The 57,671-nt window shown below is 70.7% G+C and carries 45 protein-coding genes (1 of these 45 running past the window's edge); 19 read left to right on the plus strand and 26 right to left on the minus strand.

From position 1 onward, the window contains the following. Window positions 1–238 precede the first annotated feature (238 nt). Complete coding sequence (locus NB3_RS12845; protein ID WP_084486188.1) at window positions 239–1,108, plus strand: YdcF family protein; 870 nt, start codon at window positions 239–241, stop codon at window positions 1,106–1,108. A gap of 96 nt (window positions 1,109–1,204) precedes the next feature. After that, entirely contained in the window at window positions 1,205–2,008 is an 804-nt protein-coding gene (locus NB3_RS12850; protein WP_084486189.1) for a putative protein N(5)-glutamine methyltransferase, read from the plus strand. A 186-nt stretch (window positions 2,009–2,194) separates the two neighbouring features. Here NB3_RS12850 and NB3_RS12855 read toward each other — a convergent pair whose 3' ends face one another. Both NB3_RS12855 and NB3_RS12860 read right to left on the minus strand, forming a co-directional pair. Then, complete coding sequence (locus tag NB3_RS12855) at window positions 2,195–3,025, minus strand: SDR family NAD(P)-dependent oxidoreductase (RefSeq protein ID WP_067801560.1); 831 nt, start codon at window positions 3,023–3,025, stop codon at window positions 2,195–2,197. Window positions 3,026–3,058: 33 nt separating this feature from the next. Further along, window positions 3,059–4,630: a succinic semialdehyde dehydrogenase gene (locus NB3_RS12860; RefSeq protein ID WP_067801563.1), complete on the minus strand. Its 1,572-nt coding sequence runs from the start codon at window positions 4,628–4,630 to the stop codon at window positions 3,059–3,061. Window positions 4,631–4,779: 149 nt separating this feature from the next. On the opposite strand from NB3_RS12860, the gene NB3_RS12865 reads away from it, so the two are divergent. After that, on the plus strand, window positions 4,780–5,463 hold the full coding sequence (locus tag NB3_RS12865) for a TetR/AcrR family transcriptional regulator (RefSeq protein WP_067801566.1): 684 nt from the start codon (window positions 4,780–4,782) through the stop codon (window positions 5,461–5,463). Between the two features lie 13 nt (window positions 5,464–5,476). Here the strand turns inward: NB3_RS12865 and NB3_RS12870 are convergent, their stop codons facing one another. The 4 genes from NB3_RS12870 to NB3_RS12885 are packed head-to-tail and all read right to left on the minus strand — an operon-like array spanning window position 5,477 to window position 9,843. Then, on the minus strand, window positions 5,477–6,388 hold the full coding sequence (locus NB3_RS12870; RefSeq protein WP_244891885.1) for a short-chain dehydrogenase/reductase: 912 nt from the start codon (window positions 6,386–6,388) through the stop codon (window positions 5,477–5,479). Between the two features lie 5 nt (window positions 6,389–6,393). Next, window positions 6,394–7,866: a flavin-containing monooxygenase gene (locus tag NB3_RS12875; protein WP_067801569.1), complete on the minus strand. Its 1,473-nt coding sequence runs from the start codon at window positions 7,864–7,866 to the stop codon at window positions 6,394–6,396. A gap of 37 nt (window positions 7,867–7,903) precedes the next feature. Further along, on the minus strand, window positions 7,904–8,971 hold the full coding sequence (locus NB3_RS12880) for a PDR/VanB family oxidoreductase (RefSeq protein WP_067801572.1): 1,068 nt from the start codon (window positions 8,969–8,971) through the stop codon (window positions 7,904–7,906). Beyond that, window positions 8,968–9,843: a metal-dependent hydrolase gene (locus NB3_RS12885; protein WP_067801575.1), complete on the minus strand. Its 876-nt coding sequence runs from the start codon at window positions 9,841–9,843 to the stop codon at window positions 8,968–8,970. The genes NB3_RS12880 and NB3_RS12885 overlap by 4 nt, the downstream gene beginning before the upstream one ends. Window positions 9,844–9,947: 104 nt before the next feature. Between NB3_RS12885 and NB3_RS12890 the strand changes: the two genes are divergently transcribed. Beyond that, window positions 9,948–10,610: a TetR/AcrR family transcriptional regulator gene (locus tag NB3_RS12890; protein ID WP_067801733.1), complete on the plus strand. Its 663-nt coding sequence runs from the start codon at window positions 9,948–9,950 to the stop codon at window positions 10,608–10,610. Window positions 10,611–10,664: 54 nt separating this feature from the next. Here NB3_RS12890 and NB3_RS12895 read toward each other — a convergent pair whose 3' ends face one another. Next, entirely contained in the window at window positions 10,665–11,366 is a 702-nt protein-coding gene (locus NB3_RS12895; RefSeq protein ID WP_084486197.1) for a helix-turn-helix transcriptional regulator, read from the minus strand. 106 nt (window positions 11,367–11,472) lie between these two features. Between NB3_RS12895 and folE the strand changes: the two genes are divergently transcribed. From folE to NB3_RS12935, 8 genes are all read left to right on the plus strand, one after another. Further along, a complete protein-coding gene (gene folE / locus NB3_RS12900; protein WP_435794775.1) occupies window positions 11,473–12,123 on the plus strand; it encodes a GTP cyclohydrolase I FolE in 651 nt (216 codons plus the stop codon). Window positions 12,124–12,655: 532 nt separating this feature from the next. After that, window positions 12,656–13,708: a 3-oxoacyl-ACP synthase III family protein gene (locus NB3_RS12905; RefSeq protein WP_084486198.1), complete on the plus strand. Its 1,053-nt coding sequence runs from the start codon at window positions 12,656–12,658 to the stop codon at window positions 13,706–13,708. Between the two features lie 9 nt (window positions 13,709–13,717). Beyond that, complete coding sequence (locus NB3_RS12910; protein WP_067801585.1) at window positions 13,718–14,632, plus strand: beta-ketoacyl-[acyl-carrier-protein] synthase family protein; 915 nt, start codon at window positions 13,718–13,720, stop codon at window positions 14,630–14,632. Beyond that, complete coding sequence (locus NB3_RS12915) at window positions 14,629–16,302, plus strand: fatty acid CoA ligase family protein (protein ID WP_067801588.1); 1,674 nt, start codon at window positions 14,629–14,631, stop codon at window positions 16,300–16,302. The genes NB3_RS12910 and NB3_RS12915 overlap by 4 nt, the downstream gene beginning before the upstream one ends. Before the next feature lie 2 nt (window positions 16,303–16,304). Further along, a complete protein-coding gene (locus NB3_RS12920) occupies window positions 16,305–16,586 on the plus strand; it encodes a hypothetical protein (protein ID WP_067801590.1) in 282 nt (93 codons plus the stop codon). Then, entirely contained in the window at window positions 16,583–17,629 is a 1,047-nt protein-coding gene (locus NB3_RS12925) for an NAD-dependent epimerase/dehydratase family protein (RefSeq protein ID WP_067801593.1), read from the plus strand. Before NB3_RS12920 ends, NB3_RS12925 begins: the two co-directional genes overlap by 4 nt. A gap of 26 nt (window positions 17,630–17,655) precedes the next feature. Continuing rightward, the gene (locus NB3_RS12930) at window positions 17,656–18,855 is read left to right on the plus strand and encodes a peptide synthetase (protein ID WP_067801596.1); all 1,200 of its coding nucleotides are present in this window, start codon (window positions 17,656–17,658) and stop codon (window positions 18,853–18,855) included. Further along, complete coding sequence (locus tag NB3_RS12935) at window positions 18,852–20,966, plus strand: MMPL family transporter (RefSeq protein ID WP_067801599.1); 2,115 nt, start codon at window positions 18,852–18,854, stop codon at window positions 20,964–20,966. Before NB3_RS12930 ends, NB3_RS12935 begins: the two co-directional genes overlap by 4 nt. A 289-nt stretch (window positions 20,967–21,255) precedes the next feature. Here the strand turns inward: NB3_RS12935 and NB3_RS12940 are convergent, their stop codons facing one another. The 5 genes from NB3_RS12940 to NB3_RS12960 form a co-directional block, all read right to left on the minus strand. Continuing rightward, complete coding sequence (locus NB3_RS12940; protein WP_067801602.1) at window positions 21,256–22,197, minus strand: sigma-70 family RNA polymerase sigma factor; 942 nt, start codon at window positions 22,195–22,197, stop codon at window positions 21,256–21,258. Window positions 22,198–22,207: 10 nt separating this feature from the next. Continuing rightward, a complete protein-coding gene (locus tag NB3_RS12945) occupies window positions 22,208–23,398 on the minus strand; it encodes an NAD(P)/FAD-dependent oxidoreductase (RefSeq protein ID WP_067801605.1) in 1,191 nt (396 codons plus the stop codon). 333 nt (window positions 23,399–23,731) lie between these two features. Next, window positions 23,732–24,415 carry a hypothetical protein gene (locus NB3_RS12950; RefSeq protein WP_067801608.1) on the minus strand — a complete coding sequence of 228 codons (684 nt, stop codon included), beginning with the start codon at window positions 24,413–24,415 and terminating at the stop codon, window positions 23,732–23,734. A 9-nt stretch (window positions 24,416–24,424) separates the two neighbouring features. Beyond that, entirely contained in the window at window positions 24,425–25,822 is a 1,398-nt protein-coding gene (locus tag NB3_RS12955) for a condensation domain-containing protein (RefSeq protein WP_067801612.1), read from the minus strand. Window positions 25,823–25,853: 31 nt separating this feature from the next. Then, window positions 25,854–32,252, minus strand: coding sequence for a type I polyketide synthase (locus tag NB3_RS12960; protein ID WP_067801743.1), 6,399 nt, complete (start codon window positions 32,250–32,252; stop codon window positions 25,854–25,856). Between the two features lie 265 nt (window positions 32,253–32,517). On the opposite strand from NB3_RS12960, the gene NB3_RS12965 reads away from it, so the two are divergent. Further along, the gene (locus NB3_RS12965) at window positions 32,518–34,725 is read left to right on the plus strand and encodes an MMPL family transporter (RefSeq protein ID WP_157111778.1); all 2,208 of its coding nucleotides are present in this window, start codon (window positions 32,518–32,520) and stop codon (window positions 34,723–34,725) included. Between the two features lie 30 nt (window positions 34,726–34,755). Further along, the gene (locus tag NB3_RS35015) at window positions 34,756–35,040 is read left to right on the plus strand and encodes a hypothetical protein (RefSeq protein ID WP_157111779.1); all 285 of its coding nucleotides are present in this window, start codon (window positions 34,756–34,758) and stop codon (window positions 35,038–35,040) included. Window positions 35,041–35,161: 121 nt separating this feature from the next. Here NB3_RS35015 and NB3_RS12970 read toward each other — a convergent pair whose 3' ends face one another. Continuing rightward, entirely contained in the window at window positions 35,162–36,580 is a 1,419-nt protein-coding gene (locus tag NB3_RS12970; RefSeq protein WP_084486191.1) for an MFS transporter, read from the minus strand. After that, window positions 36,577–37,587 (minus strand): alpha/beta hydrolase, encoded by a 1,011-nt coding sequence (locus NB3_RS12975; RefSeq protein ID WP_067801614.1) that lies wholly within the window; start codon window positions 37,585–37,587, stop codon window positions 36,577–36,579. Before NB3_RS12975 ends, NB3_RS12970 begins: the two co-directional genes overlap by 4 nt. Before the next feature lie 185 nt (window positions 37,588–37,772). Between NB3_RS12975 and NB3_RS12980 the strand changes: the two genes are divergently transcribed. Then, window positions 37,773–38,768, plus strand: a complete 996-nt coding sequence (locus NB3_RS12980) for an alpha/beta hydrolase (protein ID WP_067801617.1) — start codon at window positions 37,773–37,775, stop codon at window positions 38,766–38,768. Here NB3_RS12980 and NB3_RS34080 read toward each other — a convergent pair. The 7 genes from NB3_RS34080 to recC all read right to left on the minus strand — a co-directional run bounded on the left by NB3_RS34080 (window position 38,765) and on the right by recC (window position 49,757). Then, a complete protein-coding gene (locus NB3_RS34080; RefSeq protein ID WP_084486192.1) occupies window positions 38,765–39,031 on the minus strand; it encodes an Ada metal-binding domain-containing protein in 267 nt (88 codons plus the stop codon). The genes NB3_RS12980 and NB3_RS34080 overlap by 4 nt on opposite strands. A 5-nt stretch (window positions 39,032–39,036) precedes the next feature. Then, window positions 39,037–39,795, minus strand: coding sequence for a 2OG-Fe(II) oxygenase (locus NB3_RS12985; protein WP_067801619.1), 759 nt, complete (start codon window positions 39,793–39,795; stop codon window positions 39,037–39,039). After that, window positions 39,792–40,403, minus strand: a complete 612-nt coding sequence (locus tag NB3_RS12990; RefSeq protein WP_067801621.1) for a methylated-DNA--[protein]-cysteine S-methyltransferase — start codon at window positions 40,401–40,403, stop codon at window positions 39,792–39,794. Before NB3_RS12990 ends, NB3_RS12985 begins: the two co-directional genes overlap by 4 nt. Further along, window positions 40,403–40,876: an RNA polymerase sigma factor gene (locus tag NB3_RS12995; RefSeq protein ID WP_067801749.1), complete on the minus strand. Its 474-nt coding sequence runs from the start codon at window positions 40,874–40,876 to the stop codon at window positions 40,403–40,405. The genes NB3_RS12990 and NB3_RS12995 overlap by 1 nt, the downstream gene beginning before the upstream one ends. Before the next feature lie 46 nt (window positions 40,877–40,922). Further along, window positions 40,923–42,812, minus strand: coding sequence for an exodeoxyribonuclease V subunit alpha (gene recD, locus NB3_RS13000; protein WP_067801624.1), 1,890 nt, complete (start codon window positions 42,810–42,812; stop codon window positions 40,923–40,925). Beyond that, window positions 42,809–46,192: a UvrD-helicase domain-containing protein gene (locus NB3_RS13005; protein WP_067801628.1), complete on the minus strand. Its 3,384-nt coding sequence runs from the start codon at window positions 46,190–46,192 to the stop codon at window positions 42,809–42,811. Before NB3_RS13005 ends, recD begins: the two co-directional genes overlap by 4 nt. A 211-nt stretch (window positions 46,193–46,403) precedes the next feature. Then, on the minus strand, window positions 46,404–49,757 hold the full coding sequence (gene recC / locus NB3_RS13010; RefSeq protein ID WP_067801630.1) for an exodeoxyribonuclease V subunit gamma: 3,354 nt from the start codon (window positions 49,755–49,757) through the stop codon (window positions 46,404–46,406). A gap of 257 nt (window positions 49,758–50,014) precedes the next feature. Between recC and NB3_RS13015 the strand changes: the two genes are divergently transcribed. After that, window positions 50,015–50,212 carry a hypothetical protein gene (locus NB3_RS13015; protein ID WP_228827007.1) on the plus strand — a complete coding sequence of 66 codons (198 nt, stop codon included), beginning with the start codon at window positions 50,015–50,017 and terminating at the stop codon, window positions 50,210–50,212. 124 nt (window positions 50,213–50,336) lie between these two features. Further along, window positions 50,337–51,221, plus strand: a complete 885-nt coding sequence (locus NB3_RS13020) for a serine hydrolase (protein ID WP_067801635.1) — start codon at window positions 50,337–50,339, stop codon at window positions 51,219–51,221. 12 nt (window positions 51,222–51,233) lie between these two features. Here the strand turns inward: NB3_RS13020 and NB3_RS13025 are convergent, their stop codons facing one another. Then, window positions 51,234–52,730 (minus strand): cytochrome P450, encoded by a 1,497-nt coding sequence (locus NB3_RS13025; protein WP_067801638.1) that lies wholly within the window; start codon window positions 52,728–52,730, stop codon window positions 51,234–51,236. Window positions 52,731–52,960: 230 nt separating this feature from the next. Here NB3_RS13025 and NB3_RS13030 point away from each other — a divergent pair, with 230 nt between their 5' ends. Next, window positions 52,961–54,394: an NAD(P)/FAD-dependent oxidoreductase gene (locus NB3_RS13030; RefSeq protein ID WP_067801640.1), complete on the plus strand. Its 1,434-nt coding sequence runs from the start codon at window positions 52,961–52,963 to the stop codon at window positions 54,392–54,394. Window positions 54,395–54,484: 90 nt separating this feature from the next. Next, entirely contained in the window at window positions 54,485–55,321 is an 837-nt protein-coding gene (locus NB3_RS13035) for a hypothetical protein (protein ID WP_067801642.1), read from the plus strand. Window positions 55,322–55,510: 189 nt separating this feature from the next. Here the strand turns inward: NB3_RS13035 and NB3_RS13040 are convergent, their stop codons facing one another. From NB3_RS13040 to NB3_RS13055, 4 genes are all read right to left on the minus strand, one after another. Then, window positions 55,511–56,191, minus strand: coding sequence for an urease accessory protein UreD (locus NB3_RS13040; protein ID WP_067801645.1), 681 nt, complete (start codon window positions 56,189–56,191; stop codon window positions 55,511–55,513). A 9-nt stretch (window positions 56,192–56,200) separates the two neighbouring features. Further along, window positions 56,201–56,920, minus strand: a complete 720-nt coding sequence (gene ureG / locus NB3_RS13045; protein ID WP_067801648.1) for an urease accessory protein UreG — start codon at window positions 56,918–56,920, stop codon at window positions 56,201–56,203. Between the two features lie 25 nt (window positions 56,921–56,945). Then, on the minus strand, window positions 56,946–57,605 hold the full coding sequence (locus NB3_RS13050; protein WP_067801651.1) for an urease accessory protein UreF: 660 nt from the start codon (window positions 57,603–57,605) through the stop codon (window positions 56,946–56,948). Window positions 57,606–57,666: 61 nt separating this feature from the next. Continuing rightward, window positions 57,667–57,671: the 3' portion of an SDR family NAD(P)-dependent oxidoreductase gene (locus NB3_RS13055; RefSeq protein WP_371855902.1), read on the minus strand. It continues 865 nt past the right edge of the window; the window shows 5 of its 870 coding nt (coding positions 866–870); its start codon lies off the right edge, out of view — the gene reads right to left on this strand; the stop codon is at window positions 57,667–57,669.

The raw sequence follows: 57,671 nt of genomic DNA on the forward strand, positions 1-57,671 counted from the left end.
AGTTCTCCGCGGTACCGAAGAAAAGTGAGTCGGCGACCGGCACCGCTCCGGCAACCACCGACGGCGATTGCACGACCCGCGATTGCGCCGAGCGCGCGTCGCCGTGACGGCATCGCAGGACCCGTTCGCAATGTGCGGCATGGTCGGGAGGTTCGGCCGTATGGTAATCCGTGCTTGCCCCAGCTAACTGCTAGCACGTGCCATCCCGTTACAGAGCGGAAAGGTGACGACTGTAGTGATGATCTCGAGGCATTGGAAACTTCTCGTCGCGGCGTCGTTCGCCGCGTTCTCGCTCACCGGGCTCGCCGGGGTTCCCGCGCACGCCGCGCCGGAAACGGACGCGCTGTACAACTCCGCCCAGCGCCACTTCGCCAACGGCGACGACGCCGCGGGCCGCGCCGACCTGCGCAACCTGATCGGCGCCGACCCGGCCGACGCCGAAGCGCTCGCCCTGCAGGCGATTTGGTCGGACTACGCCGGTGACCTGCCCGCGCTGGTGGACGCCATGGCCCGGCTGCACGCGGTCGACCCCGGCTTGGCGCAGGGCACCGACAACGTGCTCGGCGCCATCCGCGCCGCGGTGGGCACCCTGCCGAACCCGCTGCCCGCGCTGGCGGGACCGCAGACCGGCATCGTCGTGCTCGGCTACGGCCTGCTCCCGGACGGGGCGCTGCGTCCGGAACTGGTGAACCGGCTCACCGCGGCCTGGTTGCAGTCGATCGCGGCGCCGCTGTCGCCGATCGTCGTCACCGGCGGTAATCCGCAGAACGGCGTCACCGAGGCCGAGGCCATGCGCGACTGGCTGGTCGGCCACGGCGTGCCGCCCACCCGAATCCACGTGGAGAGCCGCGCGGGCTCGACCGTGCAGAACGCCCTGTTCAGCACGAGGCTGCTGCGTGAGGTAGGTGCGACGAGCGCGATCGTGGTCACCTCGCCCAACCACATCCGCCGCGCCGTGGCCGATTTCATCGTCGCTGGCACCAGGGTCGTCGGGGCGACGACCTCGCTGGAACAGCTGGTCTCGCAGCTGCCGCCGCCGGGCCGAGCGGGCCAGCGCGGCATCTACCTCGACGCCACCCGAACCTTCCAACTCGATACGGCACGCTGACGCCGGGCCGATAGCGACCCGCGGCCGCGGCGCCGGTCCCCACCACCGGGGGAAATCCGTTGGCGCCATCGCCTGTGCGCGCGGCACGATGGCCCGGTGACGTCTGCGGGAAGTGTCGATGTGGTGGCCCGGCTCCGGGCGGCGGGCTGCGTGTTCGCCGAGGACGAGGCGCGGCTGCTCACCGCCGCCGCCGCGGAGACCGGTGCGGACCTCGAAGTGCTCGTCACCCAGCGCGTCACCGGCAGCCCGCTCGAGCATGTGCTCGGCTGGGCCGAATTCCACGGGCTGCGGGTCATGGTCTCGCCCGGCGTCTTCGTGCCGCGGCAGCGCACCGCGTTCCTGGTGGACCGAGCGGTCGAGTCGCTCCGCGACCGCAGCGGTCATCCGGTGGTGGTCGATCTGTGCTGCGGTTCCGGCGCGCTCGGCCTCGCGGTGGCGCGGACCGCCGCCGACGAGGGCCGTCCGGTCACCCTGGCGGCCGCCGACATCGATCCGGTCGCGGTCGAGTGCGCCCGCCGCAACCTCACCCCGCTTGGCGCGCCGGTCTACGAAGGGGACCTCTTCGAACCCTTGCCCGAAGAGTTGCGCGGCTGCATCGACATCCTGCTCTGCAACACCCCCTACGTCCCCTCGGCGATGATCGCGCGGATGCCACCGGAGGCCCGAGAGCACGAGCCGCGCACCGCTCTCGACGGCGGTCCGGACGGCTTGGACGTCTTCCGCCGGGTCGCGGCCGAGGCCGCCGAGTGGCTGTCGCCGGGCGGACAGCTGTTCGTGGAATCCAGCGAGCAGCAGGCGCCGCCGGCCCTGTCCATCCTGGCTCGATACGGCCTCGCGGGGCAGGTCTCCGAATCAGAGGAGAATTACGCGACGGTGGTCATCGGCACCCGTCCCCGCTGACGAGGGCGTCGGGTAGTCGCGATCACGGCTCGGGCAGGCCGTCCGTCCAGCGCGCGGCGCGTTCGGCGCCTGCACCTGCGGACAGCGCTGCGGTGCGCCGAGGTTCTGGCTCCGGCGAGGCGGCACACCTGAAGACGGCCACCGGAGCGGCTGTCGTGCCTGCGCACCGGCGAGTCGTGCCGCGCGCTACTTCGCGCGACCGGTGAACTCGTCCATCGAGTGGTAGACCCCGACCGTGTTCAGGAACAGGTCGCGCAGTCTGATCGGCAGCAGACCGGACAGCGCCTTGTTCAGGCGAGAAGTCCACGGCAGCACGACCAGCGGGGTGCCGTTCTTCATCTCGCGCCATGAGGTGTCGACCACCTTGTCCTGTTCCAGGATCGGCGTGAACAGGAATCCTTTGGCGCCTTCGAACATTCCGGTGTTGATGTAGGTCGGGCAGACCGTGGTGACCTTCACGTGGTCGTGGCCCGCCTGTTCCAACTCGATGCGCACCGAGTCCGACCAGCCGAGGGCGGCCCACTTGGACGCGGCGTAGACGCTCATGCGGGGGTTGGACACCAGGCCCGCGGAGGAGGCGATGGTCAGCACCCGCGCTTCGGTGGACCCGGCGACCATGGCGGGCAGGAATTCGAGCGTGACATACATCGGGCCGAGCGAGTTGATCGCCATCGTCTTGTCGATGTCGGCGCGGTTCTCGGTTTCCCAGAAATAGCGGTTGCCGCGCACGATGCCCGCGTTGTTGACCAGGATGTCGATGCCGCCGACCTGCTCGCGCACGCTCGCCGCCGCCTCGGTGATCGACTCGGCCGAGGCCACGTCGACCACGTGGTGGTGCACGGCGCTGCCGCGGCCGGTCAGTTCGGCGGCGGTGTCCTTCAGCGCGGCCTCGTTGATATCCCACAGCACGATCGCCGCGGCGCCCTCGCGCACCGCGCGCTCGGCGAACAGCTTGCCGAGGCCCATCGCGGCCCCCGTGACCAGGACCCTCTTGCCCGCCACCGTGTCCAGTTTCATCCGTACTGCTTCCTGATTCGTGAGTCGTGCGCGTTATTTCTGCCGGAGCGCCTTCATGACGCCGAAGTACAGCGTCATGGTCTTGGCCCAGAGCGCTTCGGACATGCCGGGCAGCGGCGCGATCGGCAGCACCCGCTGCACCGCGATGGTCTGGGTGTCGATGTACTTGAGCAGGCCTTCCGGACCGTGCCTGCGCCCGGTGCCGGAGATGCCGAGCCCGCCGGACGGGGCGTCGGCGCTGCCCCACGCGGCGATGAAGCCTTCGTTGACGTTCACCGAGCCCGCCTCGATCCGTGCCGCCACGGCGCGGCCGCGGGCGGTGTCCTTGGTCCAGACGCTGGCGTTGAGGCCGTAGGCGGTGTCGTTGGCCTGCGCCACGGCTTCGTCGTCGCTGCTCACCCGGTAGATCGAGACCACGGGGCCGAAGGTCTCCTCGCGGTGCACCGTCATGCCGGGCCGCACTCCCGCCAGGACGGTGGGCTCGTAGAAGTACGGGCCCAGGTCCGGCCGCGCGCGACCGCCCGCCAGCACTGTGGCGCCCTTGGCCACCGCGTCGTTCACGTGGTCAACCACCGTGTCCAGCTGGCGCTGGAAGGTCAGCGACCCCATGTCGCTGTCGTAGTCCAGCCCGCCGCCCAGCCGGATCGCCTCGACGTGCGCGACGAATTCGGTGACGAAGCGGTCGTAGACGCTGTCGTGCACGTAGATCCGTTCCATCGACTCGCACAGCTGCCCGGCCGAGGCGAAGCAGGCGCGGATGGCGATCTTGGCGGCGCGCGATACGTCCGCGTCGGCGAGCACCAGCAGCGGGTTCTTGCCGCCGAGTTCCAGCGAGTAGCCGATCAGCCGCTCGCCCGCCTGCCGGGCGATGGTCCTTCCGGTCGCGCTGGAGCCGGTGTAGTCGACGTAGTCGGCGCGGGCGATCACCTCGCCGCCGATCACCGAACCCCGGCCGAGCACGGCCTGCCAGAGCCCGCGCGGCAGCCCGGCGCGCACGGCGGCGTCGATGGCCCACAGCGCGGTGAGCGCGGTCTGGTTGTCCGGGCGCGCCACCACCGCGTTGCCCGCGACGAGGGCGGGCAGCGCGTCCGAGACGGCCAAGGCCAGCGGGTAGTTCCACGGCGAGATCACCGCGACCACTCCCTTGGGCCGGTGCCGCACGTCCACCTGGGTGAGCACGGGAAGCACCCCGCGGGGTTTGCGGGTGGCCAGCAGCCGTCCGGCCACCGAGGCGTAGTACCTGGCGTTCACCGCCACGTCGCCGACCTCGTCGAAGGCGTGCGCGCGCGCCTTGCCCGTCTCGGTCTGCACGATGTCGAGGATGGTGTCCTGCTCGGCGAGCACGATGTCGTGGAACCGGCGCAGCACCGCGACGCGTTCGCGCACCGGACGCCGCGCCCACTGGCGCTGCGCTTCGCGGGCCGTGGCGAACGCGGTCTCGATGTCGGCGGTAGAGGACTGCGGCAGGTCGGCGATCTTCGCGCCGGTGGCGGGCGCGAACACTTCGACCGCGGGCGCGCCGCCGGCGACGGCGTGCGCGAGCAACGGCCGCACCAGCGCGGAGGGCAGCGCGTCGGCGGTGGCCGGGTGGGAGGCGGTGGTCATGATCGGCCCTCTCGCGAGCGGTGGGCGGCGCCGCATGCGCGCCCTATTTAATGAACAGTGGTGTTAGATTAATGTCTATGTCACTGGTCGTGTCAAGCTGTTCGTCGTGGCGCACAGGTATCGAGGGGGCCGCGTTGTGAGGTGGCACCATGCCGGCTGAGTCGACGGCGGCCCGCCGCGGCCGGCCGCCGCAGACCCCGGAACAGGCCGAGGAGGTGCGCGCGCGGATCGTGCTGGCGACGGCGGAAGTGTTCACCCGCACCGGTTCCCGCGGGCTGAGCGTCGCGCAGATCATCGAGCAGGCCGGACTGGCGCGGCCGACCTTCTACCGCTACTTCGCCAACGCGAACGAGCCGCTGCTCGCGGTGCTCGACAGTTCCAACGACGGGTTGGTCGGCGGCATCCGCGCGGCGCTGACCGGCACCGACGAGCCGGTCGAGCTGGGCATCCGGCTGATCGACGCCTACCTGGACTGGGCGCGCGGGCACGGCCCCATGCTGCGGCCGCTGTTCGCCGAGCTGCACGACCCGGGCTCGCCGGTGTCGGCCTACCGGGAGCGCGCGCTCGACGACATCCGCGAGTTGGTGCGCGAGACGTTCGCCGGACTCGGCCGTCCGGTGCCGAGCCCGCTGGACCTGGACGCCGCGCTGCACCTGTGCGAGTACGTGGTCTACCGGATCTCCGCAGGCACCGCGCCGGGAGCCGAACCGGACGCCGACACCGTGGCGGCGGCACGGCTGACGATGATCCGTGTGCTGCTCACGACGCTCGGCACGCGGGCCGATCTGGAGTACGCGCTGACGCTGCCGACGATCTTCCCCGCCGAGCCGTAGCCCGGCCCGCGGGTCAGCGCGGAACCGGGGTGACGGGGCGGCTGTCGAGGACGCGCTGTTCGACCCGGTGGATCAGGTCGTGCACGCGCGGGTCCCGGGTCAGCCTGCTGTCCAGCACGACGTTGATCGCGCCGCGGAACAACGCGTAGGGCTCCCACTGCGGCGGTGTGATGGTGCGCGCCGCGCGGCGTGCGATGCCGTCGGCGATGGACTCCGCCGCGTCGCGCACGGTGATGCGCAGGTTGAGCGGCCACGGCAGCAACGCGCCCAGATCGGCGCCGAGTTCGTCCTCGTCGAGGGTGCCGTGGGTCATGGCGGTGTCGACGATGCCGAAGTACGCCACGCCCGCGGTCGCCCCGACCGCGGCCAGTTCCACCCGCAGCGCCCGCCCGAACTGCTCGACGGCGGCCTTGCTCACCATGTAGGGCGAACCGGCCATGCCCGGCGCGAACGCCGCGGCGGAGGAGACCACCACCACGTGTCCTTTCGCGGCCACGATGTCCTCCAGCGCCGGATGCACGGTGTTGAACACCCCGGTCACGTTGATGCCGATGACCCGATCGAAGTCGCCGGGGTTCATCGTCCTGATGGTCGCCGGCTCCGGCGCCACTCCGGCGTTCGCCACCACGACATCGATCCGGCCGAACCGCTCGCGCACCTGAGAGATGGCCTCGCGCATGCCGATTCGATCGGAGACGTCCGCGCGCACGACCAGCGCCCGCTCCCCCATAGAGCGGCCGACGGCCGCCGCCGCGGCCTGGTCGATATCGATCAGCGCCACCGAAGCGCCCGAGGCGTAGAGCTTCTCGGCCAGCGCACGGCCGATGCCGGTGCCTGCCCCGGTGATCACCACCACCCGGTCGCGGACGTCAAGGCGGTGCGCGGCGGGCGGCGACACCAGCCGACGCAGCAAGTCGACGATCACGGCGCTCACCCGGCCCGCAGCCGGTAGGACTCCGGATCGAATCGGCTTGTCCGCCTGCGATATTCGAAACTCCAGTTCGGGTAAAGGCCCGCGTTGCCGCCGTCGGCGGTCTGGTAGTAGCTGCGGCAACCGCCGGTCAGCCAGGCGGTGTCGCGGCTGCGCTCGTTCACCTCGTCGAGGAAGGCTCGCTGCACTTCCTCGCGCACATCGATCCGCTGGATGTTCCGCGCACGCATGGTGGTCACGGCATCGACGATATAGCGCACCTGGGCCTCGATCATATAGATCGCGGACTGATTGCCCGCGGCTCCGAACGGACCCAGCGTGCAGAAGAAATTCGGGAAGCCCGCCATGGTCGTGCCCAGGTAGCTGCTCGGCCGCTCCCGGTATCGCGCGCCGATGGACCGGCCGTCGATGCCGTGCACCCGTTCGAAAACCGCAGGGGGAACACCGAACCCGGTGCCCCAGATGATCGTGTCCACGGGGCGCTCGGCGCCGTCGGCGGTGACGATCGAACCGGCGCGGATCTCCCGGATGCCCTCGGTGACCACCTCGACGTTCGGCTGGGTCAGCGCCGGGTAGTAGGCGTCGGAGAAGATCGCCCGCTTGCACCCGATCACGTAGTCGGGGGTGAGTTTGCGGCGCAGTTCGGGATCGCGCACCTGCCGCAGCAACTGGAGCCTGCCCAGCGCCTCGTACGGATGCCGGAATCGCTTGTCCACGAAGCCGACCAGGCCGAATCCTTCGATGCCCGTGTAGTACAGGCCGCGCAGCGCTCGGCCGAGCGCGGGCACCCGCCGCAGCAGCGCGCGTTCGGCGGGCAGCGTGCGGCGATCCAGCCGTGAGACGATCCACGGCGCCGAACGCTGGAATACCGTCAGCTCGCCCACCGCCGGCTGGATCTCCGGGATGAACTGCACGGCCGACGCGCCCGTGCCGATCACCGCGACGCGCTCGCCGGTGAGATCGTGCGCGTGATCCCAGTGCAGCGAATGGAATTGCGTCCCCGCGAAGGTTTCCGCGCCCGGCAGCCGTGGGATCCGCGCCTCGCTGAACGGGCCGACGGCGGAGACCAGCACGTTCGCGGTCAGGTCGCCGCGATCGGTGCGCAGCCGCCAGAGCGCGGCCGCTTCGTCCCAGCGCGCCTCGAGCAGTTCGACGCCGAACCGCATGTGACGCACCACATCGTGGCGCGTCGCGACCGAGCGCAGGTAGGCGAGGATCTCCGGCTGCGTGCCGTAGGTGCGCGACCAGTCGGGGTTGGGCGCGAAAGAGTACGAGTACAGCTGCGAGGGCACGTCACAGGCGCAGCCCGGGTAGGTGTTCGCCCGCCAGGTGCCACCGAGATCGTCGGCGCGCTCGAGCAACACGAAATCGTCGATGCCCGCCGCGCGCAGCGAGACGGCCAGACCGATCCCGGCTATCCCCGCTCCGATCACCACGAGCGGGACATGCTCCGGTCGCGCAGCCACTGCCATGTCCTCCTCCCACCGCGGGCGACGTCGCCCGCCGGGCTCACAGATCCAGTTCGAGTTCGCCGCCGCACGCGCGGGAGACGCAGGTCAGCATCGCGTCCGCGCGCTCGGAGTCGAGCAGCGTCCGGTCCCGGTGCTCCACCGTCCCCGCCAGCACCCGGGTCTTGCAGGTGCCGCAGAAACCCTGCTGGCAGGAGTAGGCCACACCGGGCAGCACGCGGCGGATCGCGGTGAGCGCCGACTCGTCGGCGGCGACCTCCACGTCGAACCCGCTGCGACGCAGGCTGATCCGGAACGGCTCGCCGTCGCACACCGGCAGCGGCGAGAACCGCTCGGTGTGCAGCGATGCCGACGGATCGTGCAGCGCCAGCACCCCGCGCGCGGCCTCGGCCAGCGGCGGCGGACCGCAGACGTACACCGCGGCGCCGGGCGGCGTCTGCTCGAAGATCATCCGCGCGTCGGGTACGCCGAACTCGTCGTCCGGCCGCACCACCACGTCACCGCCGGTGTAGCGGGCCAAGTCGTACAGGAACGGCATGCGCGTCCTGGACCGGCCCAGGTACATCAACCGCCACGGCACTCCCGCGCGCTCGGCCGCGGCGACCATGGGCAGGATCGGGGTGATCCCGATGCCGCCCGCGACGAACAGATAGCACGGGGCCGCGACGAAGGGGAACGCGTTGCGGGGGCCGCGCACACCCAGCCGATCGCCCACCCGCAGATCACGGTGGATCTCCGCCGAACCACCCTCGCCGTCGGCGATGAGGCGCACCGCGATGCGGTAGAACCCGCGGTCGGCGGGGTCGTTGGTGAGTGAGTACTGCCGCTGACGACCGGACGGCAGGAAGACGTCCAAGTGCGCGCCCGGCGTCCACGCGGGCAGCGGACCGCCGTCGGGATGGCGCAGCCACAGGCTCACCACCCCGTCGGCCTCGGCGCCGATCCGGTCGACGACCACCTCGAATTCGTAGCCGCTGCGGCGAACCGGATCTGGGCGCGATAGCAATCGCGCGGCGTCGCTTTCGACGAACAATCGCTTGTAGGCGTCGGCCGCCGAGCCGATCAGGCGCAGCGCCGGTCCGGGCTGGAACCGCTCGACGGCGGTCACGCGCGCGCCGCCCGTGCCGCGGGCGACTGCGCGAGGTAACGCAGCGCGTTGTCCATCGGGCCGAGCTGCGACGGGTGGAAGCCAGGCCGCAGGTAGCGCGGGATCTCGGTGAAGAACGTCGTGAAGCTCGGCACCACCCCGCGCACCGAGGCGCTGGCCAATTGCAGTGGCCAGAACCGGCCCTTGTGCCTCGACGGGTCCTTGTGGAAGAGGTAGCCGCCGGAGACGACGAACAAGACGAGCAAGCCCGCACTCGCCAGCAGCGCTTGGCGCGCCTTGCGCGCGTAGCCGCCGTCGACGTGCATATACGCGTCGTAGACCACGCTGCGGTGCTCGACCTCCTCGGCACCGTGCCAGCGGATCAGATCCAGCATCGCCGGGTGCATGCCCTTGGCCTCGAGCTTGTCGTTGGTCAGCAGCCATTCGCCGATGACCGCGGTGTAGTGCTCCATGCCCGCGAACAGCGCCAGCCGCTCGCACAGCCACTCCCGCTTGGCCCGGCCGGACAGTCCGTGGTCGCCCAGTATCCGGTCGATCAGCCAGGTGACCCGCTCGACCATCGGGCCGACCTCGAGACCCAGCCGCTCGAGCTGTTCGCGCGCCTTCTCGTGCGAACTGGCATGCATGGATTCCTGGCCGATGAAGCCGCGGACTTCCTCGCGCAGCCGCTCGTCGTCGATCAGGGGTAACGCCTCGGCCAGCGCTTGCGCCATCGCGCGCTCGCCTTCGGGGAGCACCAGGTGCATCACGTTGATGATGTGGGTGGCCATCGCCTCGCCGGGGATGTAATGCATCGGCACCGTGGCGAAGTCGAACTCCACGGCCCGCGCGTTGATGGCGTGCGCCTGGTCGGCATATCCGGCAGAACCCATCTCGCACCCCTCGTGATCGATCGGTTCTTCGCAATGTATTGGTGACATCACATGCTGTCAACATCACATGATGTCAATTCGGACGCTATGAGAAGATGGCGGCCATGGACGAAGCCGACGGGTCGATTCCAGGCATGCGCCGCTGGCGCGGGCAATCCCCCGCCGATCGCGTCGCCGCACGCCGGGAACAGCTGATCGAGGCGTGCACGGAGTTGATGGCCACGGTCGGCGCGGCCGAGACGTCCATGCGCGGGGTGTGCAGACAGGCCGGCCTCACCGAGCGCTATTTCTACGAGAGCTTCCCGAACCTGGACGCGCTGCTGACCACCGTGCTGGACACCGTGGTGCTCGGCGCGCGCGACCGGCTGCTGGACGAACTGCCCAACGCACCGGTCGAACGCGACGCCATGTTCCGCCACATGGTCGCCGTCTTCACCGATTACCTCCTGGAGGACCGCCGCCGCGGCCGGATCATGTTCGTCGAGTCGCAGGCGACGCCAGTGCTGCTGCCGCGCGCCTACGAGCTCATCGGCCTCTTCACCGCGCCGATCGCGCTGGTCATCAGCGCGGGCGATTACACAGCGCCGATGCCGGACGAGCACGATCACGAGCTCAACGCCAGCGCCATCTTCGGCGCGCTCGCCTACCTGTACCGCCCCTGGCTCGACGGCGAGATCCTGGTGTCCCGAGAGCGTTTCGACGCGCACGCGTCCGATGTGCTGGAACGGATCGCCACCGCGCGCTCCTCGCTGAGCACCGAGGCCTAGGTCCGGACGCCGCACGGCCGGGCCAGCGCATCGACGGCGCGGCTCCGCCCGCGCTCACTCGCGATCGGCGGTCGAACGGAGTTCGACGCAGCATTCCCCCGCCGCGGGCGCGAGAAGCGCCGTCACGCTGTCGGTTTCCAGGCCGTCCAGGAAGCCGCGCAGGTAGGCGTGGTTGATTCCGCACACCAGGCCCGGAGCCTTGGCCGCCAGCGGATGGAACGGGCAGTTACGCAGCCGCAGGCAGCCCGAGCCTTCCCGGCTGGGCTCGAATCCCTGATCGGTCAGCGTCGAGTGCAGCAGCGTCAACGCGCGTTCGGCGCCGAGACGCCCCGGCCGAAGTTCTCGCCGTAGCGCCTGTCCGTGTTCGGCGCCGCGATCGCGGGCTACCCGGATCGCCGCCTCCCGCGAAGTCTCGCCGGGCGACTCGGCGAGGACCGCGTCGGTGAGTATCTCCGCCAGCACTTGATGACGCCGTTCGGGGATGCTCACCTGAACGTCGGTGTCGGCGGGCTCGTAGACCTTCGGGGCGCGTCCCACCCGCCGGACCCCGCCCACCTGCTCGTAGCGGGCCCGCAGCAGTCCGGCGTCGACGAGCTTGTCCAGATGGAACGCGGCCAGCTTGCGGGATATCCCGACCTGCTCGGCGGCCTCGTCCCTGGTCACCGGACGACGGGCGCCACGGATGTACCGGTACATCCCGCGCCGCAGTTCGTCGTCGAGGGCGGCCACGGCACCGATCGCCGCATCGCTGGTCACACGCTTCACGATAACACTCACGGTGATGGTATCAATGCACGATCTTGACTGTTCGCGGTATTTTTACCAATAATATTTGTCGTAATCCGGGCTACAGGAGATCGTCGTGACCAGTGACATGCAGCAGGCCGAGCGCTTGGTGAGCGCACTACTCCCCGAGCCCACCGGGCGTCCGTTACGGGTCGTCCACGACTCCGGCGCCACCATCGACCTGGACGCCGCCGAGCGCGCGGCCGGCGAGTTCCTCTCCGCCCTCGGCGTCGGCCTCGCGGACGAGCACCTCAGAGCAACCCCGGGCCGGATGGCGCGCGCCTACGCCGAACTGTTCACTCCCCGCCCGTTCGACCTGACCACCTTCCCGAACGAGGAAGGCTACGACGAACTCGTGCTCGCCCGCCGCATTCCGTTGCGGTCGGTGTGCGAGCACCACCTGCTGCCATTCGTCGGGGTAGCGCACGTCGGCTATCTGCCCGGCGATCGCATCCTCGGACTGTCCAAGCTCGCCCGCATCGTCGAGCACTTCTCCTGCCGCCCCCAGGTGCAGGAACGGCTGACCAAACAGATAGCCGACTGGCTGGCGACGAATCTGAGCCCGAAAGGCGTCGGGGTCGTCATCGAAGCCGAGCACACCTGCATGACCCTGCGCGGCGTGCAGGCCTCCGGCACGAGCACGGTCACTTCCACCATGCTCGGCACGCTGCGTGAGGATGCCCGCTCCCGTCAGGAGTTCTTCTCCCTCACCGGGATCACGCCCTGACCACTTCGGCCGGTGCGCCGCGGCCCCGTTCCGTCGTGATCGTCCGCACGGCGGGGCGGCTCGGTCCGGGCGATTCCTCTTGCGCCACAGCGGTCTTCGCCATATACCGCGCATCCGCTCGCCCCGCCGTCCGGCCTCGCATCGGACGCACGATTCGCAGTGAGGTCACTCACATCCGGCGAGAGAGACCTCCCTCCCGGTACGCACCCGTTGCCACCATCCGGTAATAGCCGATCGGTTGCCATTCCTGAAGCGGCGCATTCGGCCGCACCACACGCCGCGTACGGCTTTCGGCGCGAAACACCGCGAAAAACCGAAACGGCACCTCACATCGCAATACTGCGAACGCCATAGCCAGCCGGTCACCGGTTGGTGATACCTCACGAAACACATACCATCCGTAGTGATTTCCGTCTCAGACGGAGCGCTCCACGGCGATATAGCCATTCGTTGTTACTGTCGGGTAGTGTTCAATGCACCGACGATCAGAGTCGATCCGGAACCGTATTTCCCCACGATTTCAGGAGCGCTCGTGTCTCCCCATTCTCGTTTCGAATCCATCGGCGCCTATCTGCCTTCCAGAGTGGTCACCACCGCGGAACTCCTCGCCGGGCTGAAAGAACCGCCTTCATTCGATCTGGAGAAAATCACCGGCGTCCGTGAACGCCGGGTCCGCGATACCAGGCCGGAAAGTCACGAAGACTCGTTCACGCTTGCCACCAAGGCTGTCGAAGACTGTCTGTCCAGGTCACAGTATGCGCCGGAAGAGATCGACGTGATCATCTCCGCCTCGATCACGCGCAGCAAGCACGCGACCAGGATGTACATGGAGCCGTCGTTCGCCGGTTCGATAAGCCGTCTTATCGGTGCCAAGAACGCGATCACATTCGATGTCGCGAACGCCTGCGCCGGAATGCTCACCGGGACGTACATCCTGGACCGGATGATCCGGTCCGGCGCCGTTCGCAACGGCCTCGTGGTCAGCGGTGAAGCCATTACTCCGATCGCCGAGACCGCAGTCGCCGAGATTTCCCAGAAATACGATCCGCAATTCGCCTCGCTGTCCGTCGGCGATTCCGGGTGCGCGATCGTCTTGGATCAAGCGGTCGACGAAAACGACATGATCCACTACATCGAGATGATGACGGCCGCGGAATACGCGCAGCTGTGCCTCGGCATGCCCAGCGGCAAGACACAAGGCATCGCGATGTACACCGACAACCGCAGGATGCACAACGAGGATCGCTTCCTGCTCGGCACCAACACGCAGCGGAAATTCCTCGAGGCGCAGGGCAAGACCTTCGCCGACGAGAAATTCGACTACGTCATCCACCATCAGTTCGGCGCCACCGCCATTCCGTGGATGAACGCGATCGCCGAACGCGAGTTCGGCAGCCCGATGCCGCCGGACCTGCGAGTCATCGAGAAGTACGGAAACACTTCCACCACTTCGCATTTCATCGTGCTGCACGATCAGCTCGGCGAGCAGAACATTCCCGCGGGTTCGAAGCTGCTGCTGGTGCCGGCGGCCTCCGGCATCGTCACCGGGTTCCTGTCCACCACCATCTCGTCGCTGAAGGTCTGAGGTCCGGTCATGAGCGTGCGTATCAAAGCCACCGCGATCAGCCGCGGCGGCGACACCAACAGCATCGTCGAGCACAACGGGCGCGCGGCCAAGCGGTGCCTCGAGCGTGCCGGTATCCGTCCCGACCAGGTCGGGCTGCTGATCAACGCGGGCATCTTCCGGGATTCGAACACCGTCGAGCCCGCGGTGTCGGCGCTGATCCAGAAAGCGGCCGGAATCGGCCTGGAATACGCCAAGGACGACCCGCGGACGTTCTCGTTCGACCTGATGAACGGCGCGGTCGGTGTGCTGAACGCGGTGCAGGTCGCCACGTCGGTCCTGGAGACCGGCAGCGCCGAGCACGTGCTCGTCGTCTCCGGCGACACCCATCCGTCCCTGTTGCGTTCCGTCGGTGACGACCGGTTCCCGTACGCCACCTGCGGCGCGGCCCTGCTGCTCGAGCACACCGACGAGCCGACCGGCTTCGGCCGGGTGCACACCGTCGCCGGCGAGGGCACGCCCGCGATCGAGGCCTACGTCGACGTCACGACCATGGGCAACACCGGCCGCGGCGCCATGACGGTGGACCGCGAGCCCGGCTTCGAGGAGCGTCTGCTGGAGGTGGCGATCGACGCCGCGCGCCGGGCGCTCGCCGAGTCCGACCACGTCTCGCTCGACGAGATCGCGCTGATCGCCTCGACGCCGAGCCCGGCGTTCCCGAAGCAGCTGGCCGCCGCCCTCGGCATCGACGAAAGTTCGGTTCGCACACCGGATCTGCGCGACGGCGATCCGCACACGGCGGCGCTGACCGCGGCCTACGACCAAGCGGTGGCGGACGACGCCCTGGCCCGGCACCGCCAGGTGCTGTTCGTCGCGGCGGGCGCGGGCCCGTCGGCAGCGGCGGCGCTCTACCGGCTGCCCGTCCTCGCCGGGGCGCCCGCGTGACAACGGGAACCTACTGGCAGGCCATCGATCGGTTTCGTGCGGTCGTCCGCACCGACCCCACCCGCGTGGCCGTGCGCTACGCGGACGGGGTCGGCCCCGATGGCCTGCCGGCCTACCGGCACCTGACCTATCGCGAGCTGGACGCGTGGTCGGACACGATCGCCCAGCGGCTCGCCGCCTCGGGAGTCGGTACCGGGACGCGCACCATCGTGCTGGTGCTGCCGAGCCCGGAGCTGTACGCGATCATGTTCGGGTTGCTGAAGATCGGCGCGGTGGCCGTGGTGATCGACCCGGGCATGGGCGTGCGGAAGATGTTGCGCTGTTTGCGCGCCGTGGACGCCGAGGCGTTCATCGGTATCCCACAGGCCCACGCGCTGCGCGTGTTGTTCCGGCGCGGCTTCCGCACCGTCCGCACGACGGTGACGGTCGGCCGACGCTGGTTCTGGCGCGGCGAGACGCTGCGCGACTGGGGCCGCACACCCACCGGCCCGGTGGCCACCGGCCGCCCGGCCACCGAGGACGACCCGCTGGTGATCGCGTTCACCACCGGCAGCACCGGTCCGGCCAAGGCCGTGCAGCTGACGCACGGCAACCTGGCCGCGATGGTGGAGCAGGTGCACGTAGCGCGCGGTGAGGTGGCGCCGGAAGCGTCCTTGATCACCCTTCCGCTGGTCGGCGTGCTGGATCTGCTGCTCGGCTCACGGTGTGTGCTGCCGCCGCTGATCCCGAGCAAGGTGGGCGCGACCGACCCGGCACACGTGGCCGACGCGATCGAGAAGTTCGGGGTGCGTACGATGTTCGCCTCCCCCGCCCTCCTGATTCCGCTGCTCGAGTACCTGCGCGCCCACCCGACCCCGCTCGAGTCGCTGGAGAGCGTCTACTCCGGTGGCGCGCCGGTGCCGGACTGGTGCATCGCCGGGCTGCGCGCGGTGCTCGGCGAGGACGCGAAGGTGGTCGCGGGATACGGGTCCACCGAGGCGCTGCCGATGTCGACCATCGAGTCGCGGGAACTGCTGGCCGGTCTGGTCGAACGGGCGCACCGCGGCGCGGGCACCTGTATCGGCAGGCCCTCCTACCAGGTGCAGGCGCGCGTCGTCGCCATCACCGACGAGCCCATACCGACGTGGGACCGGGCCGAAGAACTCGCGGAGGGTCTTGCGGACACCCGCGGCATCGGCGAATTGGTGGTGAGCGGGCCGAACGTCAGCACCAGGTACTACTGGCCGGAGCAGGCGAACGCGCTGGGCAAGATCGTCGACGGCGACCGGATCTGGCACCGCACCGGCGACCTCGCGTGGATCGACGAAGAGGGGCGGATCTGGTTCTGCGGCCGCAAGAGCCAGCGTGTGGTCACGGCACGTGGACCGATGTTCACCGTCCAGGTGGAGCAGATCTTCAACACCGTCGCGGGCGTGGCCCGCACGGCGCTGGTCGGGATCGGCCCGCGCGGCGCGCAGCGACCGGTGCTGTGCGTCGAACTGCGGCCGGGCGCGGACCCTGCCGTCGTCGAGCCCGCGCTGCGGGCCCACGGCGCGGGATTCGAGCTCACCAGGACGATCGCCGACTTCCTCGTCCACCCGTCGTTCCCGGTGGACATCCGGCACAACGCCAAGATCGGGCGCGAACAGCTCACCGTGTGGGCGGCCGAGCGCCTGGGAACGGACGCCTGATCATGAAAACGACCGCATTGCGGATGGTTCCCGTCCTGGGATGGCTGTATCTGGCGGGCGGCGCGCTCGCCGCCGCGACCGGCCGGGTCCCCGGCAGCCGGATTCTGCGCACCGTCTGGTGGGTCGACGCGTTCCTCAGCGTCGTCGTCCACGCGGCCCAGATCCCCGCGGCCTTGCGCGCCGCCGACGGCTCCGGCTCCGGCAGGCTCCGGACGGCGGTCCTGACGCAGATCTTCGGCCTGACCTGGTGGCGAACCCAGCCCGGCAAGGAGAAAAGACAATGAGCAAAGTTCTGGTGACCGGCGCGTCCGGTTTTCTGGGTGGCGCGCTGGTGCGCAGGCTGGTGCGCGACGGCGAGCACCATGTGTCGATCCTGGTGCGCCGCACCAGCGATCTGTCCGATCTGAGCGCCGACCTCGACAAGATCCAGCTGGTCTACGGCGACCTGACCGATCCGGCGTCGCTCGAGCGAGCGACCCGCGGCGTCGACATCGTGTTCCACAGCGCGGCCAGGGTGGACGAGCGCGGCACCAGGGAACAGTTCTGGAACGAGAACGTCCGGGCCACCCAGCGGCTGCTGGAGGCGGCCCGGCGTGGCGGGGCCGCACGATTCGTGTTCATCTCCAGCCCGAGCGCGCTGATGGACTACTACGGCGGCGACCAGCTCGACGTCGACGAGTCGGTGCCGTACCCGCGGCGCTACCTGAACCTGTACTCGGAGACCAAGGCCGCGGCAGAGCGGGCGGTCCTGGCCGCCGACACCGACGGGTTCCGCACCTGCGCGCTGCGCCCACGCGCGATCTGGGGTGCGGGCGACCGGTCGGGCCCCATCGTGCGGATGCTCGGCCGGGCCGGCGCGGGAACGTTGCCCGACCTGTCGTTCGGCCGCACCGTGTACGCCTCGCTGTGCCACGTCGACAACATCGTCGAAGCCTGTGTGCTGGCGGCCGCGTCGGACGAGGTGGGCGGCAAAGCGTATTTCATCGCCGACGCCGAGAAGACCGACGTCTGGGGCTTTCTCGGCCAAGTGGCCACCCAGCTCGGCTACCGGCCGCCGACCAGGAAACCCCACCCCAAGGTGATCGGCGCCGCGGTGCGCGTCATCGAGACGATCTGGCGCATTCCCGCCGTCGCTACCCGCTGGTCGCCGCCGCTGTCGCGCTACGCCGTCGCCTTGCTGACCCGCAGCGCCACCTACGACACCGCCGCCGCCGCACGCGATTTCGGCTACCGGCCGGTCGTCGACCGCGACAGCGGGCTGACCGCCTTCCTCGACTGGCTGGAAAGCCAGGGCGGCGCGGTCGAGCTCACCCGCGATCTGCGCTGAGCACTTCATCCGCACCGGAGACCAGCATGAGCAACGCCCCCGTCTTCCGCAGGAAGATCACCCCCACCGAACGCCTCTATTTCTGCACGCGACAGGTGACTCCGCCGTTCGTGATGCACATCGCCGTCCACGGCGACGGCAGCCTGGACCCGGCCGCCTTGCAGGCCGCCGTCGACGTCGCCTCGGCGGCCGCGCCCGGCGCCCGCTTGGTCCGCGACGGCCGCGACTGGGTGGACAGCGGTCTGGCCGCCACCGTGCGCGTGGTGCCGGGATGGTCGCTGAACTACGACGCACTGGAGCACGACGCGGTGCTGAACAGCCCGATCGGTCCCACGCCGGACCGCACCACCGAAGTGCTCCTGCTCACGGGCGCGCAGACCACCGTGCTGTTCCGCGCCTTCCACGGCGTGATGGACGGCATGGGCCTGCGCCTGTGGGTGGACGACGTGTTCCGCGCCTTGCGCGGACAGCGGCCCGTCGGCGCGCCCGACCCGGTCGCCGACGCCGAACTGGTCGCGCGGACCGGCGCCCCCGGCCGGCCGACCCTGGTGCTGCCCACGTTCGAGGCGCCGTCGGGGCGCGGCCGCCAGGATCCGGCGGCCCCGCGCTGGCTGCTGCGCCACCGCACGATCGAGGCGACCGGCAAGGGCATCGTCGCGCGGGTGGCGGCGATCCTGGCCGGGGAGTCGGATACGAAGTCGCGCTTCATGATCCCGGTCGATCTGCGCAGGCACGATCCCGCCCTGCGCTCCACCGCGAATCTGGCGCTGCCCCTGTTTCTCGACGTGGCGCCCGGCGAAGACTGGGAGACGGTCAGGGAGCGGATGCGCGGCGGACTGCGGGACAGACGCGAACTGAACGAATTGGACAACGGCAAGCTGTCGAAGTTCCCGGACGCCGTCCTTCGCACGGTGCTGCGCGGCAGCAACTGGCTGGGGACTCGGCTGAATCGGAACATGGTGTCGGCCACCGTCTCCCACCTGGGCACGGTCGATCTCGACGAGATGGCGGTGCCCGGCTGGACACCGACGGCCATGCGGCTGCTACCGCAGCACAGCGGCGCGATGCCGCTGCTGTTCGCCATGGTGGAATCGCGCGGGAAGCTGGAGCTGACCGTCTCCTGCCGCAACGGCGCGGGCGTCGAGCCCCGGCTGGAGGCGCTGCTGGACACGATCACCGCGCGGCTCGAGACCGAGCTCGCGCCGCATGATGCGGCCGTGGCATGACCGCCGTCGCCCGGGTGGTCCTCGCCCGGCCACGGATGGTGCTCGCCCTCGTCGCCGGGGTGATGCTGCTGTCCGGCCTGCTCGGCATCGGAGCGTCGGACAAGGTCACCGCCGCCGGGTTCATCGATCCGGGCAGCGAGTCCGCGCACGTGGATCGGCTCGTGAGCGAGCACTTCGGACCGCAGAACCCCGACGTGGTCGTGCGCTACACCGCTCCGGAGGGACAGACGCTCGACGACATCGGCCCCCGGGTGCTGGAGGCGCTCGCCCGGATCGATCCGGCGATGCTGCAACGGCCGATCGAAACCTATTGGAACGCCGGATTCGCGCGCAAGCAGTTCCTGCGCTCGGCGGACGACCGGCACGCGCTGGCCGTGGTCTATCTCGCCGGTGACGCCAACCAGCGCGTCGCCGCGTATCCGGACATCGAACCGCTGCTGCGGGTTCCGGGCGTCCCGGCCGATCTGTCCGGCTACAGCGCGGTCTCCACGGAGATCAACGCGCAGTCCCAGCACGATCTGGTCCGGGCCGAGGCGCTCTCGTTGCCGCTGACGCTGCTCATCCTGGTGCTGGTGTTCGGCGGTCTGATCGCCGCGTCGTTCCCGGTGGTGGTCGGCGGCCTGACCGTGCTCGGCGCGAGCGGCGCCATCCGCGTGCTCGCCGAGCTCACCGAGGTCAGCACGTTCGCGATGAACATCGCCTCCTTGCTCGGCCTCGGCATGGCCATCGACTACGGACTGTTCCTGGTCACCCGGTTCCGCGAGGAGGTCGCCGACGGGCACGACGTGCGCTCCGCGATCACCCGCACGTACGCGACCGCGGGCCGCACCATCGCGTTCTCGGCGCTGCTGCTGGTCTGCGCGTTCGCGGGGACGTTCGTCTTCCCGCAGGCGGTGCTGCGTTCGCTCGGCATCGGCGCGATCACGGCGGTGGCGCTGGCCGCGGGGCTTTCGCTCACCGTGCTGCCCGCCTTGCTCGCCTTGTTCGGCGCGCGCATCGGCACCGCGCGCGCGATCGATCGCACCGACCGGTTCTGGGGCGGCCTGGTCGATCGCGTGCTGCGGCGGCCCGGTCTGGTGACGGTGGTCGTCGGCGCCGTCCTGCTGGTCTTCGCGGCGCCGCTGGCCGGGCTGCGGCTGGGCGACATCGACCACCACGCGCTGCCGCCGGGCAACCCCATGCGCGTCACCATCGAGGAACTCACCACGCAGTTTCCCGCGGCGGGCAGCGGGGCCACCGTCGTGCTGCGCGGCACGGACGGGCCGCCGCAGTCCGCCGCGGTGGACGCGGTCGCGGCGGCGCTCGGCGAGGTCGACGGCGTGCGGCAGGTCGTCCAGGTGGGCCGCGCCGAGGATTTCGTCGTCTTCCACGCGTTCCTGCGCGACACCGATCGCACCGAGGCGGCGAGCGACTCGGTGCGCGGCATGCGCGCTCTGACGCCCCCGGACGGCACCGTTCTGTTGATCGGAGGCGACACCGCGGCGACTGTGGACAGCGTGCGATCCATCGTCGCCGCGATGCCGTGGATGATCCTGGTGATGGTCGGCGCGACGATGGTGCTGCTGTCCACCGCGTTCCGCTCGATCGTGTTGCCGCTCAAAGCGGTCGCCCTCGCCTTCCTCAGCCTCGCCGCGACCTTCGGCGTGCTCGCCTGGATCTTCTGCGGCGGGCATCTGGCCGGCGCGCTCGGGGTGAGCACCGGCCCGATCGCCGCGGGCATGCTGGTGCTGATCATCGCGGTGGTCTTCGGTCTCTCCACCGACTACGAGGTGTTCCTGCTGTCACGCATGGTCGAAGCGCACGACGCGGGCGCCGACACCGCGGCGGCGGTGCGCCTCGGCACGGTCAGGACCGCACGGGTGATCACCGCCGCGGCGACCCTGCTGGTGATCGTCACCGGGGCGTTCACCCTTTCGCCGCTCACGCCCATGCGGTTCCTCGGCCTGGGCATGATCATCGCCCTCGTCGTGGACGCCACCCTGGTCCGCATGCTCCTGGTGCCCGCGCTGGTCCAACTGATGGGCCCGGCCAACTGGTGGTCGCCACGCCGCCGCCGCGTCGTCCCTGCCACCGTCGGCCGCATCCGGGACCGCACGCCGACCACGCGCTGACGGCCATCCGCACGGGTACCACGTCTGCCATGCGCCGGTCGGCGGCACCAGCAGGCGTGCGTCCCGGCCCGCTGGTGCTACCGCGCCGCGTCGTCACGGTCGCATTCCCCGACTTCGCGCCGGGTGTCCTACGGAGTGAGTGCCTTTCTCGTGGTTCTCCGGGTGAATCGTGCGCCGAGGCGCGGCCGTGGGGCAGAACCGTCTGGTATCTGCGCTGGCGGAGCCGTCGAGTGGCACCGTGGTGGCGCGTGAAGGAAATCGCGGATGGTCGCGCCGAAGGGACTGCCCGTCACCACGATTCGATCAAGGGGGCATCGTGCTCTTGCCGCTGCCATCCCGCGGTGAGGCGGCCGAGTCGGCCCGGGGCGGCGATGCCGCGCACGCCGGCGATCTTGTCGTCACGGATCTCCAGGATCAGGATGCCTACGACCCGGTCGCCGAGCGTGGCGAGCATGGCCGGGCAGCCGTTGACCACGGCGCTGTGGATCGAGGGTGCGCCACCGGCGAGTCTGCGCTTGGCCGGTGTCGGTTTGAAGCCGGCCCGCACCGCGGCGGCGATCCGCTCCGGGGTCGCGTACCGGATCAGCTTCCCGGCCAGCCCGAGCCCGGCGCCGTCGGAGATGCCGGTGGCGTCATCGGTCAGCAGCGCCACCAGCCGTTCGGTCCGGCCCGATGAGGCGGCATCGACGAATGCCTCGACGATCCGGCGCGCGGAAGCACGGTCGATGCCCGCGCCGTTGCCAGCGGCGGCGATCCGGCGCCGGGCTCGGTGGGTGTGTTGCTGACTCGCGGACTCGCTGATGCCGAGAATCCCGGCTATCTCGGCGTGGCTGTAGTCGAACGCCTCGCGCAGCACGTAGACGGCCCGTTCGACCGGCGACAGCCGCTCCATGAGCGTCAGCACCGCCAGGGTCACCGATTCGCGCTGTTCGACGGTGTCGGCCGGGCCCAGCATCGGGTCGCCGTCGAGCAGCGGTTCGGGCATCCACGCGCCGACCGCGCGTTCGCGCCGCAGTCGCGCCGATCGGAGCCGGTCGAGCGCCAAGTTGGTGACGATCTTGGTCAGCCATGCCTCCGGCACCTCGACGTACTCGCGGTCGGCGGCCTGCCACCGCAGGAACGCGTCCTGCACCGTGTCCTCGGCGTCGGCGGCCGAGCCGAGCAGCCGGTAGGCCAGCGAGGCCAGCCGATCGCGGCTGGCCTCGAAACGCGCCACGGTGGCAGTGTCCATGAGCGTGACTCTAGGCGGCGACCACGCCGAGGGAGCGCTCCCGGGCGGTGGCCGAGCGGTAACTGCGACTCGGCCTTCCGAAGGTCGGGTGGCTCACGCTCCAAGCGGCGGTCCCGACGATCGCCGACTTGACGCGAGCGGCCGCCCCGCCACGCAGGGCCCACGACTTCGATCGCGCCGCACCGTCGACCAGTTGGAAGATCCCGTCCTTACGGCCGAGGCTGATGTGGTTGCCGACATACGACAGCGCGGTCGTCGAGATCTCCCGCCCGGTCCGGTCCCCGATGATCGCCGCCGTCGCCTGCATGCTCGTGTACCCCGCCGACGCGCAGGACATCGGCAACGGCCGGCCGTTGTCGCCGATGACGAAGACGCTGTCACCGGCGACGTACACATCCGGGTGGGACACCGACCGCATCTGACGATCGACCCTGATCCGGCCGTCGGCGACTACCTCGAGGCCGCTGGCGGCCGCGATCGGATGGACGGCGAAGCCCGCCGCCCACACTGTCGCGTCGGAGGCGAGGGCGGTGCCGTCCGAAGCCACCGCCGCCGCATGCTCGACGCGCTCGATGGTGGTGTGCTCGTGCACCGTGATACCGAACCGGTCGAAGGCGCGCAGCAGGTGACGGCGGGCCTTCGTGCCCAGCCAGCCGCCCAGTTCGCCGCTGGTGGCGACGTCGACCCGAAGTCCGGGCCTGGATTCGGCGAGCTCGGTGGCTGCCTCGATCGCGGTCAGGTTGCCGCCGACCACCAGCACCTTCCCGTCTCGGCCCAGTTCGTCCAGGCGCGCGCGCAGGCGCAGCGCGGACGGCCGCGCCGCCACGTGGAAGGCGTGTTCGCCGACGCCGGGAACGCCATGGTCGGCGGCGGTGCTGCCGAGCGCGTAGAGGAGGGTGTCGTATCCGAGCCGGTCGACGCCATCGCCGTCGGCGACCGTGACAGTCCGGCGCTCGGCGTCGACGCTGGTCACCCGGGCCACCCGCAACCGGATGCCGGTGCCGGCGAACACCTCCGCCAGCGGCCGGTGGCGGAGATCCTGTCCTGCGGCGAGCTGATGCAGGCGCAGCCGTTCGACGAAATCGGGTTCGGCGTTGACCACGGTGATCTCGAAGTCGTCGGAGTGGAGCCGGCGCGCCAGGTATCCGGCGGAGAAGGCTCCGGCGTATCCGGCCCCGAGGACGACGATGCGGTGCTTCATGGTTCGCTCCTGTCTGGTTCGCGTGCTTGCTGAACGAGACAGCTGCCGGATTCCTGACAGCGTCAGGCAGTGATGTGGATCACCCCGGGGTTCACTCGACGGACAAGCCGGTGACCGTGGGACCGCGCCGCCGCAGCCGACCGATGCCGTCACCGCGACATGGCAGTCCGTCATTCGCACCACCTGCCTTTTGCGGCGAAAAGCCTTGCCGAACCGCCCCTTTGAGGACGCCGCCCGGCCCGTGTGCGGCGCGGGCCGGGCGGCTTGTTCATCGCGCCCCGCCGGACCTCGCGCATCGCCCGCCGTGTGCACCGCCTTCCTGGCACGGCGGTTCTACGCGACCAGTTCCATCAGACCGCGTGGATCCCACGGCATCGGCCCGGTCGGGAAGCTGAGCCGGACCATCCGGTGCGGCGGGGCCACGTCGAAGTGGGCCACCGCGGGTGGCAGGAACCCCCCGATCACCTTCTCCACCATCGTGTTCAGCCCGGACAGCCGCGGTCGCAACCGTACCTGCCAGCTGCTGATGCGCCCGGCCGGTACGTCGACCACGGTGCGCTGCTCCACTTTCGTCCCGAGCGGGACGTGCACCGAGAACGCCAGCCACAGATCGACGCACTCCTCCGCGCCCTCGGCGAAGTCGAGACCGCGCAGCAGCGTCAGGCCACCGGCGAGCGGCATCACATCGGCCGGGAAGGGCGCGATCCCGCCACCGAACTGAAGATGGGTGGTGCCGACGAAATTGGCCTCCTCCCGGCTGACCACCGCTGCCCCCGAGCGGGTTTCGGCGCGGTAGCGCTCGGCCGACAACCGATCTCCCGAGCGCTGGAACCGCTGCTCGATGGTCATCGCGAAGTTCGCGTGACCGAGGCCGACCTCGAGCAGCGAACGGTAGCCGTCGCCGTCGTGCGACACCACGCTGATCAGGTCGAGCTTCGGCGGCCGGTCGGCGACGGTGACGGTGTAGACGGACTTCTCTCCGTCGGGGATGCCCGGATCCCGGAATGCCGTGTGCACAGGTCCTCCTCACCGTGTCCGCTCGGCCGCCGCCGCGAACACCGCTCGCAACGTGGTCACGTACCGCTCGACGGAACCGTGCGCCACCGGCGTGTCCGGGTAGATGACGCTCAGCGTGGTCTCCGAAGCGAGCCGGTTGATCCAGATCAGCACCTGCTCGGACGCGGCACGATTGGCGTACAACCCGCACGACGCCAGGTCGAAGAACTCGTTGCCGAGCAGTTCCCTGGCGTCGACGTAGGAGATCATCGGCGTGGACCAGCCCGGTTCCAGGTGCAGATCGGAGTCGGCGGGCAACAGTTCCACCACGCGCTGGAACGAGGTGGGCGCCAGACGCAGGCCGTTCTCGTAGGCGTGCTGCGCGATGGCCGCGGTTCGGCCGAAGGTGGTGGCGGACCCGAGCGGGAAGGCCACCGGAAGCAGCGTCACATACCAGCCGACGGACGCGCGTTCGGCCGCCGAGCCGCGGGTGCTGACGGGCGTCATGCCGAAGTAGTAGTCGCTGTCGACGAGCTCGCGCTCGGCCAGCGCCGCCGCGGCGAAGATGCCGCCGACGAACTCCGCGCCGTTGTCGCGGCAGACCCGCTCGAACCGCAGCGCGGTGTGCTCGTCGAACAGCGTGACCGTGCGGTGCGCGCTGCGGTTGTAGACATCCGTACGCCTGCCCAGATCCAAAGGGAAGGAGGGCAGTTCGCCGTCGTTCCCGCGGAGCAACTCGAGCCACTTCTGCACGCCGGGCGAGGCGAGCGTCATCCGGCCGGTGTACTCCCGCTCCGCGGTGCAGTAGTCGAGGTAGCTGGCCGCGGGTTGCAGCATGCCGACGTCTTCCCACACCTCGCGCAGATACAGCAGCGCGAGGTCGAACCCGGACAGGTACTGGCCGAATCCGTCGGTGTGCAGATGATCGACCGCCAGGTAGACCGTCGTGGAGTCCTCGCGTTCGATCGCCCCGAAGGTGAAGCAGTCCCAGTCGAAGGGGCCCGGCGTGGTCTTCTGGACGTGGTCGCGGATCGCTCTGGCCTCGTCCACGTGGCCGTAGTCGACCGGCACGAAATCGACGTCCTCGGCGGGCACCAGGTGCCGCTCGATCGCGCCGGCGGCGTCGACCCGGAACCAGGTCCGGAAGGTGTCGTGGCGCAGCAGGAACGCGTTGACCGCGCGCGTCATCGCGGCCAGGTCGAGGCCGCCGGTCGGGATCTCCGCGGTCACCAGGCACAGGCCCGAATACCGGAAATCCGCGCCGGCGTGCCGATCGGCCAGCCGCAGATACTGCTCCTGCTGGTGTGAGGGCGGGGCCGGGTGCACCGGCGCCCGCCGGGCGCGCGCCACCGACTCCGGTGACGCCGCCCAGCTGACCAGCCGGCCCGGCCCCGGCTCCCATTCATCGATCAGCCCGAAACGGACCACGGGAACACCTCGTTTCGACGACGGCGGTCGGTCACTGCCTGGCCCCGGCCGCCACCAGCGCGGGAGCCCGTTCGGTCACGGCGCCGTTCGCAGCGGCCGGATCGGCGACGGGCTGCGCCTGACCGGAATCCGCGGCCAAGATCAGCTCCGCCACCTTCGGGCCCGCCTGCTCCAGGCTGAACGACCGGCCCATCTGTAACGACATCAGGTCGATGCCGAGCGTCTTGGTGACCCGCGCCCCCAGTTCCACCGCCATCAGCGAATCCAGCCCGAGTTCGGGCACCGGAACGGTCATGTCGATGGACTCGACCGGCACACCCATGACGACGGCGAGTTCCTCGGCCATCTTGCGGGCGACGAAGGCCCCGCGCTTGCCCTCCTCGATCGCGGCCACCTCGGCCCGCAGCCGGGCCAGTTCGGAGGTGTCCTTCGCGGAGGCCTGCGCGAGCGCGGTCGTGCGGCCGGTGCGGGTCAGCTGCGGGAAGGTGCCGGTCAGCTTGGCCCAGTCGGTCGGGATGATCGCCGCGCGAGCCACGCCCAGGCGCAGCGTCTGTTCCAGATAGGCGGTGGCGTCGGCCATGTCGATCGGGTCGAAGCCGACCAGATCGAGGTACTTCAGGGCCGTCTCGTCGGCGGCCATGCCGCCCGTCGCGCCCGACAGGTGCCCCCAGCCGACGCACAGCGCCCGCTCGCCCGCCCTGGACCATTCCTCGGCCAGCGACTCCACCGCCACGTTGGCCGCGCAGTAGTTGTACTGACCGTAGATGCCGTACATCGAACCGCCCGAGGAGCACAGCACGAACATGTCCAACCGGATGCCCGCGTCGGCGACGGCCTGATGCAACACCCTCGCGCCGTGCACCTTCGGGCGATACACCCGCGCCAGCTCGTCGAATTGCATCGCCGCCAACCGATTGTCGGCCACCGCGCCCGCCGCGTGGAACACTCCGCGCAGCGGATGCCCTGCGCTGTGCGACCGCGCGACGATCGCGGCGACCGCCTCCGGATCGGTGACGTCGGCCCGCTCCTCGACCACCTCCATGCCTACGGTGCGCCACGCCTCCAGCTGGCGGCGGGCTTCCTCCGTGCCCGCGCCGCCGCGGCCGACGAGAACCAGCCGCCGTGCCCCGCGCAGCACCAGCCAGCGCCCGATGGCCATCCCGAACCCACCGAATCCGCCGGTGACGAGATAGGTCGCGGCACTGTCGATCTCGATCTCCGGCAGGTACGGCCGCACCGCCGGGGTGGGTGAATCCATGCGCAGCGCGATCCGGGCCAGGCCGGTGGAGCGGATGGTCTCCTCGAAGGCCCTGCCCACCTCGTCGGTCTCGAACAGCCGGTAGGGCAGCGGCTGGTAGGTGCCGGCGAGCACCTTCTCGTAGACCCGCTGCAACAGACGGGCCAGCCGCTGCGCGTCGACGGCGACCAGGCGGTCCAGATCCATCGAGAAGTACGCCAGGTTCTTGTCGAAGTTCGCCATCTCCAGCAGGCCGCCGGTGTAGATGTCGGCCTTGCCGACCTCGACGATGCGCCCGAATTCGGCGACGGCGTTGAAGTTCTGGCGCAGGATCTCCCCCGGCGCGCTGCTGAGCACCACCTCGACGCCCTTGCCGCCGGTCAGCTCCAGCACGTCGTCGACGAAGTTGAGCGAGCGCGAGTCGATCGCGTGGTCGGCGCCGAGGGCGAGCACGTGGGCGCGGCGCTCGTCGGTGCTCGCGGTGCCGATGATGCGCGCCCCGCGATCTTTCGCCACCTGGATGGCGGCCGTGCCGACACCGCCGGCCGCGCCGTGGATCAGCACCGTCTCGCCCGGTTCCAGCCGGGCCAGATCCAGCAGTGCGTACTCGGCGGTGCCGAAGGCGATGGTGCTGGTGCAGTACGCGGGATCGGCGTCGGCCGGCAGCGGGATGGCCAGTTGCCGGTCGACGACGACGTAGCGCCGCATCATGCCCTTGGCGGCGACGGCGACCAGATCGCCCACCGCCAGATCGGTGACCTCGGCGCCGACCCGCACCACCTCGCCGACACCCTCCATTCCGGGCACGGTGCCGAAATAGGTGGGGGCGAGTTCGCGCTCACCGAGCAGGCCGATGACCTTGAGCGGATCCTTGTAGTTGAGGCCGATGATCTTCATCCGCACCTCGATCTGTCCCGGTCCCGGCTCGGGCCGCGGGCACTGCCGCCACGCCAACGCCGACAGCAGGCGGGTCCGGGGCAGCTCCAGTGCGAAGTTGGCTTCCGGATCGGTCAGCGGCTCGGCGGTGTCGAGGGCGTCGAGGCGCTCCTGCAACGGCTTGGTCACCATCGGGACCCAGCGTTTGCCCGCGCGCAGCACCACCTCGTCGAGGTTGTCGTTCCAGAACGCGCCGGGCACCGCCAGCTCCCCGATCAGCTCGCCGATCTCGGTGCCGGGTTCCACGTCGATCAACCGCCAGCGCAGCGCCGACTGCTCGTTGAGCAGCACCCGGCGCGCACCGGCCAGCGCGGCGTGATTCGAGTTCGGCGGGACCGGGCTGTCCGGCAGCGCGAACGCCAGCTCGGTCACCAGGGTGACGTGGCACCACCCGTCCCCGAAGACGCTCTGGGGCCCTTGTTCGGTGGCCTCCGGGTGGACGAACTCGTCGAGGGCGACCGCGATCCGCTCCAGGGTCCACAGGTCGGCCACATCGTCCTCGACGGCGCCGGCGACCACGCAGACGTGCAGCCGGTCGGCGCCCTCCGCCTTGGCGGCCGACAGTGTCGCGGCCAGATCGGCGGCGAGTTCGCGGCCCGCCACCCCGGCCACGTAGAGCCGGGAGCCCGGGATCGCGGCGGCCAGTTGCCCCGCCCGCGTGCAGCTGCTGCCCAGCGCGATGATCACGGTGGACGCCGAATCCCGCGGCAGCGCGGCGGGATCGATGGCATCCCGCGGTTCCAGCGTCTCGGTGTAATAGAAGTCGACCATCCGGTGCAGCGGATCCTGGCCCGGCGCGAGCGCGCCGATCTGCAGGCCGCTCAATCGCATGACGAGGTTGTGTTCGTCGTCGAGCAGGTCCACGTCGGCGCGCAGCCTGGCCCGGGGATCGCGGCGCGCGACCACGGTGATCCGCTCGGGCAGCGGCGCGACCAGCCGCACCGCCGCGACGCCGACCGGCACCAGCGTGCCCTCATCGATCCTGGCGTCGGCGAACAGCAGGGCCGCGGACTGCATCGCGGCATCGACCACCGCGGGATGGGCCAGATGCCCGGAGTGCGCGGCGATGGCGCCGTCGACGGTGGCCACCACCGCGTCCGCGCCGACGCGCACGGAGGTGACGCGGCGGAAGGCCGGACCGTAGTGCAGCCCCGCCGCGGCCAGGCCGGTGTAGAACATCTGCGGGTCGACGTCGAGACCGACGTCCAGGGTCGGCACCGTGACCTTCGTCGGCTTGTGGCTGCCGGTCAGCGTGCGGCCGAACGCGTGCACCGTCCACGCCGTCCCGGTCGCCGAGCGCGACCGGATCAGGAATCGGCCGCTGGCCTCCTCGACGGTGAGCGCCACCAGCGGCACGTCCGGCGCGCCCATGATCAGCGGGGCCACGAACCGCACCTGTTCCAGCGCGACCCGTTCCACGCCGAGCCTGGCCGCCGTCGCGCTCAGCGCGGCATCCAGGTACGCCGCGCCCGGCATGATCTTGACGCCGTTGACCACGTGGTCGGCCAGCCACGGCAGCAGCTCGGTGCCGACCTGCAGCAGCCAATCCGGCCTGCCCTCCACGTCGGGATCGCCGAGCATGGCGTACGCGCCGGGTGTGCCGAGCCGGGCCTGCTCGAACAGCGGCAGCGCCGCGTGCAGCCGGGTCCGCTGCCACGGATAGCGCGGCAGCGGCACGTGCGGGGTGGCGGGATGCCGCGCCGGGAACAGCTCGTCCAGATCGAGCACGCCCGCGCCGTAGAGGCCGATGAGGGTGCGGCGGATGCTGACCGAATCCGGTTGCTTGCGATCCAGCGTCGGCACCGTCGTGCCGGTGACGTCCGCGCCGAGCAGCGCTTCGCGGATGTTGCCGGACAGCACCGGGTGCGGGCCGACCTCCAGGAAGACCCGGCTGTCCGCGCCGATCAGCTTCGCGACCGCGTCGGCGAACAAGACCGGCTGCCGCACGTTCGCACACCAGTACTCGGCGTCCCAGTCGGGGCCGAGGACCGGTTCGCCGGTGACCGAGGAATACAGCGGCACGGTCGGCGCCACCGGCGTCAGCCCGGCCAGCGCCGCGCGCAGCTCGTCCAGGATGGGGTCCATCAACCGGCTGTGGTACGGCACCTCCACGCGCAGCCTGCGCGCGAAAACACCGTCCTCGGTGAGCTTCTCGGCGATCTCGTCGAGCCGGTCGACATCACCCGACAAGGTCAGCGAGCTCGCGCTGTTGATCGCGGCGACATCCACCCGCTGGTCGTCGCCGACGAGCTCGCGGGCCTGCTCCGGCGACATCCCGACCGCGAGCATGCCACCGGAACCGGCGGTGCTCGCCTGCAACCGGGCCCGGTGATACGCCACCAGCACCGCGTCGCGCAGTGACAGCATGCCGCTGACGTAGGCCGCCGACACCTCGCCGACACTGTGCCCGACCACGGCCGCGGGCCGGATGCCGTATTCGGCCAGCTCCCGCACCAGCGCCACCTGTACGAGGAAGTTGGCGGGCTGCGCCACCTCGGTGCTGGTTACCCGTGATTCCTGCTCGGGCCGCAGCAGTTCCTCGATGATCGACCACCCGGCGATCGAGCGGAACTCCGCGTCGACCGTCTTCGCGGTATCGGCGAAAACGCCTTCCGCGCCGAGTAATTCGCGCGCCATTCCCCACCACTGCGGGCCCATGCCCGAGAACACGAACACCGGTTCGGCCGTCCGCGCCACGATCGTGCGCGCGGCGTCACGGCCCTCGCCCGAGGCGAACGCGCGCAGATCGCGCACCAGGTCGTCGGTGTCGCCGAGGAGCATGCCCGTGCGGTACTGGTGGTGCGCCATGCGGGTCCAGGCGGCCTCCGCCAGCCGTTCCGGATCGGCGCCCGCGGCGATCAGGTCGCCGAACCGGCCGGCCAGCGCACGCGCCGCGCCGGTGCTGCGCGCCGAGATCGGCAGGACGCCGAAATGCCTCGCCGGCGAAACACGGTCGGTGGGACCAGGCCGGAACTCTTGCAGGATGGCGTGAGCGTTGGTCCCCCCGTATCCGAAGCCGTTGACCGCGATGGTCATCGGCTCGGCGTCGTCCGGCAGCGCCTCCGCCTCGAGCTGGACGTGCAAGCCCAACTCGTCGAACGGGATGTCGGGGTTCGGCTTGTCCAGCCAACCCTGTGGCGGGATGGTGCGATGCCGGATGGCCAGCGCCGCCTTGATCACGCTCGCGATCCCGGCCGCGGCCTCGGTGTGCCCGAGGGTCGACTTCACGGAGCCGACGCCCAGCGAACGCGTGCGCCCCGCGGGCGCGCCGAACACCCTTCCGAGGGCGCGCAATTCGACCGGATCGCCGACCAGCGTGCCGGTGCCGTGCGCCTCGACGTAGGTGATCGCGTCCGGCGCGAGCCCGGCGCGGTGGCACACCGAACGGGCCAGCGCCTCTTGGGAATCAGCGTTGGGGACGGTGATCGCGGTGGTGCGGCCGTCCTGATTGGAGCCGGTCGCCTTCACCACCGCGTAGATCCGGTCGCCGTCGCGGACGGCGTCGTCGAGTTTCTTCAGCGCCACCATGCCCGCGCCCTCGCCGCGCCCGTAACCGTCGGCCGAGGCGTCGAAGGACTTGCAGCGGCCGTCCGCGGCCAGGAAGCCGCCCTTGCACATCAGGACGAAGGTTTCCGGTTGCAGCATCACGTTCACCCCGCCCGCGAGCGCCACCTCGCAGTCGCCGTTCGCCAGCGCCTGACAGGCGAGATGGAAGGCGACCAAAGACGACGAGCACGCGGTGTCGACCGTGAGCGCGGGGCCGACCAGGTTGAGCGCGTAGGCGATCCGGTTGGACAGCATCGTGTAGGACGCGCTCGCCGGAGTGTGCATGTCGGTGTGGAACAGGGCCGGGCCGACCACGCCGATCACGGACTGGTCCACCACGAATCCACCGACGTAGACGCCGACCGATCCGCCCGCCGCGCGCCGCGCGATCCCGGCGTCGTCGAGCGCCTCCCAGGTCACCTCTAGCATCAGCCGCTGCTGCGGATCCAGCACGGTCGCCTCGCGGGCGGAGATGCCGAAGAAATCCGGGTCGAATTCCCACGGGTCGATCGTCATGAACGCCGCGCGCTTGGTGTAGCTGCGCCCCGGCGTCCTCGGTTCCGGATCGTAGTAGCGGCGGTAGTCCCAGCGATCGGCCGGCATATCGACCACGCCGTCGCGTTTGTCCAGCACGAATTCCCAAAAGGTGTCGGGCGAGTCGATTCCTCCCGCAAACCTGCAGCCGATGCCGACAATTGCAATATCCGACATGCACATCCTCCGGGTCGGATCCAGTTCGACCGCCATTCTTTTCCGGCGATCGGCGAATTAGCTTGTGCGCAGCTGGCGTCCGGCTCAGCGTAACGGCCGCCACACCGGCCGTCGCTCGCTCAGGGAGACTTCACAACCGGCCGGCGAATCGGCTTGTGGCATCTCGAAATTCTCGATCGCCTCCCGGTGAAATGCGTTGATATTGCTAGGTTTCACCTGTTCCCGGCCCGCGCCGAAATACGATGTCATCGGTTAGGAGGCGGCATTGTTCGCCGAGTTCACGCACTGGACCGATATGCTCGTCCGGCGGCGATTCGCCGTGATCGGGTTCGTCGTCGCCGCACTGCTCGCGCTCGGCGGGTACGGCCTCGGGCTGGACGAGCACCTCAGCGTCAGCGGATGGAACGATCCGACCTCGGAATCGGCGCGGGCCGCAAGGCTGAAAGACGAGGCGTTCGGCCACGATCACATCGCGGATGTGCTCTTGTTGTACCGCGCCCCGGCAGGCAAGACCATCGACGATCCGGCCTTCGCCGCCACGGTCGTCGGTCACCTGAACAGTCTGCCGCAACGCTTCCCGGACCGGATCGCCAAGATCAACGCCACCTATTGGCCCACCGACACCGGGCTGCACCTGCCGGACATCTTCGGTTCCGAAGACCGCGAGTACGCCTTCGCCTCCGTCGCCATTCGCGGCAGCGATGACACGGAGATCATGCGCAACTATCGGAAGGTCGCCGATCAATTCCGGATACCTGGCGTCGAGATGGAGGTCGCGGGCGGCCAACCGGTCGCGGCCGCCCTCAACGACACCATGGCCCACGATCAGCGCCGCATGGAGCTGTTCGCCGTGCCCGCCGTGGCGGTGCTGCTGTTCTTCCTGTTCGGCGGCGTCGTCGCGGCCGCGCTGCCGCTGATCGTCGGCGGGCTCACCGTGCTGGGGGCCTGGGGCATCATTCGCGCCATGACCACCGTCATGGAGGTGAACTCCTTCGTCTCGCCGGTGGTCTCGATGGTCGGACTCGGCCTGGCCATCGACTACGGCCTGTTCATCGTGAGCAGGTTCCGCGAGGAGCTGGCCGACGGGCGCGAGGTACCGCAGGCGGTGCGTCGCACGGTCGCGACCGCCGGGCGCACCGTGGTGTTCTCCGCGACCATCGTGGTGGTCGCCGCAGGCGCCATTCTGCTGTTCCCGCAGGGTTTTCTGCGCTCGTTCGCGGTCGGCGCGATGGTGACGGTGGCGCTGGCCGCGCTGATCTCGATCACGGTGCTGCCCGCCATGCTGGCCGTGCTCGGCCCTCGCGTGGATCGCCTGGGTTTCAATCGGTTCCACGCGCGGCGGGCGAGCGACCGGGAGGCGGACAATCCGTGGGGCCGCGTCGCCGGATGGGTCATGCGGAGGCCGCTGGCGGTCGCGGTCCCGGTGGTGGCCATCCTGGTGCTGCTCATCGCGCCGGTGCGCGACGTCGCGTTCGGCGGCATCTCGGAGCGTTTCCTGCCGCCGCGGCATCCGGCCCGCACGGCGCAGCAGCACTTCGACGAGGTCTTCCCGCTGCGGCAGATCAATCCGGTCGACCTCGTGCTGATCACCCACAACACCGCCGATATCGACGCGGTGGTCGAGCGGGCCGGCCTGGCTCCCGGCCTCATCGCGCCGTTCCCGCGCGCGGTGCAGGGACCGGCGCATCCGAGTGTGTTCACCACCTCGACGGTGCTGCGGGACGCGCACGACGCGAACGCGACCATCGACTATCTGCGTTCCATGCCGGTGCCGAAGGGAACGACCGTGCTGGTCGGCGGGCAGCCCGCGGTCCAGCGCGACAGCGTCGACGCGCTGCTGCGCCGGATGCCGCTGATGATCGCGCTGGTCTTCCTCGTCACCACCGTGCTGATGGTGCTCGCCTTCGGTTCCCTGGTGCTGCCGCTCAAGGCCGCGCTGCTGAATCTGCTCGGGCTCGGCTCCACCCTCGGCATCCTGACCTGGATCTTCGTCCAGGGCCACGGCGCGCGGCTGCTGGAGTTCACCCCCCAGCCGATCATGGCGCTGGTGCTGGTACTGATCGTCGCCGTGATCTACGGACTGTCGACCGATTACGAGATATTCCTGCTCGCCCGCATCGTCGAGGCGCGGGCGGCGGGCGCGACGACCACCGAGGCCGTGCGCGCCGGCATCGCCCGCACCGGCTGGATCATCACCGCGGCCGCCCTGATCCTGCTGGTGGTCACCGGGGCGTTCGCCTGGTCGGATCTCGTCATGATGCAGTACATCGCCTACGGCATGGTCGCGGCGCTGTTCATCGACGCGACGATCCTGCGCATGCTGCTGGTGCCCGCCACCATGCGTCTGCTCGGCGACGCCTGCTGGTGGGCGCCCTCCTGGGTGCGGCGGCTCACCCGGCGCGGCGGGCCGAACGGGACCTCCGCCGAACCGGAGCATCGCACCGAAGCCGTCCACGGCTCCGAGCGCCCGTAGATCCGGAGCAGGTTCCACGAATGGGGCCGAATGGCTTCCGCCACTGGGTATGCCACCGCTCGCGCGCTCGACGCTCCGAGCCGATACGCCATTGCGAACGTCCTCGCACCCGACCTGTTGCCGCGGGGCAGCCAGCATCACCGGCGAAGTTGCCCGCGCGCGGTGTCCATGTCCTCGCCGCGCACCTTGTGGATCAAGCCGTCGTGGATCGAGCCGACGGGCGATTCCCAGTGCGGGGTGATCGCCAGTGTCGGCGCAACGGATTTCCATGGCGTCTATGCGGGCAGAGACTTGATGATCGGCAAGAATCGGTGAGCGCCACGCCGGCGAAGGGCAATGCCTACTGATTCGTCGCGAAGCCGCCTGATGGCCCGACCCTCGCTCGGAACGAGAACCTCACGATCAGGCCATGACCGCGCTGTGCGGGAAGCCGCGGTCAGCCCGTGATCGACCAGCTGAACGGACTCGTGGCCGCCCGCGCGCGGTCCGGCAGCGCCCGCGTGAGCGCGGCGAGGCCGAGGGCCGCGGCGGCGATGGCCGCGAGCATGATCATGCTGCCCGAGAGCGTGTGCGCGCGGAAGAACAGCGCGCTGAGCACCGCCAGTCCGACCGAATTGCCGATCTGTTCGATGGTGGGGAGCACGCCCGAGGCCTCGCCCATGGCTCGATCGTCCAACTCCGCCAGCATCAGCGGCTGCAGCGGCACACCGAACACGCCGACGCCGAACCCCGCGAGAAACGTCGGCCCCAGCACCAGTGGGAGGTCGACGGCCCCGTCACCCACGTACAGGTAGCCCACGCCCACCGCGACGCATCCGCCGAACAGCGCGATCCCCGCCGACAGCGCCAGAGTTCCCCAGCGCCGCACCAGCAATGGCGACAGCACCGCGCCCGCGCCCGCGCCGAGGGCGAACGGCGTCATGGCGACGCCGGTACGCAGCGCGGAGAACCGCAGCACGTCCTGCAACAGGATCGATACGGTGAACACGAATGCGGTGAACAGGCCGAAGAAGATCGCCACCAGGGCTGATCCGACGGCGAAGCCACGGTCGGCGAACAGGTCGAGCCGCACCAGCGCACGGCCGCCGCGGCGGCGCGTCGCCCGCTCGTGCGCCACGAACACAGCGCCCAGCGCCACCGCGACGGCGATGAACGCCCCGTGCAGTGGGCGCCAGCCCTCTCGCTGGCTGTCCGACAGCGCGAACAGCAGTCCGAACAGCGCCGCAGTGGCCACCACGGCCCCACGCAGATCCAGTGGTTCCCGATCCGTCGCCGGGCCCGACCGCAGGTAGCCCGCGGCCAGCGCGATCGCCATCACGCCCAGCGGCAGATTCATCAGGAAGATCGCGTGCCAGCCGAGCCCGAACGGATTCAGGGTGATCAGCGCGCCGCCCAGGATCGGGCCGAGCATCCCCGCGAAACCCGCTGTCGCGCCGTACACGGCGAAGACGTACTGATGGTGCTCGCGGCGGAAGCTCGCCGTGATGATGGCGATGGTCTGTGCCGCCATTCCCGCGCCCGCCACACCCTGGACGATCCGCGCGAGCACCAATTCCAGCGCGGTGGTGGACATCCCGCACCACACCGACGCCGCCGTGAAGGCCACCGCCGACCACAGGAACATCCGGCGGCGTCCCACGATCGCGCCGACGCGAGCGGCGGTGAGCAGCACGCAGGCGAAGGCCAGCGAGTATCCGGCGACCACCCACAGTTGCTCCGGCCGCGACGCCCCCAACTCGGCGGTGACGACCGGGAGGGCGGTATTGACGATCGTCACGTCGATCATCTGCATGAAGACCGAGATCAGGCACGCTCCGAACGATCCGAGCGCCACCGCCGCCTCTTTGCGGGTCATCGCAGCGCCGCTTCCATCATGGGCCACGAATTGCGCAGGTCCTGGTGCCAATAGCCCCAGGAGTGGGTGCCGTTCGGCCGGAAATCGAAGGTCGCCGCGACACCCAACTGGCGCAGCCGGTCCCGCAACTGGTGCGTGCACAGGTTCGCCACCGCCTCCAGCGGGGCCCCGATCACCAGTTGATACATCAGCTGCGTGAGGTCGCCGTGCGCGCCGTCGAGGTTGTCGATCGGCCCGGGCAGCCCGGTTCCCGTGGCGACGTAGATGGCGGTGCCGCGCAGCCGTTCCGCGTGCAGGTATGGATCGTTGGCGCGCCAGGCGGGATCGGTCGGCGGCCCCCACATATTCGACACCGTGCCGCGCTGCTGGGTGACCACCGCCTGAACCACCGCCTGACCGGCGGGGTCGCTGGTGCGCACGCAGCCGCTGTAGGAACCGATGGCCTGGTACAAACCCGGTGCGGCCATGGCCAACTGGAACACCGATGTGCCCGCCATCGAGATACCCGCGATGGCGTTCCTCCCGGTGCCGTTGAACGTGGCGTCGATGAGCGGCGGCAGCTCCTCGGTCAGGAAGGTGGACCAGCGCTGCCTGCCGAGCACGGGGTCGTCGCTGCGCCAGTCGGTGAAGTAGCTGCCCGCGCCGCCGAACGGGACGACCACGTTCACCTGCTTGTCACGGAAGAAATCGAGCAGATCGGTGCCGTCGAGCCAATTCCCCTCCGAACCGCCGTTGGCGCCGTTGAGGAGATAGAAGGTCGGCGCGGGCAGGTCCGGATCGGCCGCGCGCAGCACATGAATTCGCGTGGTGCTGTTCATCGCGGCCGAATACACCTCGATTTCGGATTGCCGGCCGGATTCGAACCGGGTTTCCACAATGCGCGAACCGTCCGCCGCCGCGACGGATTGCGGTGGATCGGCACGGACCGGCTGTGCGCCGATCAGCGTGCAGGACAAAGTGATGACCGCGGCGAGCGCCGCGCCTGTTCGATGCGAATATCCGGGCATGTCGACTCCTGGCCCCGGGTAGGAGGGCTCGAATTCGCAGTCAACAGCATCGAGTGGACAGACCGCCGGATTTTCCGTCGATTCTGTGTTCCATACCAATTCGCTTCGGCGGCCATTTGCCGGATTTCCCAAATCGAGCGTGCGGCCATTGCGGTCGCGGCGCGGCGAAACCTAGCGTCGAGCGCATGGCGTCCCGTCGACCGTGCCGCACTTCTCGCGGAACCGTCTGGCGCGCATGTCTATTGGCGTTATCGATGCTGATGTGCTCCGGTGGTCCCGCCGGCGCCGAGCCGCCTCCGATGCGTCCCGCGCACGGGCGCGCCGTCGAGCTGACCGTCTTCTCGCCCGCGATGGACGCGCCGGTCTCGGTGGTCGTGCTGCCACGCCACGACCCGTCCCGTCCGGCTCCGGTGCTGTATCTGCTCAACGGCATCGACGGCGGCACCGACGGCGACGGCTGGACCGACCGGACCGACGTCGACCGGTTCTTCGCCGACCAGCAGGTGACCGTGGTGGTGCCGGTCGGCGGCGCGGGCAGCTATTTCACCGACTGGCGCGCCGACGATCCCGTTCTGGGCCGCCCGCGCTGGACCACGTTCCTCACCCGCGAACTGCCCCCGATCATCGACGCCGCCTTCGGCGGAAGTGGCGCCAACGCCATCGCCGGGGTCTCGATGACGGGCACCTCGGTCTTCCAGTTGGCCATGGCGGCACCGGGTTTGTACCAGGCCATCGGTTCCTACAGCGGCTGCGTGCGCACCAGCGATCCCGCCGGACAGGCCATGGTCGCCACGATCGTCACCGCCGAGGGCGGCACGGTGTCGAACATGTGGGGACCGCCGGGTGATCCGGCCTGGGCGGCCAACGATCCCTACGTGCACGCGGATCGGCTGCGCGGCACGACGATCTACGTGGCCGCAGGCAACGGGCAGGCCGGCCCGCTGGACCAGCCGCACAGCACGGGGATCGACGGCAACGCCACGAAGCTGGTCGACCAGCTGGCCATCGGCGGCATGCTCGAAGCCGTCTCGGACCGCTGCACCCGCTCCCTGCGCGACCGCTTCCAGGAACTCGGCGTACCCGCCACCTTCGATCTGCGCCCCAGCGGCACCCACTCCTGGGGGTACTGGCAGCAGGACCTGCACAACAGCTGGCCCTTGTTCGAATCCGTTCTGCGCTAAGGCTTTCCGGGTGTTCGAGCGCGACTTATCCAGGCGGCGTATCGCTCGGGCATGCAGACCGCGCAGGGACGGTAGCCGGCGGAGATCGCGTCGGCTTCGGTCGCGAAGAAGACGCGGTGCGCGCGGTAGCCGCCCCGGCCGAGCGCACGCAGCGCGGACGGACAATCGAGACGGCCGTAGATCCGGCCACGACGGTGGCCGCCGTATCGCCCGGGGACCACGCTCCGATACGGTCGGCCGCCGCCATCGAGCAACGTGTACACGATGGCTAGGCCGCGTCGTGCAAGACGAGACCGAGGGTGTGTCGCCGTCCGCCGCGCACACGGCTGACACCGTGACGGATCGGGGCGCGCGACCAGCCACGGCTGGATGGCGTCGGCCGATCGCGTGTGGTGAAGACCAGCGCGTGACCTTGTTCGAGCACGGAAACGGTCGCTTTCGACTGGGCACGCGCGCGTTGCTCCACCAGCAGGAATTCGCCACCGAAGTAATCGGTTCCGGGCTTGTCCAACCCGATGACGACCTGCAGTGGGAAGACCAGTTCTCCGTACAGGTCGCGGTGCAGGGCGTTCCAGTCACCGGCGTGGTAGCGCAGCAGGATCGGCGTCGGCTTGCGCTGACCCGCGACGTGGCACAGGTCGAGCCAGTCGCCGAACTCCTCCGGCCACGGAGCCGGGTCGCCGAGGCGCTCGGCCCAGGATCGAGCCAGCGGCAACAGTTTTCGATAGAACGCCGCGCGCAGGTGGGTGATCGGCGCGGGCAGCGGATTCGCGAAGTAGCGGTAGGTGCCTTCGCCGAACCGGTGCCGCGCCATGTCAACGGTGGAGCGGAACCGCGTGCTGTCGTCCCACATGGCGGTGAACTCGGCGCACTCGGCTGGGGTGAGCAGCGGCCCGGTCGCCGCGCAGCCGGTGGCATCGATTTCCTCGAGCAGCGCCCGCCAGGGTTGGGCGTCGACGCGATCCGCCAGGGTGGCGGCTTCGCCCCTCCCCGGACCGGGCGCGTGCACCGCGTCCGGCTCGCTCATGCCGCCGCCTCCAGATCCAGCAGCGCGTGCTTGGCCGCGCTGCCGCCGACGTACTGTCCGATGGACCCGTCCCCGCGCACCACCCGGTGGCACGGGATCACCACCGGCAGCGGGTTGCGCGCGCACGCGGAGCCGACCGCGCGCACCGCGCGCGGGTTCCCCACGGCCGCCGCCACCGCGCCGTAACTCGCGCGCTGCCCGTAGCCGATGGCCGGCAGGTGCTCGATCACTTGGCGGCGGAACCCCGCGGCCAGCCGCAGATCCAGCGGCAGATCGAAACGTGTCCGGCCGCCCGCGAAGTATTCCTCGATCTGCCGCGCCGCCACGTCCAGCCGGGCGGGCGCTGCCAGGATCCGTGGACTGATCCGCGCGGCCAGTGCGGCCAGCACCGCGTCGTGGTCTTCGGTCGGGTAGGCGACGCGGACGAGTCCGGCGGGCGTCGCGGCCAGCAGCAACGTCCCCACCGGGGTCTCCAGCAGGCGGTAGGCGACATCGAGCAGGCCCGCGGCGTCGGCCTCGGCGGTCAGGCGCGCGTGCAGCGTGGCGAGCAGGTCGGCGTCCGGGGTCAGCGCGCGCGACAACCCGTCACCGTGATCGAGGGTGGCCATCATGATTCGTCCTTCGGGTAGAGCTTGCGCAGGGTCTTCAGGCCGTCCGCGGCGGCGCGGCGGGCGGCGTCGGGAGAATTGCCGAGCAATGCGGCGATCTCCGCGTGCGGAAGCCCGGCCAGATAGTGGTAGGCGACCGCCTGGCGCTGCTTGGTCGGTAGCGCCCGCAGGGCGGCCCACAGGTCGGGGTCGTAGTCGGCGGGTCCGGGAGCGGTGGCGGGATGGTCCGGCAAGGTCTCGGCGGGAACCGGAGCGCGCGTCAGCGCCCGGCCGACGTCGATCGCGCGGCGATGCGCGATGGTGACCAGCCATGCCTCGATGTTCGTGTCCGGGGACAAACTCGGAAACGCGCGCAGCGCGGAGAGAAACGTTTCCGACCAGGCGTCGGCCGCGTCCGACGGTCCGAGCACCGCCCGGCAGACGCGCAACACCATCGGGCCGTGTTCGGCCACTATTTCCTCGAACGGGGGCAGGCTCACACCAGGTAGACGCCGGGGACGCCGCGAATGTGAGATTTCGTCATCGCGGTCCTTCCCGGCGCGACAGCCCGCTGGCGCGCAGCACCCGCCGCGCGATACCGGCGCGGATGGACTCCTCGGTGCCGATGATCCGGACGTGGCGGCGGGCCCTTGTGATCGCGGTGTACAGCAATTCCCTGGTCAGCAGGGTCGATTCGGGCTCGGGCAGGACGACGGAGACGGTGTCGTACTGGCTGCCCTGGCTGCGGTGGATGGTCATGGCGAAGACGGTCACCACCGCGGGGAACTGCGTCGGATGCACCAGGTACGGTTCGCTGCCGCGTTGCAGCGCCGCGCGCAGCGAACCGTCGGGCATCCGCACGACGACGCCGGTGTCGCCGTTGTAGATCCGCGCCTCGTGATCGTTCGCGGTGACCAGCAGTGGCTGTCCCGGGTACCACGGCGCGTGGTGGGACTCGGGGCCCGCTCCCGCGGCGGCGGCCCATTCCGCGGCCATCCGGTCCCAGCGCTCGACGCCGAACGGCCCTTGGCGGTGCGCGCACAGCAAGCGATGCGATTCCAGCGCGCGCAACGCGCCCGCCGCGTCGCCGTCGAGCGCGGCGGCGGTGACCGCGGTCGCCGCGCGCACCACATCGGCGCGGACCGAGATCAGCTCGTCGGGCGCGCCCAGCGACAATTCGTCGCCGCCCGCGCGCAACAGCTCGAGCGCGGCGTCGGCGTCGCCCGCCCGCACCGCGACGGCCAGCTCGGCGATCCGCCCGCCGAATCTGCGGCCCCGCGTCAGCCGGACGATGCCGCCGCGCAGGCGGGTGCGCTCCAGCGCGGTCAATGCCCCGGCGTGCTCGCCGGTCGCCTCCGGGCCGAGGATCTCGTCGAGCACCGGATTCGGGGTGGCGGCGACGGGTCCGGCGACCAGGTCGGCGAGCACCGCGCCCGCGTCCACGGAGGCGAGCTGGTCCGGGTCGCCCACCAGCACCAGGCGGGTGTCCGGGCGCAGCGCCGCCAGCAGCCTGCTCATCATGGTCAAGGAGACCATCGATGTCTCGTCGACCACGATCACGTCGTAGGGCAGCCGGTTGAACTCGTGGTACTTGAACCGGGTGCTGCGACCGCGCTGCCAGCCGAGCAGCCGGTGCAGGGTGGCGGCGGTGAGTTCCGGCAATCCCAGCGGAACCGCTTGCTCGCGAACGGCCTCCTGCAGGCGCGCCGCCGCCTTCCCGGTGGGCGCGGCCAGCGCGATGCGCAGCGCGGGCAGCTTCGGCTCGGCCGCGCGATGCGCCGCCAGCAAGGCGATGATCCGCGCGATGGTGTGGGTCTTGCCGGTGCCGGGACCACCGGCGACCACGGTGGTCCAGTGCGTCGCGGCGAGCGCGGCGGCCAGACGCTGGCGATCCGGCGCCGTTCCCGACGGCCCGTCGAACAACCGGTCCAGTTCGCGGCGCACGATCGCGGGATCGACCACCGGGTGGTGCGCGGATCGCTCGGTGAGCACCCGCCGGATCGTCTGCTCCTGCCGGTAGTACCGATCGAGGTAGAGCAGCGGACCGGAATCGCCCGCCCCCTGGGATTCGACCAGGCGCAGCGGCCGCAACGGACCCGCCGGTCCGCCGCGCACCAGCGGGCTCACCCGCAGCGCGGCGACCACGGCGCGGATGTCCGGCCACGGCAGCGTCGCGGGATCGACTCCGGCGTCCCAGGTCTCGTCGGCGTCGACGCCGATCTCCCGCATCCGGTGCAGTTCCAGGCACACCGAGCCGGAGCGCACCGCGCGCACCGCCAGCGCCGCGGCGAACAACACCGGCTCCGACTCTTCCCGGCCGAGCCTGCCCAATCGCAGCGCCACGTGCACGTCCGCGGCCGACAGCACACCGGCCTCGTTGAACACGCGCAGCAGGCCGGTTCCCCGCTGCGCCACCTGGATCGAGGTCACCGCCCCGCCTCCCCCGCCAGCAGCGCCGACAGCGCGACGACCAGGTCGGCGGGCGGATGCCAGTCGAAGACGCCGCAGCCCGCGGGGGTCTGCGGTCCGATCATGCCGCGCACGAACAGGTACCGGACCCCGCCGAGATGCCGAGCCGGGTCGTACCCGGGCAATCGCCAGCGCAGATACCGGTGCAGCGCGACGGAATACAGCAGCGCTTGCAGCGGATAGTGGGAACGCAGCATCTCCGCCGCCATCCGGTCGCGGGTGTAGTGGGCGACGGTGAGATCGCCGGTGCCGAGCCGGTTGGTCTTGTAGTCCACGACGACGAAGCGCGGATGCCCGCCGTCGTCGACGCGGAGCACGGCGTCGATGCTGCCGGTCAGGTAGCCGCGCAGCGGCAGGTCCTCCAGCGCCGCAAGCTGATCGGCGTAGGGCACCATGTCGTCGTCCGCGGGGAGATGCTCGCGCAGCAACTCGGCGACGCGCCGCAGCGTCGCGGCGCGTGCGCCGACGCGATCGCCGCCCGCCAGCGGCAATTCGAACTCGAGTTCGCTGAGCCGGTCGCGCGGGGCGACGTCGGCCAGGCAGCCACCGTCGAGCGGAGTGCGCAGCACCGCCAGCAGCGCGGTGGCCAGGCACTCCGGATCCAGCTCGGCCATCAGCTCGTCCACCGCGTCGCGGCACCGGTCGCGCACCTCGGCGGCCAGATCCGGGCGACCGGTGTCGATCCGCTCCAGGACGCCGTGCACCAACGTGCCGAACTCCGCCCCGTAGGGCAACGCGTTCATCAGCGACGCCGCGCCCGCCGGCTCCGGCTCCGCCGCGCCGAGCGCGGAGGTGCCATCGGGCTCGTCGCCCTGGCCGCGCGCGTCCTCCGGCTCGCTGTCGGATTCGGGCGCGGCCGGACCGTGCGCGGAGGCGGTCAGCGCCGAATACGACGTGCGCCGCCACTGCTGGTCCAGCACCCGGTCGAAGCGGGCCGCGGCCAGTTCCCCGTGCGCGGGCGCGGTGCGCGCCCGCCGGATCGCCACACCGTCGGTCGCGGCAACCGCCGTCACCGAGATCGCCGCGCCCGCCTCGCGCGCCCAAGTCGAAAGGGATTGCGCGGCAACGGCGTCCGCGGGAACCGCGGCGCGGGCGGCGACGGCGGCGCCACGGTCGGAGCGCCCGAAGACCATGCGGTGCAGCGGCGAGGCCGCGGTGGTGATCGCGGGCGCCCACCAGGCGACGATCTGGCACATGGCGCGCGTCAGCGCGACGTACAGCAGCCGCAGTTCCTCACCCGCCTCCTCGGCTTCGCTGCGCGCCTTGCGTTCGGCGTATCCCGGTGCGTCCGGGCCGCCCACGTCCAGCACGCGCGCGCCGTCGTCGGCGTGGAACAGCAACGTCGCCGGATAGGGATTCTTCGCGCTGTCCCAGGCGAACGGCAGATACACCACCGGGAATTCGAGTCCCTTGCTCGCGTGCACGGTGGCGATCTGGACGGCGGCGGCGTCGCGATCGAGCCTGCGGCTGCGGTCGGCGACGGCGCCGGAGGCGGGGTCGCGCACCCGGTCGGCCAGCCACCGGGTCAGCGCGGTCAGCCCCAGTCCCTCGGTCAGCGCGACCTGGTCGAGCAACTGCGCGAGGTGCCGCAGGTCGGTGAGCTGCCGCTCCCCGTTCTCCACGGCGAGCAGACGTGGCGCCAAGCGGTTTTCGGCCGCGATCTTCTCGAACACGGCCGCGAATCCCGCGCGGCCGAACAGCCGCGCCGCCTCACGCAACTGGGCGCTGACCCGGCCGACCAGATCGGCTCCCCCGCTGTCGATCTCGGCCGCGGTCACGCCGAGCAGCGGTGTGCACGCGGCCAGCCGCACCCGGTCGCCGCGGTGCGGCTGTTCCAGCGCTCGCAGCACCCACAGCCAGTCGGTGGCGCTTTCGGTCGCGAAGACGCTGACCCCGCCCGCGAGCACGGAGGCGACGCCGACGCGATCCAGCGCGGCGCGCACCACGTCGATCTGCGAGCGGGTTCGCACCAGCACCGCGATGTCGCCCGGCCCGATCGGCCTGCGCGCCGGGTCGCCCGCCGCGTCACCGTCGGCAGCGAGTGTTTCCGCTTTGCCGTCCAGCAGCACACCGGATTCGAGCAGGCGCACGATGTCCGCCGCGAGATCATCGGCGACCTCGGCCCGCATGCGCCCGACGGCGGGAAAGCCGGATTTGTTCAGCGGACCGGCTCCGGTGCGCGGCAGGCACCGGATCCGCAACGGCGTGACGAGTTCGCCGGGTCCGGACAACCGCGACCACGGCCTGGTCGGGGCGACCGGATAGACGCGGATCTCCTCGTGCCCCAAGGCCGCCCCACCGTGCAGGTGGTCCAAGGCGGCGAGCAGTCCGGCGTCGCTGCGCCAGTTCGTGGTGAGTTCTTTGCGGACGTCGGCGTGCGCGACCGCGTCCAGGTAGCTGAGCACCTCCGCGCCGCGGAAGGCGTAGATCGCCTGTTTCGGATCGCCGACCAGAACCAAGGTGGCATGCCCGTGGAACGACCTGCGCAAGATGTCCCATTGCAGCGGGTCGGTGTCCTGGAACTCGTCGACCAAGGCGACGCGGTAGCGGGCCCGGATCCGGCGGCACGCGCGCGGGCCGTGTTCCGGATCGGCGAGCACGTCGTGCAGCAGCACCAGCAGGTCGTCGAAGTCGCGCAGCCCGGCCAGCCGTTTGCGGCGCTCGGTCTCCGCGCGGACGGCCTGCGCGAACGCCACGCGCTCGCCCGCCTCGCCGTCGGGCACGAGGGCCGCGTGCCGGTCGCGCACCGCGGCCAGCGCGAGCGTGCGGGCCTCCTTCACCGAGTACGGCGGTTCCGATCGGGCGTAGCGGTGCAGATACAGGTCGTCGACGACGGTGCCGACCAGGTCGTCGACGGTTTCCACCAGCCGGGTGCCTGGGTCGTGTTCGCCCGCGAGACCGAGTTCGTCGAGCATGCGCTGGCAGAAGCTGTGCGTGGTGGCGATGGTGCCCGCGTCGAAATCCGACAGGGCGGTCAGCAACCGTCGCCGCCGCGTCCTGACCTCGTCTTCGTCGGCCTGCGCGAGGTGCAGGACCAGTTCGTCGGCGTGTGCCAGGGCCGCGCCGGGATCGGCCAATCCGGCGGCCACGGCGACGAACCGGTCCCGGGTGCGTTCCCGCAGTTCCTGCGTCGCCGCGCGGCTGAACGTCACCAGCAGCAGCTGGGACACGTCGATCCCGGCCTCGGCGACGTAACGCACGGCGAGACCGACGATGGCGTGCGTCTTGCCGGTGCCCGCGCTGGCCTCCAGCACGGTCGTGCCGGTGGGCAGCGGTCCGTACGGTTCGAACGCGTCGGCGTCGAAAGCGCCCGCGGGGAAGGAGGTTTCCTGCACGGTCATGCGTGCCTCCCTCCTGCGCGGCCGGTGGTCCCGCGCTTCGCGGTCGCCCGGGTGTCCGGCCACGCCGGACGGTGCTCCGGAAGCGACTGCCCGAGCCGACATTCTGCCGCGCGCGTCGCCGTACCCCGGCGACCGACACGCGCCGCGGCGATGTGTTGCGCGGTTCGGTTCCGGAGCGCGCCGCGTTCCCATCGGGCCGCATGGTGATCGGTCACGGCTGGCCCTGGCTTTCCGCGGCCAGCAACGGGATCCACATGCGCCGGGCCAGCGCGCCGAAACGGGTGCTCTCCCCGGCTTCCCCCGCCGCGGCGGGCGCGGCCATGAGGTCGTCGAGCCGGGGCGCCGGACCCCAGATGTAGCGCAGATGGCGGTCGGTGTGATCGCCGAACGGCCCGGGGCCGTTGGGGCCGCCGTTGAATTCGCGTTCCGCCGCCGTGATCGCGTCGTCGGTGCTCGCGCCGCGGAAACGGCGTTCGGCGTAGACCGCGGTGGCGCTGGGCGCGATGGGAAGCGGTTCGGTGAGGCCCGCGTCGCGCAGCGCGACGAGCCCGCGCAGGATCTCCATGGCGGCGGGCGCGTCGGGTGGGGTGAGTTCGCAGCGCCAGGCGGGACGGCCGAACTGGCCGCGGCCGGTGCTCACCGCCCGCCAGGAGCGGTCCTCGGTGACGGTCAGCGCCAGCAGCGAGACCCACGCCGCGATCCGGTGTTTGGGAGCCAGCCGGGAGAAGGTGGTGCGGACCAGGGTGTCGCCGCGCACCTCCGGCACGGTGCCGGTGAGCCGCCGCCCGTTGCCCAAGTCGACCGCGATGTCCACCGCGCGCGCCGGGCCCGTGTAGTCCGCCTGCGCGGCGCGTACCAACCGGTCGACGGTGTGTTCGACCTCGTCGAGCACGGCGGCGCCGAAACCGAACGGCGGCAGCGTGCCGCGCCGCCACTCCGCGGCCCGCAGCCCGGCCGGATCCGCCCCCGTCAGGCGGGCCGCGAGCAGGCGTTCGCCCAGCTCCCACTTGGCCAGGCCGTCGAGTTCGATGGGCAGCCGGTCGGCGATGTCCTCGTCGTGCTCCGGGACCCGGAGACCGAGGCGCTGCCACAGGAACGCGCGCACCGGGTGCTCCGCGAACGAGATCAGATCGGCCAGAGCGACATCCGCCGTCCGCGCGGCGGGCAGTGGCGCGGCCAGGAACGGCGGCCGCGGCCGCACCGGCCCGTCGGCGGCGTGCGCACCGGCCAAGGCAACGGTGTCGAAGCTGAAAGGCTGTTCGGCCCGGAAGTTCCGGCGATCGAAGTTCTGCAGCGGATGCCGCGTGACCACCGACCGCATCGCCTCGGCGCCCACGTGGGCCCGCAGCGCGTCCAGCAACTCGGCCACCGGAATCGCGGGCGGCCGGTGCGCGCCGCTGACCGGATCGGCGCCGCTGTGGAACACCAAGAGCGTGTCGCGGGCCGCGAGCACGGCGTCCAGCAGCAGTTGCCGGTCCTCGCTGCGCGGATCGCGTTCGCCGAGCAGGGGTTCGCGGGCCAGCACATCGTCTCCGTCCGCGCCGGTGGCGCGCGGGAACATCTCGTCGTCGAGCCCGAGCAGCGCCACCACCCGGTGCGGCACCGACCGCATCGGCACCATCGTGCAGACGGTGAGCTCACCGGTGCGGAAGTTGGCCCGCGTCGGCCGCGCCGCCAGCCGCGAACGCAGCAGCACGCCGACGTCGGCCAGCCGCAACGGCACATCGCCCGCGTGGTCGGTGGCCGCGGCGAGTTCCTGCCTGGCCTCGGTGCGCACCCACGCCTGCGCGTCCGGCACGTCGGTCAGCAGATCCAGCGCCCGGCCGAGCACCGCGGCCCATTCGTGCGCGGGCCGGGGGCCGCGCAGGTCGCGCAGGCACACCGCGAGCCGATCGATGAACTCCGCGAAGCGGCCGGCCAGATCGACGTCGTTGCTGTCCACGTCGTCCAACGGCAGTGCGAGATCGAGCCAGTCCTCGGAGGTCTCCCCCGCGGTGACCCCGAGCAGGATCCGGTCCACCGCGCTGTTCAGCGTGTTCTGCGCGAAATCGGCGAGCCCGAACGCTTGGCGCTGACGCTGCCCGATGCCCCATCTCGCGCCGGATTCGGCCGCCCACTCGCGCAACCGCTCGATGTCGTCGTCGTCGAATCCGCAACGGCGCCGGACGGTTTCGGCGGCGGCCAGATCCAGCACCTGGGTCACCGTCACCCGTCCGTCGGCCAGCTCGAGCAGTACCGCGATGACCGCGAGCAGCGGATTGGTCACCCCGCGCCCCCGGTCGGCGAGGCGCACCCGCAGCAGGTGCGCCGGGTGCTCCGAATCGCTCTGCGCTTCGGGCGATCCCGGCGTGCGCTGCCCGAACGCCGCGCGCACCAGCGGTGCGTAGGCCTCCACCTCCGGGCACATGATCAGCACGTCACGCGGCTGCAGCGTCTCGTCGGCCGCGAACAGCCCGAGCAGGCATTCCCGCAGCACCTCCACCTGCCGCGCCGGGCCGTGACACGCGTGCACCTGCACGGTGCCGTCGGCAACAGCCGCTCCCGGCGCGGGCGGCCACCGGTCGTCCCGGATGCCTCGTTGCAGCGCACGCAGCAACGTCGTGGGCGAATCGTCCTCCGCCGCGCCGCGCGGATGATAGGTGTCGGAGCCGACGGCGGCGGACGCGGCCAACCGCTGCTGCAACTCCCGGACGTCGCGAGCCAGCCCCGCCGAGAGCGGGTGCTCGACCGCCGTGGCGCTGCGATCCTCGGCGCGCGACCGGGCGGGGGGCAGCTCGCTCAGCGTCGACCACAGGACCGGGCTCGGATGCACCAGCCATAGATGGACATCACGCCCCTCGGCCAGCGCCGACAGCACCGCGAGCTGGTCGCTGGGCAGCCGGGTCACCCCGAACAGCGACAGCCGCGGCGGCAGCGCGACCAGATCCGGCCGGGCGCGCAACCTGGCGCAGGCGGCGTCGAGCCGCTCGGCCGGGCTCGGCGTCCCGATCTCGGCGCGCAGCCTGCGCCACAGCATCGGCTGCCAGAGCAGGTCGTCGGGAAGCGGGGCGCCCGCGCCGTCGGTGTCCAGGCCCGCGGCCCACTCGGTGATCAGGGCGGGACGCTGGGCGGCGTAACTGTCGAACAGCGCGGCGACCTGGGCGGCGGTCGCGTAACGCCGTCCGGCGCGGTGCTCGCCACCCGCGCTGTTTCCCGCGCCGAGATGCCTGGCGGGCACCGCGCACCACGGCTCGGACAGCGAGGCGTCGATCACCCGCAGCAGCGTCCACACCGCCCGGTCCTGCGCCCACGGATCCTCCGCCTGCGCCACTCCGCTCGCCGCGGCCAGCGCCTCGGCGACCAGCGCCGCGGGGGAAGGGAAGGCGATGTTCGCGCACACCCCGTCGGCCGCGCCGCCCGCGCCGAGCACGCCCGACAGCGTCTGGGCCAGCCAGCGCTCCACGCCTTTCGCCGGCACCGCGACCACCTCGGCCGCGAACGGATCTTCCTGCGGCGACGCCAGCACCCCGGCGAGCGCGCGGGCAAGGACGTCGGCGCGCTCGGCACGGTGGATGTGCAGCGGCATCTGCGCCCTCTCGATCGGCGGTGTCCGGCAGCGCCTGCCTCGGACTTCGTGCACGTTTATACGCGCAGCGACCGACGCGCAACTGCACCGCCCCATCCGGGGGCCAGTGAAATAGACCACACGAGAACGGATTACTCCGCCGTGTCACGCCGGAACTGTCGCGGCGATGTGCGACAGTGCTGCACCGGGGAGGAGAGTTTGCACCGGGGCGGAACGAGAGAGCTGCACCGAAAGGCTGGTTCGCGTTCATGGATGCGATGGTGATTCCCCTGGTCCCGAGAGGCGGATTCACGGTCCGCCGGATCGGTGACCGCTGGGAGCTGATCAACTCGCGCCACTACGGTCGCACCGTCGTCCTGCATTCCTGGCCCAGGGAACGCCACACCGAGGCCTTCGAGCACTGCTACCGGCTCAACGGACGCACCGTCGAGGAACTGCGCGCCGCCTTCCGCTGACCCGCCCGGCCTGCGGCGACGAGCGAAATCCGCTGCGGCGCAAGGACGCGAAACGGGCATAGCACACCCCGGATGCGAGCTCAAGACGTGCGTCCGGACTCGCGATGTGCGATCGTGGTCCCTCGTGCGTTACCCGTCCCCCGCCACCCGGGCCGTTCCCCGCGTGGCCGCTTCCGCCTGTGTCCTCGCCGCCGCGGCGATCATCGCCCCGAGCCTGCCCGCCGCGCTCCCGATCGCGGGCGCGGTGCCGCTCGCGCACACCCAAGGCTGCCTGCCCGGTTTCGACTGCGATCTGAGCAGCCGCATCGCGAAGGCCGACGCCTACCTCAGCAGCCGTCCCGGTGTCACCGGCTACGTCCTGCGCGATCGGGTCTCGGGCGGGGTCTACGCCAACGCCAACGCGGAGAACGCGGTCTGGACCGCCTCCACCATCAAGCTCGCGATCGCCGCGGATCTGCTCAATCGGGCGCGGGCCGGCGTCATCAACCTGACCCCGGAGGACCGCGGCTTGATGGAGGGAATGCTCGCGACCTCCAACGACGGCGCCGCCGACCTGCTGTGGACCAAGTACGCGGGCATCGACCGGATGGCGTTCAACAACGCCTTCCGCGCCAACGGGATGACCTCGCTGGTTCCGCAGCCGACCAACACCGCGCTGTTCCCGGACTGGTCGTTCCAGAAGTGCACCGCCGCCGACCTGGACCGCCTGATGGACCACGTCCTCAACCACATGCACCCCGACGACCGCAACTACCTCGTCGACCGGATGCGCGCGGTGGACTCCAACCAGCACTGGGGCGTGTGGGGCGCGGGCGCGAGCATGCGTCCCGGCCTGAAGAACGGCTGGTCGGCCGAACAGGGCGGCTGGGTGGTCAACTCGGTGGGTTTCGCGGGACCGGGCGAGCGCTACACCCTGTCCATCATGAGTTCGCTGGGTGACGCGGGCGGCTACACCGAAGGCGCCGAGACCGACACCAAGCTCGCGGAGATCCTGCTCGCGGGCCGCTGATCGCACGGCCGCTCAGGCGGCCGCCCGCCTGCGCAACGTCATCGGCGCACCGTCCCTGGGGAAGGGGATCGTGGTGAATCCCCAGGGCATGCGGTATTTCTCGGGGATCCGCCACTCGTATTCACGCACCAGGGCGGCGGTCACCGTCTTCACCTCGAACGTGCCGAAGTGCATTCCGATGCACTTGTGCGCCCCCGCCCCGAACGGCATCCAGGCGAGGCGGTGCGATTTGTCCTCGCGCCGCTGTTCGCCGAATCGCTCCGGATCGAAGCGCTCGGGGTGGGTCCACAGTTCGGGCAGCAGGTGGTTCACCTGGTAGGCCAGGTCCACCGGGGCGCCGGCCGGAATGTAGTGGCCCGCGATCTCGGTGTCGCGCACCGCGCGGCGCGACAGTCCGGGAACCGGCGGCATCAGCCGCAGGCTTTCCCGGACCACCAGGTCCAGGTCGCGCAGCGTCTCCAGGTCCGCGATGGCGGGCGCGGCGTCGCCGAGGCGCGCGTCCATGTCGAGCACTTCGGCGCGCACCCGCTGTTGCCAGTCCGGGTGCTTACCCAGGTAGTAGGCGACGGCCGTCGCGGTCGTCGTCGTGGTGTCGTGCGCCGCCATGATCAGGAAGATCATGTGGTTCACCACATCGGCGTCCCCGAAGACGCCGCCGTCCTCGCTGCGCGCGTGGCACAGCCCGGAGAAGAAGTCCGCCGTCTCGGCGCGGCGCTTGTCCGGCAGCATCGCGGTGAAGTAGTCCTCGAGCACTCTCCTGCCGCGCAGCCCGGCCCGCCAGTTGCCGCCGGGCACCGGATGCCGGATGATCGCCAGCCCCGCGTGCGTGCAGTCGACGAACGCGTCGATCAGTTGCCTGCGCCTGGGGCCGACGTCGGCGGCCATGAACGTCTCGCCCGCGATCTCGAGGGTCAACTCCTTGATCGCCGGATACAGCCGCACCGTGCGTTCGGCGTCGCGCTCGCGCGGCACCCACTGCGCGATGGTGTCGCGCACCACCGGTGTCAGCGCCGCGAGGTGGGCTTCCAGCCGGTCCCTGGTGAACGCCTGCTGCATGATCTTGCGGTGGAATTTGTGCTCGTCGAATTCGAGCAGCAGCAGGCCGCGCCGGAAGAAGGGGCCGATGAAGTAGTCCCAGCCCTGGCCGAAGTCGCGGCGCCGGTGCCCGAGCACTTCCTCCAGTGCCTCCGGTCCCGCGACCAGCACCCGGTCGACACCGAGCGAGGTGTTCAGGGAGACGGGTCCGTACCTGCGGTAGCGCTCCATCATCTCGGCCGGACCCCAGCGCATGTAGTGCAACGCCCGCCCCAGGTAGGGCAGCCCGGCATCGCCGCGCACCGGGACGGTGTCGCTGCCCTGCGGCGGAGTGGCCAGCACCTGGCGCCGTTCCGGCAGCAGTCCAAGCGCCCGGTCGATCAGATGGCCGTGCGGTACCTCGATCAGCGCGATGTTCTCCGATTCGGCCTGCACGCTGGGCGTCCGGCCGATCGCACGGTCCCCGGCGACCATGGCAATCCTCCCTGAGCGACAGTTACCATCGTAGGCTCCCGACCTCGGCGACCAGGCCGGTTCGCCTCGGGTCGATCCTCCTCTCCCCGATCCGGCGGCGGTGAGATATCGCACCGCAACACGCCAGGAACGGGGATCTCGCCGTGACGGTGCCCGGCTCGGCGGCTACGGTTTAGCTGTCAGGAACCGCCGCCGGGGACGACCCCCAAGGTCCATCGAGGAGCAGGACGATGAGCACTCAGACTGTCGAGAACGGCCGGCACCGGGTGGTGGTGATCGGCTCGGGCTTCGGCGGCCTGTTCGGCACCAAGCACCTCAAGCGCGCCGACGTCGACGTCACCCTGATCTCGAAGACCTCGACCCATCTGTTCCAGCCGCTGCTCTACCAGGTCGCCACCGGCATCCTGTCGGTCGGCGAGATCGCGCCTGCCACCCGGCTGGTGCTGCGCAAGCAGAAGAACGCGCAGGTGCTGCTCGGCGAGGTCACCGACATCGATCTGACCAACAACACGGTGACCTCGCGCCTGCTCGACCGGGACACGGTCACCCCGTTCGACAGCCTGATCGTCGCGACCGGCGCGCAGCAGTCCTATTTCGGCAACGACCGGTTCGCCACCTACGCGCCGGGCATGAAGACCATCGATGACGCGCTCGAGCTACGCGGCCGGATTCTCGGCGCGTTCGAGCAGGCCGAACTCGCGACCACCCAGGAGGAGCGCGACCGGCTGCTGACCTTCGTGATCGTCGGCGCCGGCCCGACCGGCGTCGAGCTGGCCGGTCAGATCGCCGAGCTGTCCGACCGCACGCTGGAGGGCACCTTCCACAACATCGATCCGCGCGACGCCAGGGTCGTGCTCATCGAAGGCGCGGGCGCGGTGCTCGGGCCCATGGGTCCGAAGCTGGGCGGCAAGGCCCAACGGCGCCTGGAGAAGATGGGCGTCGAGATCCAGCTCAACGCCATGGTGATCGATGTCGACGCGTTCGGCGTCACGGTGAAGGACTCCGACGGCACGGTCCGCCGCATCGAGTCGGCGTGCAAGGTGTGGTCGGCGGGCGTGCAGGCCAGCCCGCTGGGCAAGCTGATCGCCGACCAGTCCGACGGCACCGAGGTCGACCGCGCGGGCCGGGTCGTGGTCGAGCCGGACCTGACCGTCAAAGGCCACCCGAACGTCTTCGTGGTCGGCGACCTGATGTCGGTGCCGAACGTACCCGGGCAGGCGCAGGGCGCCATCCAGGGCGCGACCTACGCCGCCAAGCAGATCAAGGCCGGGCTGAAAGGCCAGACGCCGCAGGAACGCAAGCCGTTCAAGTACTTCAACAAGGGCAGCATGGCCACGATCTCGCGGTTCAGCGCCGTGTGCCAGGTGGGCAAGCTGGAGTTCGGCGGGTTCATCGCGTGGCTGGCCTGGCTGGCGCTGCACCTGTACTACCTGGTCGGCTACCGCAGCCGGATCATCACCGTCATCCAGTGGTTCGTCACCTTCCTCGGCCGCAGCCGAGGCCAGATGGCCGCCACCGAGCAGTGGGTGTTCGCCCGATTGGCGCTGGAGGCGATCAGCAACGGCGACGACGAAGACGCCGAGCAACTCGCCGCCGCCCTCGGCACGTCCACCAACAGCAGGGTCGCGGTGGACAAAGCGCATACCGACGCGAAAGCGGGCTGATCCGGCCGTCATAGCGCGTTCGACCAATCCGGGTCGCCCAGCGGATCCGAATGTGAGGCGTCGACGTCTCCTTCGGATGAAAGGTGATCTATGGGCACAGGCAAGCACCGAGCACCCACACCGCACCGGGCGAAACTGGGCTCCCTGGTCGCCGTGGGGACGGTTCCGCTCGTTCTCGCGCTGGTGGGAACCGGGACGGCGCACGCGGAACCGGATCAGCCCGTTCCGGTGACCAGTACGGAGGCCGAAGCGGCCCAGTGGCCCGCGGCCGAGGCGCCGAACGTGCGCCCGTACGAGGGTCTGCGGATCCCCGACGACGTCCTGAGTTCGCTGCAATGGGCACGTCCACTGCCCGATCACCAGTATCTGGCTCCCCTGGTAGGGCTGCACGCGCCGATTCCGGTGGCCCCCGTGCCGCCTATCGCGCCGCCCTCCGGCAAGTTGCGCTTCGGCGATGTGCAGGTCGACGCACCGGAGTGGCTGTACCGGGAGCAGGCGATCCAGATCAACGACACCGCCGCGATGGCCGAAGCGAATATGGCGACGTTCTTCGATTCGATCGGGATGGAGCGCACGAGATCCGACCGCGTCGCAAGCCAGACCATGGGCGCCGCCGCGATCGGCGCGGCGGCGGGCTTCGTGTTCGCCAGCCCGTTCGCGCTGTTCGGCGCGGCCGTCGGCGGCGGTCTCGCCCTCGCCATCGGTCTGCCGTTCGCGCCGATCGGTCTCGCCGCCGGCCCGATCGGGGCCGCCTACGGCGCGGCTCTGATGGCCGCTCCGCTGTCCGCCATCGGTGCGGGCATCGGCGCCGGACTCGGGGCGGTGCACGCGCTCAGCGCGCCTCCGCGGGCGCTCAGCGCGCCGGAACCGGTCGCCCCGGCTCCGGCCGAGACGGCTCCGGAGGCCGCCGACACGGCCAACGGCTGATCGGATGACAGCTCCGAGAGGCGAGCCGGAAGGGTGGGAACCCGACGACGCTGTCGAGCTCTCACCCTTTCTTTCTCCAGCTCTCGCTCGAATTACACCTCTACGGAACGAATCCCACATCCGGCACGCGACAGCTATCGACGGGCCGCCCGGCAGGGGATTCGAGTGGCACTGCCGATCCGCCGTTGCTCAGCTGTTCACCTCGGCGCGTTCCGCGCCGGACACGCGCAGCACCGGCCCGGTGCGGGTGAACAAACTGCCACCCGCCGCCAGCGGCAACCGGCTCTCCGTCCAACCGGTAGTCGTCGCCGCGCAGTCGTCCGGATAGACGAGTTCGCTCTCCAGCGCCCGTGGCGCGGAAAGCGCGTCATCGGCCGGAGTGCCCGCGCCCAGCGCCAGCCGGTGGCGCAGCAAGGGGGTGCCGTCGACGTCGGCGATCAGGTCTCCGCGCCACCCACCGTCGTCCTCGCCCGCGCGGCCGATCTGAACCCGTTCGCGCATCCGCAGCCGGGCGCCGGCATCCAGGCGGATCGTGGTGACCGTGTGGTGCCGGGCACCGCCCGCGACGATCATCGGCTCGGGATCGAAATCCAACACTCCCCCGCCGCCGACCTCGAGCTGCCAGTGCCCGCACGACAGCGGCGTCGCCGGGCCCGGGAGCGCGAGCGTGGCCGCGACCGAGCGCACCACCAGTTCGGCGTCCGGCTCGACCACGATCACGATGTCGAGTTCGTCGCCACCCAGCGGCGTCGCGGCGGTGCCGATCAGATGCACCGCGCGAGGGCCGGTGCGGCGGGCCGACAACCCGCCGCGCGCGTGGATCTCCGGAAGCATCCCTGGACGAGCGACGATGCGTAATTCGGTGCGCACCGGCGGAACTCAGTGCGCGGCGGCGGATTCGCCCGCGCCCGCCCGGTCCTGCTCGGCGACCTCGCGCAATCGCTCGCGCACCCACGCCAGCACGGGTGTCGCCGCGGGATCCTCGGTGAGCGAGACGAGCACCGTCGGCCGGTCCGCGCGCACCCGCGCCGCGTCGCGCTCCATCACGCCGAGGTCCGCGCCGACCAACGGAGCCAGATCGGTCTTGTTGACCACCAGCAGATCCGAGAACGTCACGCCGGGACCGCCTTTGCGTGGCACCTTGTCCCCGCCCGCCACGTCCACCACGAAGATCTGCACGTCGATCAGGCCGGAGGAGAAGGTCGCGGTCAGATTGTCGCCGCCGGATTCCACCAGGATCAGATCCAGCGGCGGATTGGCGGCGATCAGATCGTCGATGGCGTCGAGGTTGGCGGTGATGTCGTCCCGGATGGCGGTGTGCGGACAGCCGCCGGTCTGCACGGCGGCGATCCGCTCGTCCGGCAGGACGGCGTGCCTGCGCAAGAAGTCGGCGTCCTCGGTGGTGTAGATGTCGTTGGTCAGCACCGCCAGCGACAGCTCGTCGCGCAACTGCCTGCACAGCGCGGCCACCAGCGCGGTCTTGCCCGAACCGACCGGGCCGCCGATGCCGATGCGCAGCGCCTCCCCTGGCGTGCGGGCTCGTTTCGGCCGATCGTGACCGTGGTCGTGCGGCTCACCGTCGATCAGATGCGGGGGCATGGCGCGGTCTCCTTCTTCCGGGGCGTCAGCTCGCGAACAGGGGCATGTCCCGCTGCCGGTGGCGCTCGGCGAGCACGTCCTGCAACGGGTCGGACATCGCGGCCAGGCCGGTCACGGCCTCGGCGGCGACGCGGTCGCACAGGCAGGCCAACCGGACGGTGCACGCGGCGATCGCGGCGGGATCGAGGGCGAGCAGACGCTGGGCCGCGGTGGCGGCGCCGGTGAGAGTGGTGTAGACGACCACAGCGGCGATCTGCCCCGGCTGCACCGCTGCGGCGGCGCCCACCATTCCGAAGACCGTGGACAGATGCGGTGTCGTGCCGAGCGGTGACCAATCGTGTCCGGGCCACAGCTGTTTCGCAAGGCGCAGCAGACCGCGGCCCTGGGCGCGGGACGCCGCCCGTGCCGCGGGTGCGGGCGTGCGCGCGTCGGCTTCCGCCTCGGCCTGCGCCGGGTCGAGTTCGCCCGCGCACACCGCCGCCGCGAGCGACGCGGCCACCAGCGCCGAGGTCCGGACGCGGCGGCGCAGATACAGCTCCACCGTCGCGACGTCGCGGACCAGGCCGGAGGCGACGGCTTCTTCCACCCCGCCGGAGTGCACGTGCCCGCCGATCGGCAGCCGCGAGTCGGCGAGCGCGAGCACCGTCGTGAGACCGGTCGGACCGATCGCAGCGGATTCGCGCATCCGTCGATCCTATGTCCCGGTGTGTCGTGCGGAAGTCGTGGTCGTTTCCCGGAGATTCCGGTCAGC

Source organism: Nocardia beijingensis NBRC 16342 (assembly GCF_001612785.1).
GTDB classification, from domain to species: Bacteria; Actinomycetota; Actinomycetes; order Mycobacteriales; family Mycobacteriaceae; genus Nocardia; species Nocardia beijingensis.

Bases quoted from the DNA above. Each gene is read 5' to 3' on its own strand.
- NB3_RS12845 (WP_084486188.1), top strand. From the start codon at position 239: ATGATCTCGAGGCATTGGAAACTTCTCGTCGCGGCGTCGTTCGCCGCG.
- NB3_RS12855 (WP_067801560.1), bottom strand. From the start codon at position 3,025: ATGAAACTGGACACGGTGGCGGGCAAGAGGGTCCTGGTCACGGGGGCC.
- NB3_RS12860 (WP_067801563.1), bottom strand. From the start codon at position 4,630: ATGACCACCGCCTCCCACCCGGCCACCGCCGACGCGCTGCCCTCCGCG.
- NB3_RS12865 (WP_067801566.1), top strand. From the start codon at position 4,780: ATGCCGGCTGAGTCGACGGCGGCCCGCCGCGGCCGGCCGCCGCAGACC.
- NB3_RS12875 (WP_067801569.1), bottom strand. From the start codon at position 7,866: ATGGCAGTGGCTGCGCGACCGGAGCATGTCCCGCTCGTGGTGATCGGA.
- NB3_RS12885 (WP_067801575.1), bottom strand. From the start codon at position 9,843: ATGGGTTCTGCCGGATATGCCGACCAGGCGCACGCCATCAACGCGCGG.
- NB3_RS12890 (WP_067801733.1), top strand. From the start codon at position 9,948: ATGGACGAAGCCGACGGGTCGATTCCAGGCATGCGCCGCTGGCGCGGG.
- NB3_RS12910 (WP_067801585.1), top strand. From the start codon at position 13,718: ATGAGCGTGCGTATCAAAGCCACCGCGATCAGCCGCGGCGGCGACACC.
- NB3_RS12920 (WP_067801590.1), top strand. From the start codon at position 16,305: ATGAAAACGACCGCATTGCGGATGGTTCCCGTCCTGGGATGGCTGTAT.
- NB3_RS12925 (WP_067801593.1), top strand. From the start codon at position 16,583: ATGAGCAAAGTTCTGGTGACCGGCGCGTCCGGTTTTCTGGGTGGCGCG.
- NB3_RS12930 (WP_067801596.1), top strand. From the start codon at position 17,656: ATGAGCAACGCCCCCGTCTTCCGCAGGAAGATCACCCCCACCGAACGC.
- NB3_RS12935 (WP_067801599.1), top strand. From the start codon at position 18,852: ATGACCGCCGTCGCCCGGGTGGTCCTCGCCCGGCCACGGATGGTGCTC.
- NB3_RS12940 (WP_067801602.1), bottom strand. From the start codon at position 22,197: ATGGACACTGCCACCGTGGCGCGTTTCGAGGCCAGCCGCGATCGGCTG.
- NB3_RS12945 (WP_067801605.1), bottom strand. From the start codon at position 23,398: ATGAAGCACCGCATCGTCGTCCTCGGGGCCGGATACGCCGGAGCCTTC.
- NB3_RS12960 (WP_067801743.1), bottom strand. From the start codon at position 32,252: ATGTCGGATATTGCAATTGTCGGCATCGGCTGCAGGTTTGCGGGAGGA.
- NB3_RS35015 (WP_157111779.1), top strand. From the start codon at position 34,756: ATGGCTTCCGCCACTGGGTATGCCACCGCTCGCGCGCTCGACGCTCCG.
- NB3_RS12970 (WP_084486191.1), bottom strand. From the start codon at position 36,580: ATGACCCGCAAAGAGGCGGCGGTGGCGCTCGGATCGTTCGGAGCGTGC.
- NB3_RS12975 (WP_067801614.1), bottom strand. From the start codon at position 37,587: ATGCCCGGATATTCGCATCGAACAGGCGCGGCGCTCGCCGCGGTCATC.
- NB3_RS12980 (WP_067801617.1), top strand. From the start codon at position 37,773: ATGGCGTCCCGTCGACCGTGCCGCACTTCTCGCGGAACCGTCTGGCGC.
- NB3_RS12985 (WP_067801619.1), bottom strand. From the start codon at position 39,795: ATGAGCGAGCCGGACGCGGTGCACGCGCCCGGTCCGGGGAGGGGCGAA.
- NB3_RS12990 (WP_067801621.1), bottom strand. From the start codon at position 40,403: ATGGCCACCCTCGATCACGGTGACGGGTTGTCGCGCGCGCTGACCCCG.
- NB3_RS13005 (WP_067801628.1), bottom strand. From the start codon at position 46,192: ATGACCGTGCAGGAAACCTCCTTCCCCGCGGGCGCTTTCGACGCCGAC.
- recC (WP_067801630.1), bottom strand. From the start codon at position 49,757: ATGCCGCTGCACATCCACCGTGCCGAGCGCGCCGACGTCCTTGCCCGC.
- NB3_RS13015 (WP_228827007.1), top strand. From the start codon at position 50,015: ATGGTGATTCCCCTGGTCCCGAGAGGCGGATTCACGGTCCGCCGGATC.
- NB3_RS13025 (WP_067801638.1), bottom strand. From the start codon at position 52,730: ATGGTCGCCGGGGACCGTGCGATCGGCCGGACGCCCAGCGTGCAGGCC.
- NB3_RS13030 (WP_067801640.1), top strand. From the start codon at position 52,961: ATGAGCACTCAGACTGTCGAGAACGGCCGGCACCGGGTGGTGGTGATC.
- NB3_RS13035 (WP_067801642.1), top strand. From the start codon at position 54,485: ATGGGCACAGGCAAGCACCGAGCACCCACACCGCACCGGGCGAAACTG.
- ureG (WP_067801648.1), bottom strand. From the start codon at position 56,920: ATGCCCCCGCATCTGATCGACGGTGAGCCGCACGACCACGGTCACGAT.
- NB3_RS13050 (WP_067801651.1), bottom strand. From the start codon at position 57,605: ATGCGCGAATCCGCTGCGATCGGTCCGACCGGTCTCACGACGGTGCTC.